Origin of the sequence: Saccharomonospora sp. NPDC046836 (assembly GCF_040645195.1) — a bacterium.
Classification (GTDB): Bacteria; Actinomycetota; Actinomycetes; order Mycobacteriales; family Pseudonocardiaceae; genus Prauserella_A.
Map to the genome: position 1 here is coordinate 340,317 of NZ_JBEYXW010000001.1, position 54,058 is coordinate 394,374.

The 54,058-nt window shown below is 67.5% G+C and carries 64 protein-coding genes, 4 tRNA genes and 1 pseudogene (2 of these 69 only partly in view); 21 read left to right on the forward strand and 48 right to left on the reverse strand.

Annotated elements, in window-relative coordinates; genetic code table 11:
• On the reverse strand, positions 1-41 hold the 5' portion of the coding sequence (locus ABZ863_RS01695) for a DMT family transporter (protein ID WP_358529712.1). Its footprint begins 847 nt before the window's first position; only the first 41 of its 888 coding nucleotides appear in the window; its start codon is at positions 39-41; its stop codon lies beyond the left edge, outside the window.
• A gap of 193 nt (positions 42-234) precedes the next feature.
• Between ABZ863_RS01695 and ABZ863_RS01700 the strand changes: the two genes are divergently transcribed.
• Positions 235-1,074: an alpha/beta hydrolase gene (locus ABZ863_RS01700; protein ID WP_358529715.1), complete on the forward strand. Its 840-nt coding sequence runs from the start codon at positions 235-237 to the stop codon at positions 1,072-1,074.
• A 78-nt stretch (positions 1,075-1,152) separates the two neighbouring features.
• On the opposite strand, the gene ABZ863_RS01705 is transcribed toward ABZ863_RS01700, so the two are convergent.
• From ABZ863_RS01705 to ABZ863_RS01815, 23 genes are all read right to left on the reverse strand, one after another.
• Positions 1,153-2,625, reverse strand: coding sequence for a M28 family metallopeptidase (locus tag ABZ863_RS01705; RefSeq protein ID WP_358529718.1), 1,473 nt, complete (start codon positions 2,623-2,625; stop codon positions 1,153-1,155).
• Positions 2,626-3,059: 434 nt separating this feature from the next.
• A complete protein-coding gene (locus ABZ863_RS01710) occupies positions 3,060-3,308 on the reverse strand; it encodes a hypothetical protein (RefSeq protein WP_358529720.1) in 249 nt (82 codons plus the stop codon).
• Between the two features lie 4 nt (positions 3,309-3,312).
• Positions 3,313-4,983 carry a hypothetical protein gene (locus ABZ863_RS01715; protein WP_358529722.1) on the reverse strand — a complete coding sequence of 557 codons (1,671 nt, stop codon included), beginning with the start codon at positions 4,981-4,983 and terminating at the stop codon, positions 3,313-3,315.
• Positions 4,984-4,986: 3 nt separating this feature from the next.
• Positions 4,987-5,442: a hypothetical protein gene (locus ABZ863_RS01720; protein WP_358529725.1), complete on the reverse strand. Its 456-nt coding sequence runs from the start codon at positions 5,440-5,442 to the stop codon at positions 4,987-4,989.
• A 158-nt stretch (positions 5,443-5,600) separates the two neighbouring features.
• Positions 5,601-5,930 (reverse strand): HNH endonuclease signature motif containing protein, encoded by a 330-nt coding sequence (locus ABZ863_RS01725; protein ID WP_358529728.1) that lies wholly within the window; start codon positions 5,928-5,930, stop codon positions 5,601-5,603.
• A 191-nt stretch (positions 5,931-6,121) separates the two neighbouring features.
• Positions 6,122-6,901, reverse strand: a complete 780-nt coding sequence (locus ABZ863_RS01730) for a hypothetical protein (protein ID WP_358529730.1) — start codon at positions 6,899-6,901, stop codon at positions 6,122-6,124.
• A 15-nt stretch (positions 6,902-6,916) separates the two neighbouring features.
• Complete coding sequence (locus ABZ863_RS01735; RefSeq protein WP_358529732.1) at positions 6,917-7,837, reverse strand: hypothetical protein; 921 nt, start codon at positions 7,835-7,837, stop codon at positions 6,917-6,919.
• The gene (locus tag ABZ863_RS01740; RefSeq protein ID WP_358529733.1) at positions 7,830-8,096 is read right to left on the reverse strand and encodes a hypothetical protein; all 267 of its coding nucleotides are present in this window, start codon (positions 8,094-8,096) and stop codon (positions 7,830-7,832) included. Before ABZ863_RS01740 ends, ABZ863_RS01735 begins: the two co-directional genes overlap by 8 nt.
• Entirely contained in the window at positions 8,093-8,395 is a 303-nt protein-coding gene (locus tag ABZ863_RS01745; RefSeq protein ID WP_358529736.1) for a hypothetical protein, read from the reverse strand. The genes ABZ863_RS01740 and ABZ863_RS01745 overlap by 4 nt, the downstream gene beginning before the upstream one ends.
• Positions 8,392-8,628, reverse strand: a complete 237-nt coding sequence (locus ABZ863_RS01750; protein WP_358529738.1) for a hypothetical protein — start codon at positions 8,626-8,628, stop codon at positions 8,392-8,394. The genes ABZ863_RS01745 and ABZ863_RS01750 overlap by 4 nt, the downstream gene beginning before the upstream one ends.
• Positions 8,625-9,110: a hypothetical protein gene (locus ABZ863_RS01755; protein WP_358529740.1), complete on the reverse strand. Its 486-nt coding sequence runs from the start codon at positions 9,108-9,110 to the stop codon at positions 8,625-8,627. The genes ABZ863_RS01750 and ABZ863_RS01755 overlap by 4 nt, the downstream gene beginning before the upstream one ends.
• 160 nt (positions 9,111-9,270) lie before the next feature.
• Complete coding sequence (locus tag ABZ863_RS01760) at positions 9,271-9,564, reverse strand: HigA family addiction module antitoxin (protein WP_358529742.1); 294 nt, start codon at positions 9,562-9,564, stop codon at positions 9,271-9,273.
• On the reverse strand, positions 9,552-10,598 hold the full coding sequence (locus ABZ863_RS01765) for a hypothetical protein (protein WP_358529745.1): 1,047 nt from the start codon (positions 10,596-10,598) through the stop codon (positions 9,552-9,554). The genes ABZ863_RS01760 and ABZ863_RS01765 overlap by 13 nt, the downstream gene beginning before the upstream one ends.
• On the reverse strand, positions 10,595-11,329 hold the full coding sequence (locus tag ABZ863_RS01770; RefSeq protein ID WP_358529746.1) for a hypothetical protein: 735 nt from the start codon (positions 11,327-11,329) through the stop codon (positions 10,595-10,597). Before ABZ863_RS01770 ends, ABZ863_RS01765 begins: the two co-directional genes overlap by 4 nt.
• On the reverse strand, positions 11,326-12,102 hold the full coding sequence (locus tag ABZ863_RS01775) for an ATP-binding protein (protein ID WP_358529748.1): 777 nt from the start codon (positions 12,100-12,102) through the stop codon (positions 11,326-11,328). The genes ABZ863_RS01770 and ABZ863_RS01775 overlap by 4 nt, the downstream gene beginning before the upstream one ends.
• Positions 12,103-12,114: 12 nt before the next feature.
• Positions 12,115-13,104 (reverse strand): hypothetical protein, encoded by a 990-nt coding sequence (locus ABZ863_RS01780; RefSeq protein ID WP_358529750.1) that lies wholly within the window; start codon positions 13,102-13,104, stop codon positions 12,115-12,117.
• A gap of 90 nt (positions 13,105-13,194) precedes the next feature.
• A complete protein-coding gene (locus ABZ863_RS01785) occupies positions 13,195-14,043 on the reverse strand; it encodes a hypothetical protein (protein WP_358529752.1) in 849 nt (282 codons plus the stop codon).
• Positions 14,040-14,894, reverse strand: a complete 855-nt coding sequence (locus ABZ863_RS01790) for a hypothetical protein (RefSeq protein WP_358529755.1) — start codon at positions 14,892-14,894, stop codon at positions 14,040-14,042. The genes ABZ863_RS01785 and ABZ863_RS01790 overlap by 4 nt, the downstream gene beginning before the upstream one ends.
• Positions 14,866-15,153: a hypothetical protein gene (locus ABZ863_RS01795; RefSeq protein ID WP_358529758.1), complete on the reverse strand. Its 288-nt coding sequence runs from the start codon at positions 15,151-15,153 to the stop codon at positions 14,866-14,868. The genes ABZ863_RS01790 and ABZ863_RS01795 overlap by 29 nt, the downstream gene beginning before the upstream one ends.
• Complete coding sequence (locus ABZ863_RS01800; protein ID WP_358529761.1) at positions 15,150-15,560, reverse strand: hypothetical protein; 411 nt, start codon at positions 15,558-15,560, stop codon at positions 15,150-15,152. The genes ABZ863_RS01795 and ABZ863_RS01800 overlap by 4 nt, the downstream gene beginning before the upstream one ends.
• Complete coding sequence (locus tag ABZ863_RS01805; protein WP_358529764.1) at positions 15,560-16,057, reverse strand: hypothetical protein; 498 nt, start codon at positions 16,055-16,057, stop codon at positions 15,560-15,562. Before ABZ863_RS01805 ends, ABZ863_RS01800 begins: the two co-directional genes overlap by 1 nt.
• The gene (locus ABZ863_RS01810) at positions 16,057-16,290 is read right to left on the reverse strand and encodes a DNA-binding protein (protein ID WP_358529767.1); all 234 of its coding nucleotides are present in this window, start codon (positions 16,288-16,290) and stop codon (positions 16,057-16,059) included. The genes ABZ863_RS01805 and ABZ863_RS01810 overlap by 1 nt, the downstream gene beginning before the upstream one ends.
• Positions 16,283-16,591 (reverse strand): helix-turn-helix transcriptional regulator, encoded by a 309-nt coding sequence (locus ABZ863_RS01815; protein ID WP_358529769.1) that lies wholly within the window; start codon positions 16,589-16,591, stop codon positions 16,283-16,285. The genes ABZ863_RS01810 and ABZ863_RS01815 overlap by 8 nt, the downstream gene beginning before the upstream one ends.
• Positions 16,592-16,687: 96 nt before the next feature.
• On the opposite strand from ABZ863_RS01815, the gene ABZ863_RS01820 reads away from it, so the two are divergent.
• Both ABZ863_RS01820 and ABZ863_RS01825 read left to right on the forward strand, forming a co-directional pair.
• Entirely contained in the window at positions 16,688-17,566 is an 879-nt protein-coding gene (locus tag ABZ863_RS01820) for a hypothetical protein (protein ID WP_358529772.1), read from the forward strand.
• 16 nt (positions 17,567-17,582) lie between these two features.
• On the forward strand, positions 17,583-18,857 hold the full coding sequence (locus tag ABZ863_RS01825) for a tyrosine-type recombinase/integrase (protein WP_358529774.1): 1,275 nt from the start codon (positions 17,583-17,585) through the stop codon (positions 18,855-18,857).
• 108 nt (positions 18,858-18,965) lie between these two features.
• On the opposite strand, the gene ABZ863_RS01830 is transcribed toward ABZ863_RS01825, so the two are convergent.
• From ABZ863_RS01830 to ABZ863_RS01860, 7 genes are all read right to left on the reverse strand, one after another.
• Positions 18,966-19,038 (reverse strand) — tRNA-Arg (locus ABZ863_RS01830).
• 57 nt (positions 19,039-19,095) lie between these two features.
• Positions 19,096-19,185 (reverse strand) — tRNA-Ser (locus ABZ863_RS01835).
• A gap of 81 nt (positions 19,186-19,266) precedes the next feature.
• On the reverse strand, positions 19,267-21,246 hold the full coding sequence (locus ABZ863_RS01840) for an acetoacetate--CoA ligase (protein WP_358529777.1): 1,980 nt from the start codon (positions 21,244-21,246) through the stop codon (positions 19,267-19,269).
• Positions 21,247-21,312: 66 nt separating this feature from the next.
• Entirely contained in the window at positions 21,313-22,071 is a 759-nt protein-coding gene (locus ABZ863_RS01845; RefSeq protein WP_358529779.1) for an ESX secretion-associated protein EspG, read from the reverse strand.
• Position 22,072: 1 nt separating this feature from the next.
• Positions 22,073-23,146 carry a PPE domain-containing protein gene (locus ABZ863_RS01850; protein WP_358529782.1) on the reverse strand — a complete coding sequence of 358 codons (1,074 nt, stop codon included), beginning with the start codon at positions 23,144-23,146 and terminating at the stop codon, positions 22,073-22,075.
• A complete protein-coding gene (locus ABZ863_RS01855) occupies positions 23,146-23,595 on the reverse strand; it encodes a hypothetical protein (RefSeq protein ID WP_358529785.1) in 450 nt (149 codons plus the stop codon). Before ABZ863_RS01855 ends, ABZ863_RS01850 begins: the two co-directional genes overlap by 1 nt.
• A gap of 89 nt (positions 23,596-23,684) precedes the next feature.
• Positions 23,685-24,335: a dienelactone hydrolase family protein gene (locus tag ABZ863_RS01860; protein WP_358530477.1), complete on the reverse strand. Its 651-nt coding sequence runs from the start codon at positions 24,333-24,335 to the stop codon at positions 23,685-23,687.
• Between the two features lie 104 nt (positions 24,336-24,439).
• Between ABZ863_RS01860 and hisC the strand changes: the two genes are divergently transcribed.
• The gene (hisC, locus tag ABZ863_RS01865; protein ID WP_358529788.1) at positions 24,440-25,498 is read left to right on the forward strand and encodes a histidinol-phosphate transaminase; all 1,059 of its coding nucleotides are present in this window, start codon (positions 24,440-24,442) and stop codon (positions 25,496-25,498) included.
• Positions 25,499-25,523: 25 nt separating this feature from the next.
• On the opposite strand, the gene glmS is transcribed toward hisC, so the two are convergent.
• The 3 genes from glmS to ABZ863_RS01880 all read right to left on the reverse strand — a co-directional run bounded on the left by glmS (position 25,524) and on the right by ABZ863_RS01880 (position 28,472).
• On the reverse strand, positions 25,524-27,350 hold the full coding sequence (gene glmS, locus ABZ863_RS01870) for a glutamine--fructose-6-phosphate transaminase (isomerizing) (RefSeq protein WP_358529791.1): 1,827 nt from the start codon (positions 27,348-27,350) through the stop codon (positions 25,524-25,526).
• A gap of 10 nt (positions 27,351-27,360) precedes the next feature.
• On the reverse strand, positions 27,361-27,630 hold the full coding sequence (locus ABZ863_RS01875; RefSeq protein WP_358529794.1) for a hypothetical protein: 270 nt from the start codon (positions 27,628-27,630) through the stop codon (positions 27,361-27,363).
• 62 nt (positions 27,631-27,692) lie between these two features.
• On the reverse strand, positions 27,693-28,472 hold the full coding sequence (locus tag ABZ863_RS01880) for a sulfite exporter TauE/SafE family protein (protein ID WP_358529797.1): 780 nt from the start codon (positions 28,470-28,472) through the stop codon (positions 27,693-27,695).
• 182 nt (positions 28,473-28,654) lie between these two features.
• Between ABZ863_RS01880 and ABZ863_RS01885 the strand changes: the two genes are divergently transcribed.
• Genes ABZ863_RS01885 through ABZ863_RS01900 form a run of 4 tightly spaced genes read left to right on the forward strand, consistent with a single transcriptional unit; the run spans position 28,655 to position 31,826 of the window.
• Entirely contained in the window at positions 28,655-29,116 is a 462-nt protein-coding gene (locus tag ABZ863_RS01885) for an ATP-binding protein (protein WP_358529799.1), read from the forward strand.
• Positions 29,113-29,922, forward strand: coding sequence for a SigB/SigF/SigG family RNA polymerase sigma factor (locus ABZ863_RS01890; RefSeq protein ID WP_358529802.1), 810 nt, complete (start codon positions 29,113-29,115; stop codon positions 29,920-29,922). Before ABZ863_RS01885 ends, ABZ863_RS01890 begins: the two co-directional genes overlap by 4 nt.
• A gap of 14 nt (positions 29,923-29,936) precedes the next feature.
• Positions 29,937-30,872: a non-homologous end-joining DNA ligase gene (gene ligD / locus ABZ863_RS01895; RefSeq protein WP_358530480.1), complete on the forward strand. Its 936-nt coding sequence runs from the start codon at positions 29,937-29,939 to the stop codon at positions 30,870-30,872.
• Between the two features lie 15 nt (positions 30,873-30,887).
• Positions 30,888-31,826 (forward strand): Ku protein, encoded by a 939-nt coding sequence (locus ABZ863_RS01900; RefSeq protein WP_358529805.1) that lies wholly within the window; start codon positions 30,888-30,890, stop codon positions 31,824-31,826.
• Positions 31,827-31,883: 57 nt separating this feature from the next.
• Here the strand turns inward: ABZ863_RS01900 and ABZ863_RS01905 are convergent, their stop codons facing one another.
• A complete protein-coding gene (locus ABZ863_RS01905; protein ID WP_358529808.1) occupies positions 31,884-32,891 on the reverse strand; it encodes a beta-ketoacyl-ACP synthase III in 1,008 nt (335 codons plus the stop codon).
• A 173-nt stretch (positions 32,892-33,064) separates the two neighbouring features.
• Here ABZ863_RS01905 and ABZ863_RS01910 point away from each other — a divergent pair, with 173 nt between their 5' ends.
• Positions 33,065-34,168 carry a winged helix DNA-binding domain-containing protein gene (locus ABZ863_RS01910; RefSeq protein ID WP_358529811.1) on the forward strand — a complete coding sequence of 368 codons (1,104 nt, stop codon included), beginning with the start codon at positions 33,065-33,067 and terminating at the stop codon, positions 34,166-34,168.
• A 7-nt stretch (positions 34,169-34,175) separates the two neighbouring features.
• Here the strand turns inward: ABZ863_RS01910 and ABZ863_RS01915 are convergent, their stop codons facing one another.
• Positions 34,176-34,898 (reverse strand): hypothetical protein, encoded by a 723-nt coding sequence (locus ABZ863_RS01915; protein ID WP_358529814.1) that lies wholly within the window; start codon positions 34,896-34,898, stop codon positions 34,176-34,178.
• A gap of 363 nt (positions 34,899-35,261) precedes the next feature.
• Here ABZ863_RS01915 and ABZ863_RS01920 point away from each other — a divergent pair, with 363 nt between their 5' ends.
• Entirely contained in the window at positions 35,262-35,672 is a 411-nt protein-coding gene (locus tag ABZ863_RS01920; protein WP_358529817.1) for an SsgA family sporulation/cell division regulator, read from the forward strand.
• A gap of 10 nt (positions 35,673-35,682) precedes the next feature.
• Here ABZ863_RS01920 and ABZ863_RS01925 read toward each other — a convergent pair whose 3' ends face one another.
• Positions 35,683-36,852, reverse strand: a complete 1,170-nt coding sequence (locus ABZ863_RS01925; RefSeq protein WP_358529820.1) for a glycoside hydrolase family 3 N-terminal domain-containing protein — start codon at positions 36,850-36,852, stop codon at positions 35,683-35,685.
• Positions 36,853-36,979: 127 nt separating this feature from the next.
• A complete protein-coding gene (locus ABZ863_RS01930; RefSeq protein ID WP_358529823.1) occupies positions 36,980-37,201 on the reverse strand; it encodes a DUF2188 domain-containing protein in 222 nt (73 codons plus the stop codon).
• 115 nt (positions 37,202-37,316) lie between these two features.
• Between ABZ863_RS01930 and ABZ863_RS01935 the strand changes: the two genes are divergently transcribed.
• Both ABZ863_RS01935 and ABZ863_RS01940 read left to right on the forward strand, forming a co-directional pair.
• Complete coding sequence (locus tag ABZ863_RS01935; RefSeq protein ID WP_358529824.1) at positions 37,317-37,688, forward strand: helix-turn-helix domain-containing protein; 372 nt, start codon at positions 37,317-37,319, stop codon at positions 37,686-37,688.
• 1 nt (position 37,689) lies between these two features.
• Entirely contained in the window at positions 37,690-38,283 is a 594-nt protein-coding gene (locus ABZ863_RS01940; protein WP_358529827.1) for an ImmA/IrrE family metallo-endopeptidase, read from the forward strand.
• Between the two features lies 1 nt (position 38,284).
• Here ABZ863_RS01940 and ABZ863_RS01945 read toward each other — a convergent pair whose 3' ends face one another.
• On the reverse strand, positions 38,285-38,743 hold the full coding sequence (locus ABZ863_RS01945) for a LuxR C-terminal-related transcriptional regulator (RefSeq protein WP_358529829.1): 459 nt from the start codon (positions 38,741-38,743) through the stop codon (positions 38,285-38,287).
• Positions 38,744-38,901: 158 nt separating this feature from the next.
• On the opposite strand from ABZ863_RS01945, the gene ABZ863_RS01950 reads away from it, so the two are divergent.
• Positions 38,902-39,801 (forward strand): LLM class flavin-dependent oxidoreductase, encoded by a 900-nt coding sequence (locus tag ABZ863_RS01950; RefSeq protein ID WP_358529832.1) that lies wholly within the window; start codon positions 38,902-38,904, stop codon positions 39,799-39,801.
• A gap of 215 nt (positions 39,802-40,016) precedes the next feature.
• On the opposite strand, the gene ABZ863_RS01955 is transcribed toward ABZ863_RS01950, so the two are convergent.
• Entirely contained in the window at positions 40,017-40,463 is a 447-nt protein-coding gene (locus tag ABZ863_RS01955; RefSeq protein WP_358529835.1) for a DUF1801 domain-containing protein, read from the reverse strand.
• A 167-nt stretch (positions 40,464-40,630) separates the two neighbouring features.
• Positions 40,631-40,723: transfer RNA gene (locus ABZ863_RS01960), tRNA-Ser, on the reverse strand.
• Between the two features lie 406 nt (positions 40,724-41,129).
• Between ABZ863_RS01960 and ABZ863_RS01965 the strand changes: the two genes are divergently transcribed.
• The 4 genes and pseudogenes from ABZ863_RS01965 to ABZ863_RS01980 all read left to right on the forward strand — a co-directional run.
• Positions 41,130-42,473 (forward strand): Fic family protein, encoded by a 1,344-nt coding sequence (locus tag ABZ863_RS01965; RefSeq protein ID WP_358529838.1) that lies wholly within the window; start codon positions 41,130-41,132, stop codon positions 42,471-42,473.
• A gap of 54 nt (positions 42,474-42,527) precedes the next feature.
• A protein-coding gene (locus ABZ863_RS01970) for an IS5 family transposase (protein WP_358529841.1) occupies positions 42,528-43,333 on the forward strand; the annotation gives its coding sequence in 2 pieces (ribosomal slippage) (positions 42,528-42,873 and positions 42,873-43,333; 807 coding nt in all).
• 116 nt (positions 43,334-43,449) lie between these two features.
• A complete protein-coding gene (locus ABZ863_RS01975; RefSeq protein WP_358530483.1) occupies positions 43,450-43,764 on the forward strand; it encodes a helix-turn-helix transcriptional regulator in 315 nt (104 codons plus the stop codon).
• A pseudogene (locus ABZ863_RS01980) lies at positions 43,679-43,987 on the forward strand (tyrosine-type recombinase/integrase); the annotation flags it as partial. The gene ABZ863_RS01975 and the pseudogene ABZ863_RS01980, both read left to right, overlap by 86 nt.
• 52 nt (positions 43,988-44,039) lie before the next feature.
• Here ABZ863_RS01980 and ABZ863_RS01985 read toward each other — a convergent pair.
• Both ABZ863_RS01985 and ABZ863_RS01990 read right to left on the reverse strand, forming a co-directional pair.
• Positions 44,040-44,124, reverse strand: a tRNA-Ser gene (locus tag ABZ863_RS01985).
• Between the two features lie 20 nt (positions 44,125-44,144).
• The gene (locus ABZ863_RS01990) at positions 44,145-44,621 is read right to left on the reverse strand and encodes a MarR family transcriptional regulator (protein ID WP_358529844.1); all 477 of its coding nucleotides are present in this window, start codon (positions 44,619-44,621) and stop codon (positions 44,145-44,147) included.
• A 375-nt stretch (positions 44,622-44,996) separates the two neighbouring features.
• On the opposite strand from ABZ863_RS01990, the gene ABZ863_RS01995 reads away from it, so the two are divergent.
• Positions 44,997-45,908, forward strand: a complete 912-nt coding sequence (locus ABZ863_RS01995) for a neutral zinc metallopeptidase (protein WP_358529847.1) — start codon at positions 44,997-44,999, stop codon at positions 45,906-45,908.
• Positions 45,909-45,980: 72 nt separating this feature from the next.
• Here ABZ863_RS01995 and ABZ863_RS02000 read toward each other — a convergent pair whose 3' ends face one another.
• Positions 45,981-47,504, reverse strand: a complete 1,524-nt coding sequence (locus ABZ863_RS02000) for a M28 family metallopeptidase (RefSeq protein WP_358529850.1) — start codon at positions 47,502-47,504, stop codon at positions 45,981-45,983.
• A 120-nt stretch (positions 47,505-47,624) separates the two neighbouring features.
• Between ABZ863_RS02000 and ABZ863_RS02005 the strand changes: the two genes are divergently transcribed.
• A complete protein-coding gene (locus ABZ863_RS02005) occupies positions 47,625-48,611 on the forward strand; it encodes an NAD(P)H-quinone oxidoreductase (RefSeq protein WP_358529853.1) in 987 nt (328 codons plus the stop codon).
• Here ABZ863_RS02005 and ABZ863_RS02010 read toward each other — a convergent pair.
• A complete protein-coding gene (locus ABZ863_RS02010) occupies positions 48,608-49,807 on the reverse strand; it encodes a cysteine desulfurase-like protein (protein WP_358529856.1) in 1,200 nt (399 codons plus the stop codon). The two genes, ABZ863_RS02005 and ABZ863_RS02010, sit on opposite strands and share 4 nt — an antisense overlap.
• Before the next feature lie 143 nt (positions 49,808-49,950).
• Between ABZ863_RS02010 and ABZ863_RS02015 the strand changes: the two genes are divergently transcribed.
• A complete protein-coding gene (locus tag ABZ863_RS02015; RefSeq protein ID WP_358529859.1) occupies positions 49,951-50,517 on the forward strand; it encodes a bacterial proteasome activator family protein in 567 nt (188 codons plus the stop codon).
• 7 nt (positions 50,518-50,524) lie between these two features.
• Here the strand turns inward: ABZ863_RS02015 and ABZ863_RS02020 are convergent, their stop codons facing one another.
• From ABZ863_RS02020 to ABZ863_RS02030, 3 genes are read right to left on the reverse strand one after another with little or no spacing between them, the layout of a single operon-like run.
• Entirely contained in the window at positions 50,525-52,024 is a 1,500-nt protein-coding gene (locus tag ABZ863_RS02020; protein ID WP_358529861.1) for a hypothetical protein, read from the reverse strand.
• Positions 52,021-52,989 carry a spore coat protein gene (locus ABZ863_RS02025; RefSeq protein ID WP_358529862.1) on the reverse strand — a complete coding sequence of 323 codons (969 nt, stop codon included), beginning with the start codon at positions 52,987-52,989 and terminating at the stop codon, positions 52,021-52,023. Before ABZ863_RS02025 ends, ABZ863_RS02020 begins: the two co-directional genes overlap by 4 nt.
• Positions 52,986-53,720, reverse strand: a complete 735-nt coding sequence (locus ABZ863_RS02030; protein WP_358529863.1) for a glycosyltransferase family protein — start codon at positions 53,718-53,720, stop codon at positions 52,986-52,988. The genes ABZ863_RS02025 and ABZ863_RS02030 overlap by 4 nt, the downstream gene beginning before the upstream one ends.
• Positions 53,721-53,769: 49 nt before the next feature.
• On the opposite strand from ABZ863_RS02030, the gene pseB reads away from it, so the two are divergent.
• Positions 53,770-54,058: the start of a UDP-N-acetylglucosamine 4,6-dehydratase (inverting) gene (gene pseB / locus ABZ863_RS02035; RefSeq protein ID WP_358529866.1), read on the forward strand. The gene runs 695 nt beyond the window's last position; the window shows 289 of its 984 coding nt (coding positions 1-289); it begins with the start codon at positions 53,770-53,772; the stop codon falls past the right edge of the window.

The window sequence follows — 54,058 nt, forward strand, 5'->3', positions numbered from 1 at the left end:
TTCGCGCACGCCCCCATGACGGCCAGGAGGTAGGTGAGCATTGGACGGACCTCCAACCCCGGCACCGTACGCAACCCCTTACCACGTACCACTCAGTGCGCCCGGGAAACCGCAGGCGTTGCGCCATCTACTGATCATGCACGCCGAGGGCCTACGGTGTTTTGAGGGTTTGCGCGACTGCTTGCCGTTCGTACGTTCTGTCCCGGTGGATCGACAAAGGCACAGGAGGCGAGCATGGCCATCAACACGCAGGAGGCGAAACAGGTAGAGCAGGCGAACGCGAGTGGGCGTGTTCCGGTCGTGTTCGTCCACGGGCTGTGGCTGCTGTCGAGCAGCTGGGACCGGTGGGCCACCGTGTTCGAGGAGGCGGGTTACGCGACGCTGACGCCGGACTGGCCTGGTGACCCGAAGACCATCCAGGAGGCCAACGCCAACCCGGACGCGTTCGTGGGCCAGACGGTCGGTCAGGTCGCCGACCACTTCGAGGAAGTCGTCAGTGGCCTGACTAGAAAGCCAGCGGTGATTGGGCATTCGTTCGGCGGGCTACTCACCCAGATCCTCGCCGGCCGGGGCCGGTCGGCCGCGTCCGTCGCGATCGACCCGGCCGCGTTCCGCGGCGTGCTGCCGCTGCCGGTCTCGGCCTTGCGGGCGTCGTTTCCGGTACTGAGCAACCCCGCCAACCGCAGTCGCGCCGTCCCGCTGACGTTCGAGCAGTTCCGGTACGCATTCGCCAACGCCGTCCCCGCAGCGGAGGCGAAGGAGCTGTTCGACACGTTCGCGGTGCCGGCGCCCGGCGCGCCGCTGTTCCAGGCCGCGACCGCGAATTTCAGCCCGCGGACGGAGGCCAGCGTCGACACCCGCAACCCCGGCCGGGGGCCATTGTTGATCATCAGCGGGGAGCAGGACCACACCGTGCCATGGGCGATCGCGTACGCCTCGTACCGGCGGCAGAGGGACAACCCCGGTGTCACGGAGATCGTGGAGATGCCCCAGCGTGGTCATTCGCTCACCATCGACCGCGGCTGGCGCGAAGTCGCGGATACCGCGCTGGCGTTCGTGAAACGGTTCGTCTGATCAGTCCAATGAGGACTCGATGCGGTAGCCGAAAGGAGGGCAACCACCTCTCGTGATGGCTGCCCTCCTCCGTCCTGACTAACTGGTCACATCGTGCCCGTGGTCAGCTGTCACCAGCTGGCGCTGGGCGTTGCGCTGTTCGGCCAGCTGCGCGTCGTCCTTCGCAGCCTGCGGGGCGACACCGTTGAGGTCCTCGGTGCTCAACGCGTACTTGCCCACCGTCCACGCCATCGCGTCAGCCATGCGGTCGAGTGCGACGAGGTCGACGTTGTCCAGATCGTCGCAGCTCTGGTGGTAGCACGAGTCGTAGGCGACACCCGCCTGACCGCCCCAGTTCGCGGCCTGTTCTGGCGTCTTGATCCCATCGGCCCCGGTCTGCACGCCACCCGCGGGAATGCCGACCGCGATGAACTCGGCGTAATCGGACCGGCCATCGAAGTCCCTGCCCTCGGTCTCCACACCCCGTCCAGCGAGGTAGTCGACGAAGGACTGCTCGATCTCTGCCGAGCCGTCGGGACCCGGTCCCGCCCCAACGCCGTCGGAGTCGTCACCGTCGTACACGAAGTACCCCGCGTTCGGCGAGCCGATCATGTCGAAGTTGAGGTACAGCGCGATGTCCAGTTGCTGTTCGGCCGAAAGGCTGTTCACGTAATACCTGGAGCCGACAAGGCCATACTCCTCCGCGCTCCACCACGCGAAGCGTACCGCGTTGTTGACCTTGGGTTTGGCCCCGAGCTGCAACGCGGTCTCCAGCAGCGCGGCCGAACCGGAACCGTTGTCGTTGATGCCTGCGCCCACCGTCACACCGTCGACGTGCGCACCTGCCACCACGACGTTGTCCTTGCGGCCGGTCTTGGTCTCCGCGATGACGTTGTAGCTGGTGCGATCCTCTTGCAGCGCGCGGAGTTCCAGTGCGACCTCGGCGCCGTCCTGCGCGGCGAGCGCCTCGCCGTCGACCCGGGTGATGCCACCAGTGGGAATCCGGCCGACGTCCGGGTCGCTCAAGGTCGCGTTCATCGGACCTTCGACGTTGTTGTAGATGATCGCGCCGACCGCGCCGGCTTCGGCGGCCACGGCCTGCTTCTGCGCGAACGGGCAGATGCCGCGCTCCACGAGCACGATCTTGCCGGTCACGTCGCCGTAGTCGGTGACCTCACAACCGGGTGTATCGTCCGACTCGATCACCGCCAGCGGCGCCGTGATGCCGCCTTCGGGGGTCGAGGGGCTGTAGGTCATGATGTTGATCGGCACATCCGCGCCGGCAACGGCCAGCTCCTGCGCCAGGGTTTCCGTGTAGACGAACGGGAACTCCTGACGGGTCACGGTGTATCCGACCGCCTTGAGCTTGCTCGCGATGTACTCGGCGGACCGTTCGTGGCCGACGGTGCTCGCGGCCCGGTTGCCGTCGCTACTGTCAGCGATGGTCTGCAGTTTGTTGAGATGCCGGCTGATCTGGCTGATGTCCACCTTGCTCGCCAGCTCGTCCGGCAGCGCCTTCCTCGCCGCGGTCGCGGTAGCCGCGCTGCTGAGCACGAGACCGGCGCATGCCACTACGACCGTGGCACGTCTGAAGCGGTGGTTGACCACTGTTATGCACACATCCCTTCATGACGAAGAGTGACTACACGAATCTTCTTAGTACAAGCCGTCAACCCCCGATCCAGGGAACGCGGCCCGCCACAGGGCTAGACCACTACGCGCAGCAGGCCATGCCACCGCTCAGCTGGGTGAAGCCTGACCTCAACGGGGGTTCAGCATCTAGGTGACCCGGAGGAGCCGGTCCGTGCCGTGGCCCTCGGAGCTGTGGATGATGTGGGCAGACTGCTTGAACTCCTGAATAATTAATGGTGCCGCCAGAAATGGGATGAAGATGACGCGCAGCCGTGCCCAGGACCAGGATGTGTGCGGCGTAACCGCCGCGATAGCCGTGATCGACGGCAAGTGAAAAGGTGGATTCTGTAGCTCAACTGGAGGCACTCGTCAGGTCAATGGCGGCCCGTCCGCCCGTATTTGGCCGCACAGGCCGAGTCTCCAATGCCGGGCGCGTCGGTGATCACCTCGGCGAGGTTGGTGCGCGCCTTGCGCTGGAACTGCTTGTATGCCTCCCGGCAACCCTCTGCGCCTTCCGGCAGCGGAGCGTCCCCGTCGAGGTAGCAGCGCAGCAAGCCCAGCCGCGCCCGCCGGTTGTCCATCCGCTGAGCGAGGTCGTCGAGCCACCACTGTGGCGTGGGCATGTGTTCACCTCGCTCGTCTCACGTAGCCGGTGGTGGTCTTGGTGCCAATGCCCTTGGCGACAGCGTCGAGCCGGGCCTGCCAGGCGAGCACCGCAGCGACAGCGGCATCGACCTTGTTCGGAGAGCTGTCGTGCTCCTTGCCGATGGCCAGCTTCTGGTGCTGGATGCGCTTGCGCGCGTTGAGCACGTGCTCGGTCAGCTTGAACGCGGCGTCGTGGGTCAGGTCGCGGTTGCGGACCGCGCCCGCGAAGGCCCTGATCGCCTCTTGGTTGATGTGGCTGCGACCACCGGTCATCCACCACTCGAACGGATGGTTCGCCTTCACCGTGACCTTCACCCGGCCGCCGTACTTGGCCTCCCAGGCGTTGACGAAAGAGCGCCAGTCCTTCGCTGGGTCGGCATAGAACGCGGCCACCTTGAAGCGGCGGAACGTCTGCGCGATCGCGGCCTCGATCTCCGGGATCGGCGGAGTCCACTCCTCCTGCCCCGGGCCGTCGGCCGCCTCCCACACCTTGATCTCGAACAGGTGCCCATCGGACACCCGGCAGCCGATCAGAGCGGTGGCATCCGGCTTGCCCTGCGCCCGGCCGCGGGAGCCGTCGAACCCGAGGGTGATCCACTCCCGGTCCGCGACCACCTTGTCCAGGTCCTCGCAAGCCTTCCATTCCGGCCGGGACAGCAGCGCATCGGACGCGTGGGTGACCTGGTTGAGGTAGTAGCCGCGGGCGTCCTGCGGGTCGGTGTCCGGATCCCAGTACTCCGCCACCAGCCGGTCGAGGTTGACCCAGCCGCCGTTCACGTCGGCCGAATCGCCGTAGGCGTAGGCCAGACCAGCGCGCAGCGATGCCTCGTCGGTCGGGTCGGTCTGCGCCGGCGCCTCCCGATGATCCACCAGCAGACCCGTGTCCTTGCGCAGCCGCCCGGACTGCTGCATCTTGTACGCCTCGAACGACCGCTCCGCGACCGACTTCCGGCCAGGCTTGAACGCGTTCGGCGTCTCCACCGAGCAACCGTTGACCTTGGCCAGGTTCCGCCGGATCGTCGACGCGAGGTGAGGCCCACCGTTCGACGGAATCCACGACTCGGTCTGATCCATCGCCGAGAACACCGGGCGGAAACCCTCCCGGCTGGTGCCCGACGAGGTGACCGCCTCGACCAGCCCCCGCGGGACAGCGATGAACGTCTCCATCGGGTCGATGTCGTAGTTACTGCTCACCGGGCCACGGCGGGCCATGTCCAGGCACGGCTCCCACGTGTTCGTGGTCTGATCCTCCGAGACGGCGACAATCTGGACCTTCGGTTTGAACCCCAGCGACTCCCACGGCCGGCCAACCGGGCGCCCCTCGGCGTCCCAGCCGTCCATGACCACATCGCCCAGCGCCTCCACCAGGCACAGCGCCGCCACTAACGGCGACTTACCCCAGCCCTTCGGCCTCGACAGCACCGCCCGACGGGTCAGGCGCCCGTTACGCAGCGTGCGACCACCGATCGCCGGGCCGTCGAAGGTCCGATCCACCTCGTACAGCTTGAGCACGAACTCTGCCTGTTCGCGGGTGAACGTCAGCGGCTCCCCGTCAGCAGCGCCGTCCGGCACGATCAGGTTCGCCGTGATCCAGTCCAGGACGATCCAGCCGAGCGTGGGCCGCTCACCCGGAAACTCCGGCTTGAACGGCATCGCTCAGTCCGCCAGGCGCAGGCCCGCGTACCGCGACGACGCACTCGACTCGCGCCGAGGTGCTTTGTCCTCCGCCTCGTCCGCCTGCGCGAACGTGATCCGCAACCGAGCCCGGTCCTCCGGCGTGGCACCGAACTTCGCCACCCTCAGCCGCAACTCAGCCGCGATCTTGTGGTCGCCCCGCCAGAACCGCGCGTGTAGCACCGCCGTATCCAACAACTCCGACCAGTCGGTAGAGGTGAACTCGGCCGACAGCGGCGACTCGGCCCACATCCGCCACCACTCGCGCGTGCGCTGTGGCCACACGAACTCGACCAGCTCGTCGTCGACCTCGATCTCGAAGTCGGGTAGCTCGGGCTGCGGTACCGGCTCCGCGGCGATCACCCGCAGCGGCACCGGATCTTTGTTCGTCCGCGCCCGACGGCTCGGGTCTTTCGGGGCAGGGCCACGACCAGCCATGACAACAACCTCCCGTGTCGGGAACATGCAGCGCGCCCGTGTCGGGAGCATCCAGAGCCGAGCTCGCGCCCGGAAATCGCCAGACCCGTAGCCAATGACAGCCGCAGCACCTTCCTATGCCGCCCAGGGGCCCCAGGGGGTGGCCCCCCACCCCTGACTCAGCCGATCACACCAGGATGCGGCTCAGGGTCTCGCCGTTGACGAGGTCGACGCTCGTTCCATCGCTGCAGCCCGCGCGCCCGCTCAGCGGCGGACTTGGGATCGTGACAGGGGGAGCACAAGCCTTGACCGTTGGTCTCATCGTCCGTCCCACCCTCGGCCACCGGCACGATGTGGTCAGCGATCGTCGACGGTCGAACTCCGCACGCCCGGCAGATCGGATCGCGCTTGAGGATGCGCGCACGGACGGCGGTCGGGAAGGCACGGCGGGGGGTATTCCACACCGGGAGCCTCCATTCGCCGCGGGGTGAGAGCAGCCCAGGGGGCATACGAAAGACCCCGGGCCAGTGATGGTCCGGGGTCCTCAGTGAGTCCTATGTGGTGCGCCCCTGCGGGGACACTGCACCAACATGGATCACTATACGTTCGCCCCAGCTCGGTGCGCTACAGGATCCATATTGCGGTATGTCACACCATCGACATGCCCCAGAGGTCTTGGCCTCGGCTCGGCTCGCCCCGGCTAAGTTCGCGAGCTCGCCCCGACGTGGTTGATCGACTGCCGCTGATACAGCGCGTACGCCTCATCGACGACGGCACCAGCGGTCAGAGCAGGCCAGAGCACGCGGTCCAGATCGTTGGTAAACCGGAAGACCATCGTCTTCTCTTGGGACGCAATGAGTTCTCGTTCCAGCACACCGAGCGTTGCCCAAGTGCGCCCATGGGCAAATCCTGAGCAGATACGCCACGCCGCGAGGGCATTGAGTTCCGGATCCAGTCTGTTACCGGCTTCCTCCACGATTTCCGTACTCGTGGGCACTTTTATCTTCGCTGTGATTCCAGCCTGGGATGCGACGTCCTTCACGCGCTTATCTCGCTCGGCCTTTGGTTTTGCTGGGGTAGCGCCTAGCTCCTTGGTGGCGGTGTGTTCGTCACTGATGTCCTTCAGGGCATAGCGGAGGCGACGTAGTACACGCTCGCGACGACTGCTGGGGGCGAGGAGCCAAACGGCCAACGAGGCGGTCTCAATTGATCCACGGATGAGGGTGAACGGCACGGTCGGGTGGAGCTTTCCGGCATCGGCGATAAGCGTGCGAAAGGCGTGGAGGTGTTCCACGCCAGCTTGTATCGCCGACACAACGAGATGTGACACGTGGAAGGGATCAGCTTGGTTGTCGTCGGCGCGCAGTGAACTGCCCTGGTCTGGCCGATGCAGGCCAAGACCCTCGGCTTCCGCCATCAGCTCGTCAACATGCCGAAAGAGCTCCTGGAGAACCTGCTCCTCTGCGGATTGTTCAGCCATCCCATTGCCTGCCCTTCAGCCTGCGGCGCGGTCCGTGTCCAGCCTGTATATCCGATCATGGCCATCGGGTCGGCCGGCGAGTCGGCGCCGGGCGTAGGACGCGAGCGCGTCCGCCCGGGCAACGAGGCGGCGGCCACGCGTGCCGGACGTTGCCCAGCCATCTTGGTGGCACCACCTCCGGAGCGTGCCGACCGGCACATCGAGCTGCTCGGCCAAGGCTGCGTAGTCGGCCCAGGGGTCACCGAGCTTGTGCCAGCGGGCGCGGGGCCAGTTGGTGCCGCAACCGCGGCAGCGGATCTCTGTGGCCCCGGCGTGGACGTGCAGGGGCGTATTGCATGTGATCGGGGTCGGATAATGCTCGTCGTCGACCTCGATCTCGTCGACGACCACGGGGCACGGGCCGATCCGCACGGACGGGGTCAGTTCCCGGCCGACGGCGCGGAGCTGCCGCAGCACATCCCGCAGCTCGGTGCCGAAGTCGGGCAGCCAGTCTTGCGCGAGCAGGTAGTGCCAGTGGAAGCGGATGGTGGCCAGCTCCCGGGCCATCGTCACCGGCCCGGCCGGCACCGTCTGCCGCACCCGCTCCCGCGGAACATTGAGGGTGGTGTCCTCGCGTATCGCGCGAGCCCACGACGAGACCACGGCCAGCGCGCCGAACCCGTGTTCCGGAGTCCACTTCGTACGGGGGTCGAAGTGCGCGGCCAGAGCGTCGAGCGCGGGCGAGCGGGGACCGTAACCGGGTGCGCCGCGCTGCCCATCGCTGCGGGGCAGGTGGGTCTCCAGGTCTGTGTGCGCGTCGTAGAGCTGCTCAACCGCGGCCAGGTCGGTTGCGAGCTGCCGGGCGCACCCATGGCAGGCGAGCAGGCCAGGCGCGGCCTCGTTGGGCATGCCGTCGGGGTTGCGGCAGCCGAGCACACAGGCGTACACCTCAGGCACGGTCGGTCTCCTCGGTGCTCCCGCGAAGCTCAGAAGCACGAGCCTTGATCAGCTCAAGCACGTGATTTACGGCGACGATGTAGTCCGGGTGGAACAGCGTAGAGCTGATCAGGTTGACCAGCTCGTCGTCTTCGGCGGCGCGGATGAACGGGGCGGCAGCCTCAACAGCGGCGCGTACACGGCCCGCCATGATCCGGTCCCGCGAATTGAGGAACGCGCTGATTGCTTCGTGGCCGACTTCCTGCGGTATCTCGGTCATCGGTCGGTCCCTTCGGCTTTGGTGAACACCAGGACCGTGCGGCCTGGCCTGTCAATGACGTACCCGCGAGCCTCGACCAGGTGGACGAGGCGGCGTAGCGATCGCGGCGTGGCCCGGTAGATCCGGCCGCGGTTTACCTTCCGCGCCAGCCACAGCGCGAGCACTACGAGCGGATACGCGGGCAGGAACAGCACGCAGCCGACGATCTCGCCGAGATCCCGCCGGGTGTCCCGGTCGAACATGCACACGACGAAGCTGAGGGCGAGCACAGCGCCGGCGCCCCACAAGAATCCGATCATCGGTCGATCTCCTCCTTCTGCCGACGGTTCGGGTTGGTGAGCCGCGCGAGAGCGAGCGAGAGAACGTGCACGGCCTCCGGCTCGGTGCAGTTCGCGGTCAGGATGCCGTGCCGCTCGGCGTTGTCGCGGTCGTCCATGGCGAGCACGAAGCGCATGCCGGGCCGTTGGCCGGTGATCGCTCGCATGGCGCGCACGAGTTCGCTCGTGGGGTCCGGTTGCGGGGTGGCGGTCACGGCTGTATCTCCACTTCGATCCACAGTCGACGGTCACCCTTGCCCGGGTGGATCACGGGCATGCGTTCGGTGACGTGCGGGTCGGTGTCGTCGGGCACGATGCCGGCGTCGACGAGCCCGTCTATGGCGGGTTTGCTGGTGGCGGTGAGGTTCGGTGCGTCGGTGACCGAGCGGCCACTCGGCTGGTAATGCAGGGTCACGGTGATGTGCTGTGCCGCGGGGATGCGGGCGTTCCGGGCGTGCAGGGCCACCTGCTGCCGGATGGTCCTGATCTTCTTCGCCTTCGCCCGCCAGTGGAACCGGTCGTTGTGGGAGAGCGGGCGTAGCCCGGTCTTGAGTTGCACGACCATCGGCACGTCGAGCTCGAACACCGGCCGGGATGTGCAGTCGTCGCAGGGATCGGGACAGACGGCGCCGAGGTAGCGATTCCAGTCGCGGTGCCGCTCGCAGCGGGTGATGTTCCAGGACGTCGCGGTGGTCACCGGCCGGTCTCCTCGGTGTTGGGTTGGGCGTGTAGTGGGCAGTCCATCCGGATCACCCACCATTGCCAGTCCGCCGGGTGACGGCCCAGGCGTTGTCCATACCGGGGCAGCGGCAACCCAGGTCCCACGCTTCCCGACTGCCGGGGTCGGCTGCTCGACATCACTGCTCGCCTCCGCTCGGTTCGGGGTAGTCGACGGTGATCCGCGCCAGATCGGCCCGGTAGGCGGCCTCGTACCGGAGCCAGGAGTCCGCCGGGATGCCGACGACGCGCTCGAGGCGCACCGCGGTGTCGTTGGTGATCGGTGCGCGCCCGTTGACGATCTCGTTGACCTGCTTGCGGCTGCACCCAAGCTGTTCGGCGACTCGCTGCTGGGACAAGCCCTGCTCGTCGATCCATTCCTCCAGGTACTCGCCTGGAGCTACGGCATAGTTGGTCGCGATCACTGCGCGCATCCACTCGGCTCGCTCGCAGCCTGGCGACGGTACTCAACCAGCGGTGCCTGGTAGGCGAGAAGGGTATTCCAGCCCATCTTCAAGCTCCACGGGCCGCACCACATTCCGTCGCTGCGGAACCAGTACTCGTCGCCCTCCCATTCGTCTTCGCGGTAGTAGCGAGAATCGCGGCCCATCAGACGCAGACCCTCTTCGAGCGGCTCCGGATCGCCCGCGTTCCACACCCTCGACGTCCATCCGGTGGGCTCATCCTGGGTGTCTTCTCCAAGCCTTGGAGCAACTTGGAGACCACTTGGGGTTGGCTGCGGCGGGGCTGTCTTGGCATAGCCGGCCAAGACATCGGGGCCCTCGTCCAGTGCGGCGACGCAGTTGTGAGGGGCGGGAAAAGCGTGGGCCCTGGTCCACTCGAGCAGCTCGCCGAGCTTCGTCCCGTCGTTCCACGCGCCGCGGGGCGGGGTCAGATCCGGCCGCAGGATCGACAGGGTGTTCAAGGCGGCCTGCCCCGGTCGTTGCACGTCCATCGCCGTGCACGCCCTGTCCGCCTCCCGCCAGCGCTCAGCGGGAGTGAGGGCCTGGGCAGTGCGGGCTTGGATGTCGTGAATGACGCCCGTCTCGCAGTCGGCCCATTCGCGGGCCTCCGCCAGCTCCGTCCGCAGCTTTTCCAACTCGGCGTAATCGCGCCATAGGAGCCGGTTCACGATCTCGTCGGCAACGATGCGCTGCGACGCGACATCCGCGAACTCGATCAGCAAGTTCTCGATGTCCTCGCGCAGCTCCCCGCACCGGCTGGCCATGCCGCCGAGCGGTTTCTCCAGCTCGAAGACGAGGGCAGCCCGAGCCGCCTCGTCGCCGTGCTCCGCAGGTACAACGGGCAGCAGAGACATCGCGAACGACGCCACGACCGACAGGCCCTCGCCATCGACCGCGACGAGATAGGCGCTGCGGTACTCGACCAGCGGTCCCTCGATCACCGTCCCCGCCCGATCGCCCAAGATGCCGACGCGCTGCCCTCGCGCGAATGCTTTCTCGCTCACGAGGAAGCCTCCTGTAGTGAGGTATTGAGGCCCTGTAGGGAATCCAGCGCTTGAGCTAGGCGGCGGCCCCATACCGCCGCCTCTTCGCTTCGGTTGGACAAGTGGGTCTTGCGGATCTGCGCGGCACGCTCCGCCGCGTCCTCGGCGTGGACGAGAACCTGGTTCATCACCTTGACCACGTCGACGCGCTCGCGACGCTGCCTGGGTTCGGATGCAGGCTCTGGCTCCTCGACAACGTCCGCGTCCACCGGCGTCTCGGCCTTCGGCGTGCCGTTCAGCTCAGCGAGATCGTCAGCTGAGATCAGATCAGTGACGCGCGGCTTCGAGCTGTACGTCTTCCCGTCCAGACCAGTCACCGGCGCGGGCTCGGCCTCGGCTTCAGCGGCAGGTGGCAATTTCTTGTCAGCTGCGATCGCCTGCCGCACCGTCTCCCGGTTGCTGCCGACCGCCGACGCGATGGCCCGCGTCGACAGACCTTCGGCCCGCAGGCTCACTACCAGCTCGCGGCGCTCGTCCCGCGCCAGCTTCGGCAGGGAGTTGCCGAACTCGCCAGCGACGTAGGACTCCCACGTGTCGTAACCCAACGCCTGCCAGTCCCGCGCGTGGTAGGCGTCGGTGATGTCCTGCTGCAACTCGACCAACGAGCGAATCCCGGACCGGATCCTCTCGGCGCGAGCAACAGCATCGTCGCGTGTGGACAGTTCAATCATGTCGACCTCAGCGACGGTCATGCTGCCGCCCTGCGGCGGTCCAGGCCCTTGAGGACCACCCGGTCACACATCTGCGTCAGCCGTGACGCGGTGCGTTCTCCGAGCCGTTCGCCGAGTTCGCGGGGAGCCACGTTTGTGGTGAAGATCGTCGTGAGCTCATGGTTGTAGCGGTAATCCACCAGCCGGTAGTTGGTTTCCTCGACGAACTCGGAGTTCTTGCCGGTTCCGAGGTCGTCGACCATGAGGAGGTCAGCGCGGGCGTAGGCCTCGAACGTTTCCTCGGTGTCGACGCCCGGCCGGGGCCGGAGGGCGGCGTAGAGTTCGACAGCTGAGGTGATCCTGATGTTGCGGAACAGGTCTTGGTCGAACAGCCACGAGACGAGCCCAAATGCCTCATGGGTCTTGCCGGTGCCCACGGGGCCGAGGAGTAGCAAGCTAGGCCCGGCAGTGCCGTACCGTCCGTGGGCGTCGGTGCTCTGCTCGTCGAGCGGCTGGAGGTCCCAGGGTTCGCGGGTGAGGTTGTTGGCCCACTCGCACACCTGGTCGTCGGTCGGTTCCCGCACACTGGCGTACCGTCCGGGAATCTGCTGCGCCAGGCGCTTGGCGGCAGGTCCCCGCAGGCGGCTGAGTCGCTCAGCCTTGATGCGGGCTTCGGCCTCGCCGAGGGAGCGGATGCCCTCCACCTCAAGCCAGTCGGTGAACGAAACCCGTTCGCCTGGAGCGACCTTGGATTGCGCTTCATCCCACTGGTTGCGGAGTCGATGCTCCACCTCATGGGGCAGGTAGCCGATCATGCTGTGATCTCCTCAGAAAGCTTCGTCGTAAACGGACTGGTCGACGGGGTCCTGGTATGGCTGCCAGCCGCCTGAGCCTGCGCCGGCCCGTGAAGCGGGTGGTTCGTCTGTCCACCGCTTCTGGTTGAGCCACGTCGTCGGGTCGGGGATGAACTGCCGTTCCTTGCCGACGTAGCCGGCGGCGGCCCAGAGGTCCCGCCAGCGTTCGGCTTCAGCGATCAGGAACGCGGGATCGTGCCCGGCCTTGACCGTCTTCACGAAGACGCGCCGGGCGTCCTGCAGCTTCCGCTTCTTCGGGTAGGCGCTCCACCACCGCTGGAACGGCTCGTCGAGCGGATCGACTCGCGTCGTCGGCGCGGCCGGTTCGATGCCGAGATCCAGCTCTCCGTCAGCCGGGTCCGAGGCGGCCCGTGCCGCAGGCGCGGGGTATGGATCTTTGTAAAGGACCTTTGGACTTTTATAAGGACTTTTACGGGGGGACTCTGAGTCGTCTACAAGACGATCCTCGATCGTCTTCAAGACGACGCTCAATCGTCTACGTGACGATCGTGAGTCGTCTACATCGGGCCGTTGAGACGATCGAGAATCGTCTACAGTAGATGATTCTGAGTCGTCTACCGTAGACGACCGAGAATCGTCTACATCAGACTTATCGCGCCACCGCGCCTGACGCTCCGAACGCTTCCCTCGGTGTCGCTCGCAGAACTCGTCGAACGACTCCTCGCCACGCCGCTTGTGGACGTGCAGCACCCAACGCGGCTGCCCCTGCGGCCCCACACCGTCCTTGCTGATGAGCCCATAGCCGCATAGCCGCTTCAGGACACGCGGCACGACTTCCGGGTTCAGGTCGAGCGCGTGCGCGATCGACACGGCCAACGGGAAGGCATTCCGGCCTTCCTTGTCGGCCTTCGCGCCCAGATAGGCCAGGACGAGCCGGCCCGTGGGATCAGACTTCGGCATCACAGCCTCCGTCAGCGCCCACTGCGCGGCCTGCCACGACATCCGACCCCCTCAATTCGATGATCAACGCTTGCTCCAAGGGGTGGCCGGCCCCAGATCGAGACACGGGGCCGGCCACACAGTCGGCGGGAACTACGGCTCCTCCGAGGATGGGGTGACGGGGCCACGGAAAGCGCGCCGTCGGGCCTCTTCCTCGCTGATGCCCTCACGGTCCCGGGCGAACATGTCAGCCAGCGAACCGGCGACCTCGGTCTCGACCTCTCCCAGGCTGTTGACGTGCGTCCGGTACGTGGGCACGTCCTTCGCCCGCTCTTCCAGTCCCGAGGCTCGCATCGCGTGGGACATCAGCGGGATGACCGAGTCCATGAACTCTTTGCCCCATGGGGAGTTCAGCATCATGGACATGATCCGGTCGGTGTGGATCAGGTAGAGGTCGCACCAGTAGCGCGTGATCGGGCCGGACATCCTGCCATCGACGTAGTGATCATCGGAGCGGCCTTCGCCCTGCCATACGTCCACGCGCATCGGGTGGTGCCTGATGCATTCCCACCCGACTGTCCCGGTTTGCACGTCTTCCTCGCGCTGTGTGACGAGGTCCCACTTCCACTGGTCTCTCGCCCATTCCGCGAAGTTGGCGGCGTCCCACCCGAGGGCTTCAGCGACCTCGTGGCCCCACACATAGCCGTGGACGCCGAAGGTGACGGTGTCCACGTTGACCTCCGTCAGGACTTCCTGGACACGGCCGAACCCGAACAGGTCCAGCATTCGGCGTTCATCCGGTGGCATGACGATCACGTCCTCGCGCGTGATGAGCGCGAAGAGTTCATCGGTGACCTGCTCGACGAACGCCTCGTCGTCGAGGTCGGATATGCCCTTCGGCGACCAGTGCCGCAGCTGCTCCTCGGCAAGGTGACGGGCATAGCCGCGGAACCTCGCGTTCAGTTCAGCAAGCCGGGCCTCCGGGTCGATCTGCGCGGTCACGCCGCACCCACATTCGACTCGATGTACCTGGTCGGGTCGACCAGTGGGAAGGCCGCGGCCCACACCCACTCGGGGTAGGTCTTGACGGTGCCGTGCACCTTGTGCGGCGCCTCGCCCGGACCGAAACCCGGCTCACCGTGCCGACCGGCCGCCGCGATGGTGCGAGCCCGGCGGGATACCTGCGCGATGTACTTGTCATTCGTCACCAGGCCGTGCCTGATGGCGTACGACCGGCCGGTGATCCACCCGTCGTCGGTCTCCACCGCCTCGATCCGGTGGTTGGCCTGCTCCAACGCCTCGCGGGCCTCATGCAACTCTGAGGTCAACCGCTGGATATCCGCGCCGTGTGCGACCAGCTGGGCCCCTTGCCGACGTTGCTCGTTCTCCAGCCGCCCCTGCCGGAGCAGGATCGCGATCTGCTGCTGGATGTCGGCCGGCATCGACGCGAGGTCGGCCTTCATCACCTCGGCATCGTTGGTCTGCCGGGCGAAGTATGCCTGCGCGGCCGCGACGGCGGGCTTGTTCTCGTCAGCGTTCATCGCCGCGAGGTAGGCGCCGTGCCGGGACAACTCGTAGTCCTGCACAAGCCGACTGCCACCCCGCTTACCCTCCACTGTGTACTCGACCAAAACAAAGTGCTGGTCAATTGCTTCGCCATTCGCCGAAGCAGAGTTCCGGGCCTTCACGATGACGCTCTTGAAGTCCTCCCACCGCACGTAGGTAACCAGCACCTGAAGCTCGCGACCGAGCCAGAACTCGCTGCCATCCAGGCGCGTGTGCTTGATGCGGTCAAACGGCGACCAGCCGTCCATCGTCGCCAGCTCACCCACGACGACCACCGCCGATCGCACGCCCGGCAGAACGGCCAGACTCCACGACCACTATTGCCTCGTCTGCCGCGTCGTCCAACTCCGCAACGGACACTGAAGCGTCCGGGATCTGCACCAACACGCCCTTGGCCTCAGCAAACAGGCGCTCCCACCGGGCGCTCAACTCCGCAGCCCGGCGCCGCCGGACACGCGCGGAGAGCCACCGCTCGAGGAGCACTCCGGCTGCAACACCAGCCGTGAACAGCGCGGCCAACTGCACAACGATCGTCGCGGTCGTCACCGGGCACCCCCGGCAAGCACCACGGGCCGCTGTGGGGCAGGGATATGTTGCCCCGTCGCGACCGTCGCAGCCTCGATCAACGCCGCCCCAAGCTGCTGCGCCTCAGCAACGGTCAGCTGCAACGGCGGAAGATCGGGGCGGATCACCTCCGGCTCGACGATCACCCGCGGCTCGCTCTCCCGGTAACGACGACGCAGGAACACCGCAACCTCGGGTTCATGGCGAAGCGGCTCCGGGCAGCCCTCGTGCCGGACCTCGTGCACCGGGTACATGCTCAACATCAAATGGGCCGCCCACCCGGACCAGCAGGAACGGTCGTCCGGGTGGTCTTGAACGCGGTGTAGCGCCACGCACCACGGCGGGCACGGCCCGCTCTGCCAGTACGGCGTCTGGTCGGCGTCGGTCATCACGCCACCCCCTGCAGAGGCCTCGCCAGCGCGGCGCCGAGCTGCTGCGCATGGTCGATGATCGCGACCGCCTCATCAGCAGCGGCGCGAAGACGCAGCGCGCCCTCCCGGTCCAGCGTGACGACCTCCGGGTGACCCTCGATCGACAAGGCCAGCACCGGCGGCTTGTCGCCGAACCGAAACACCTCGGCTACAAGGGGCGCATCCCCCCGCTCATCGTTCCAGGCCAGATCGTTGGCCACCACAGGCACGATGTCGATGGGCCGGTGGAAAACAAGCGAGCCGTCGGTATCAAGGATCAGCTCACCACTCCCATCCGGCAGCACACCCCCGGGGAGCTCAGCGAGCCGCTGCAACAGCTCGGGGTGGGTGTTACTGTGCGTTAAGGGCATGCAGGTCTCTTCCTGCGTGTTTGTCTCGACGGACCGCCTGGCCTCCGCCGGCAAGCTGTGTGCCGGGCGGTTCGTCAGTTCTGGCGTGTTGTTCCGGGTTGTCATCACGCGACCTCCTCTGCTACTGCAGAGCCTCCAAGTACTTCGATCAACGATGCGGTGATCGCCCGATACGAATTGCCTACCTTGATGACGCGGCAAGGGAACTCCCCACGCTTGAGCAGCTCGTATCCATGCGAGCGGGAGATGTCGAGCGCGGCGCACGCCTGCGGGATGCGCGACACCGCCGGCCAGTTCGCCTTGATCTCTTCCAGGGTGGGAGCTGGCTGCCTAGTCATTCGACTGGCCTCCACCGAGAGCGACCTCGCGTAGCCCGGTCAGAAGTTGTCCGTAGCGCTCTGCCAGTTCCCCGCGTGGCGTGCGAGATCCGTCCTCCCATCGACTGATGGTCATGGCAGATACACCGAGCTCCTGGGCCACAGCTCGCTGGGAGACGCCTGCAGCCTCACGGATTGATCTCCGCACCGTGGCCTGCGGGAGCGCCCGCTCCGCGCGTACCCTGGCCAGCAGATTCATGGTTGCCCTCCTGGTTTCAAACGGAACATGTTTGGTTGCATTGAAGGTCCGCAACCGCTGCATGCAGTAACGCTAGCACAGCTGATCGGACGCTTGCATCGACTCCACGGGCGTGTTGCACGGTTGCACAGGTGGTTACGCAACGGTTAGGGTTGCTGCATGCCACCACGTCGACGAGCCCGGGTCAGGATCCCGGACATCGCTGGCCTTGACCGCGATTCGCAGATCGTCGAGTACGACTCCGTCGATCCCTGGGCACCCGAGGACCAGCCCTTCAACAAGATGGCCGTCCGCAAGACATGGACGAACTCGTTCGAAGATCCCGAGGGCATGCAGGTCGATCCCAGCGCGCCGAACGGCCCGGATTACTGGTTCCGCGCCGAGATGGAGGACGTTGACTTCGACGTTCATTTCAGACTCGGCGTCACCGCAGAGGGCGGACTCGTCGTCACAGGGCTACTACTGGGCGACCCCGGCGGCACACAGGCGATCACCACGTCGAACCTTCATCGGCTACCGATGGGCGCCCTCTATGAGGCGATCAGCCGTCTCGATGATGTAACTACGGCGGTTGCCGAGAAGGCTCGGAAGTTCGAGGGCGAGGTCCCGACGCGTGGCGGACAGCGAACCCCTGACAAGCAATTCGAAGAGGCAGCTGACCTATACAGGCAATGCCTTATCGAGAGACCGAACGATCCGATTAAGTGCGTCGCGGAAAAGCTCGGCGTGTCCAGTGCCACAGCCTCCAGGCGCGTATCACGAGCCCGCGATCTAGGACTCTTAGCGTCGGACAGCGATACGCGCACCAGCAACGAGAAGAAGCTCGCAGACCTGGTGGCGCGCAACAAGCACCTGCTGAGCGAGGTGCACGAACTCGATGATCGCATGAAGAATATCGGAAACAAATCAACACTCAATGAACTTAGACGAGAGCGCGACGATTTATTCCGGGAATACTCGGAAAATAGCCGCACCCTGAGCATCGTCGAGGAACGGCTAGGCATTCCGATGAACGAACGAGACGGACTCCCATTCTAAGAGAGGAGTGGATGCAGTGGCAGAGATCAAGAAGGTTTACCTGAAGAATGGCAGGACCCGATATAGATTCGTGGTCGACACTGGCCGTGCCCCAGAGTCAGGCAAGCGACTGCAGAAGACGTTCACCTTCGACACGCTGAAGGAGGCGCGGGCCGAGCGCGCTCGGATCACGGCCGAGACGGCGCAGGGCACCTACGTTCGGCCGTCGAAGCTGACGCTGGACGAGTACCTCAATCAGTGGCTACCGCCTGTGGTGAGGGACCTCACGGAGAACACGAAACGGAACTACGAGGACGCCCTTCGCCCGGCGCGTCAGCGGCTCGGCCATAAGGCCCTGCAGGACATCTCCAAGGACGATGTGGAGAAGCTCATTGAGTGGATGCTTACCTCCGGCCGGCGGCGTGGTGGGAAGCCCGGCACTGGGCTGAGTGGCAGGTCGGTCAACCTGACTCTTGACCGCCTCACCGCGGCGTTGGAGACAGCGCACGCCGAGGGCAAGATCGTGCGGAACCCCGCCACACTGGTGAAACACGTGAAGCACGAGCCGACGAAACGCGGCGTGTGGTCGAAGGAGGAAGTGCAGAAGTTCCTGGCGATCGCCACGAAGGAGCGCCTGCACGCGGCCTGGCGACTCTCGCTGTACGGGCTGCGGCGTGGTGAGGTTCTCGGCCTGGAGTGGCCGCTGGTCGACTGGGGCTCGTTCGCTGAGCAGTGCAGGACACATCGGGAGAAATGGTGTGTGCAGTGCTACAGCAAGGGCAAGAATTACCGGCCCACAACGATCTCCATCGAGAAGACCCGGGTGCTGGTCGAGTACAGGCTGGTGGTGAAGCCGCCGAAGTCGAAGAACGGGCTGCGAACGTTGCCTCTCGACGCGGAGACGGCGGCGGCGCTGCGGGCGCTATGGGTCCGGCAGGCTGCGGAGAAGCTCGAGGCCGGGCCCGCGTACGCCACCGCAGACACTTCGTATCTCTGGGAAGGCGAGCGCGTTGCGGACGCCGAGACCGGCTGGGTTGTGGTCGACGAACTCGGTGAGCCGGTGCACCCGGAGTGGTACTCCGACGAGTGGGAGCGGGTGCGCAAGCGCGCCGGGGTATCGAAGATCGTGCTGCACGGCGCACGGCACACCGCCCTGTCGCTGATGGAGAAGGCCAAGGTGCCGATCTCGATCATCAGCAAGTGGGCGGGGCACTACGACGTGAAGTTCACGTACACCCAGTACGTGCACGCGCAGGACGAGGATCTGCACGAGGGCTCAACCGCCCTCGGCGAGCTCTTCAAGGCCAACTGAATAGCAGTACAACCGTACGGGAGAAAATGTGAGACACCGGGTCTTTGCAAAGAAGAAGAGCCCTGTCTCACCGAAGTGAAATAGGGCTCTGACCAGCGTGTTCGAGTGCGCGCCCGGAGGGATTCGAACCCCCAACCTTCTGATCCGTAGTCAGATGCTCTATCCGTTGAGCTACGGGCGCAGTGTTCAGTTGTCCCCGACCGGGGTCGGGATGGTGCTCGGCTGGGCCGAGCCCCGGCGGAGGCTCCGGGATTTGAACCCGGGAGGGGGGGTTACCCCCAACCGCATTAGCAGTGCGGCGCCATAGACCAGACTAGGCGAAGCCTCCCAGGTCGCGACCACTGCTGACATAGAGTACACATGCCCCCGGCCCCCCAGCAAAGCACCCCCTCCCAACCGTTGTACCAGGTCAATCGCGCCCGGCGAAGGCGACGAACGGGGCGAGCGAGTCCGGGTTGGCGAGCGCGTCGCGGCTCACGGCACGCTCGGGGGCTACGCCGCGAAGGATCTTCTTCACCGGGACCTCGCACTTCTTGCCGTTCAGGGTGCGCGGGACCTCCTCGACCACCACGAACCGGTCCGGAACGTGTCGCGGGGACAGCGCGCCGCGCAGCTCCTTACGCAGAGTCGGCTCGATGTCCTCCAGTTTCGCCCCCGGCGCCAGGACAAGGAAGCACAGCAGCTCACCCTCCTCGTTGGCCGAGGTGTCGATCACGAGCGAATCCAGTACCTCGTCGAACCCCTCGACGACGCGGTAGAACTCCGACGTCCCCATGCGAACACCGCCCCGGTTGAGGGTCGAGTCGCTGCGCCCGTAGATGATCGCCGACCCGCGCTCGGTGATCTTGATCCAGTCGCCGTGTCGCCACAGGCCGGGGAAGTCCTCGAAGTAGGCCTCCCGCAGGCGGTTGCCGTCCGGGTCGTTCCAGAAGGAGACCGGCATCGACGGCATCGGCTTGGTGACGATCAGCTCGCCGACCTGCCCGACGACGCCGTGGCCCGTCTCGTCGTAGGCCTCCACCGCCGCGCCGAGTGCCCGGCACGACAGCTCGCCCAGCCACACCGGCAGGTCCGGCGACGCGCCGACGAACGCCGTGCACAGGTCGGTGCCACCGGAAACGGAGCAGATCTGCACGTGGTGGCCGATCGCGTCGGCGATCCAGCGGAAGCCCTCCTCGCTCAGCGGCGCCCCCGTCGAGCCGAGCGCCCGCATAGCCGAGAGATCGAACCGCTCAGCCGGCCGCAAGCGCTCCTTGAGGCAGCTCTGCACGAACGGAGCCGACGTGCCGAAGTAGGTGACCCGGTGCCGCTCCGCGAGCTGCCACAGCGCATTGAGGTCCGGATGACCCGGACTGCCGTCGAACAGCACGATGGTGGAACCGACCAGCAGGCCGGAGACGAGGAAGTTCCACATCATCCAGCCGGTCGTGGTGAACCAGAAAAACCGTTCCCCCGGCCCGAGGTCGTTCTGCAGCGCCAGCGCCTTGAGGTGCTCGACGGTGATCCCGCCGTGGCCCTGCACGATGCCCTTCGGCAGCCCGGTCGTACCCGACGAGTACAGCACCCACAGCGGGTGGTCGAACTCCACCGGGTCGAACTCCAGCGGCGCTCCCGCGTGTTCGGCGAGCAGACCGCCCCAGTCCAGCGCACCCGGCAGCGTGCCGCCGCCCTCGTAGTCGATCAGCACAGTGCCCGCGAGGCCACTCAGCTTCGCACGCAGCTCATCCACCGTCGACCGGACATCGAACACCCTGCCGTTGTAGACGTAGCCGTTGACGGCGACGAGCACCTTCGGCTCGATCTGGGCGAACCGGTCGGCCACCGCGCGCACACCGAAGTCCGGCGAGCACGACGACCAGATCGCGCCGAGGCTCGCCGCGGCCAGGAACGCCACCAGCGTCTGCGGGCAGTTGGGCGCGAACGCCACCACCCGGTCACCCTTGCCGACACCGAGCGCCTGCAGCGCGGCACGCGCGGCAGCCACCTCGGCCCGCAGGTCGCCGTAGCTGAGCTGCTGCTCCCGGCCGTCCTCACGGTTGAAGATCACCGCCAGGTCGTCGTCGGCCTTCGCCGCACCGGCGACCCCGCCGATCAGGGCATGCTCGGCGTAGTTCAGCGTGGCGCCGGAGAACCACCGCGTACCCGGCATCTCCAGGCTCGACAACACCTCGGTGGGCCGCGAGTGCCACCGCACACCCAGGTACTCGGTCAGCGCCGACCAGAAGTCCTCGAGCGACGTCGTCGAGAACTCCCAGAGTTCCTGGTAGTTCCCGGTCGTGACGCCGCGCTCGGTGCGCAGCCACCGGCGAAAGTCGTCGATCTTCGTCTCGGCCACACGCGCGGGCGTGGGCTGCCACAGCACCTCGGGGACCTCGTCGTCAGCGCTCATGGCGGTGAGCCTAAGTCCGCCCGTACCTGCTGGGCTACGTTCTCTCTGTCACCCGAGGTAGCCGCTTTATGTGAGATCGCCCAACATTTCCTCGGCCATCGAGCGCAACCGGCCCGGATCGACGGGGGTGACCGTCACCCAGTCGCCATGCTGGCGAAGTGTGTACCGTCCGTCCTCGGTGTCCACCCAGTTGACCGTGCTGGACGCCCGCCCGCGCTCGCGCGAACCGGCTCCCAACTGGCCACCGCCCACTCTGCCCGAGACCGCCCGCGCGAACGTGTTCGCCTCGGCAGGGCGGACCCCCGCACCGCGCAGTGTCTCCACGAACCCGGCCGCACCCTCGTACTCGCCGGCACGGCACGCCCTGCGGTAGTCGGCGAGCCGGACATTGCCGGGACTGCCGACACCGGCAGGCAACGGCGATGTCGCATCGAGCATGGTCGCGACCAGCGCCTGCGTGTGTACGGGCCCGATCCGCACGTCGCCATCAGCCACACCCGCGGTCACCGCGCCGTGCGGCCCGGCCGCACCGACGGCGCGGAAGGACACACCAGGGCCGGTTACCTGCAGGTCGAGCAGCAGCTGTGGCGAAGCCAGTGCGTGCAGCATGGCCGCCAGGTCGGCCGCGGGCCGGGCGACCGTACCGAGGTCGCGGTCGCCGAGTGCCCGGTCGGCGAGCTCGACGAGCTCCGCGCGGGCAGCCGCGGTGCGCCCGACGTGCGGGATGTCCAGAACCGTTGGCAACGCGCCAAGCCCCAGCTCGGTCCAGATCAGGTACAACTCTCCCGGATGCAGGGAGATCCAGCCCGACGCGTCGTCCCGCACGTCAGCGGCCTCCCCTGCCGGGCGGCTCCTGGCCGAGTACCGGCGGCGTGACCGGGACGTCCATCCCCCACAGGTCCTCTTCCTCCTGCAGGTAGGACGGCCGCTCGTGTTCGGCGTCCTCCTCGGCGGGACGGGCCCCGGCCGCCCCCATCGGCATGGCCGCCGGGGCCATTCCCGTACGCGCCGCGCCCGATCCGGGCGATGCCGCGGCCGCGCCAGCCGATGACGTTCCGCCCACCGGGGTCGCCGCTCCCGCGCGCGAGCCCGCGCCGAGCTGCTCTCCCGCGGTCCCGCTGAGCGGGCTCGCCGGGAGTGCCGTGGCCGCGCCGCCGGACCCCACACCGCCCGTTCCCATCGCGCCTGGTGCGCCCGTCGACGGGCCGGGCGCCGAACTGGCCACCGTGCTGTCGTCCGGCGGCGTGGGATCGGTCGGGATCGGCTCCGGCCGCTCGGGGTTTTCAAACGTTGTCGGCGGGGTGGGGCTGGTGAACGCCGGCACCCGGCTGTAGAGGTCGTGGGAGTCCCGCTGGTATTGCTCCATGACCTCCGCCGCCTGCTGATGCAGTTCCCGGTTCCGATCCCGCTCGGGAGCCGGGTCGGCGACGATCTCGGCGCCAGTGCGCCAGCAGTCCCTTGGTATTTCCGGCGTCGGCAGCTGCGGGTACACGACCACCGGCGGATCAGGCATGTTCCGCTGCGCCACGCTGGCGAGCGCCGCCTGCTCGCTCACACAGCCGGACACGACAGCGCTGCCATCGGCCGTCTCCTCCGTCCAACCGGCCAGCCTGCCGACCGAGGCGCGCGCCTTCTCGGCAGCCACGCCCTGCCAGCCTTCCTCGGCGGCGGCGAACGCCTGCCGCAGCTCGTAGCCGAGGTCGCCGAGCTCCCCGCCGAGCCGTGACCACTGCGCGGCGATCTCGGTCGTACTGTCCAGGTCGAGCCCTGAGTTGACCATGCTGTGCAGCTCGCCGTGCGAGTAGGTCAGCCAGTTCACGGACTGGCCGAGATCGCCGGTTTCCAGCTCCGGCTCCCGCGGTGGCCAGGGGTAGGGCAGGCAGTTGATCGGAAGTTGCATCAGTCGACCTCTCCCAGCCGGCTCAGCCGCTCGCCGGCCGCATCGTCGGTCTCGGTCAGCAGCCCCGCGGCACGGCGGACGATGTCCGCGAGCCTGTCGAGTTGCCCACTGAACTCCTCGAGCACCGGGATCGCGGCGTCCGCTCCGCCGGAGGCGGCGCCGCGCAGCCGCTCACTCATGGTCTCCGCGACGAAGTTGTCGCCAAGCAGCAGTGGCCGGTCGATGCGGTCGGCGCTGTCGGCGATGAGCGCGTGGACGCGGGACTGCACCGCGGTCAGCGAGGCCAGCAGGCGGTGCGCGGCCTCCTCGTCCAGCCTCAGGTCGCCCGCGCGAACCTGCTCACCGACGACTTCCAGGTCCTTGGCGACCGGGGCCAGCGCCGCGGCGGCACCGGATGCGAACGCCGCACCCGGCGATACCTGTAACGGACTCTTCTCGATGTCGACCACGGCAACCACCCCCAACAACGGCTTCGTGCAGCGAGCACTCTACTGCGTGGGACGGCTCCGTCGCCCGTTTCGTTCCGTTTCTCGCCAGGTCAGCGCAGGTAGCCGTCGAACCAGTCGAGGGTCCGCTGCCAGGCCTCCGCCGAGGCGGCCGGGTCGGCGTCGAACCGATGGTTGGCGCCCGGGTACCGGACCACGTTGGTCGCCACCTTGGCCGCCGAAGCCGCCTCCCGGAGCCGTTCGACCTCGGCTTCGGCCGCCTCGTCGCCTTCATCGCCATACAGGCCGAGCCACGGGCTCACGAGATTGCCCGCGATGTCGACCAGTGCCGGCAGCTCGTCGGAGAGCGGCTTGCTGATGCCCTGCCCGCCGACGCTCACCGCGGCGCCGAGCTTGCGGCTGGCCGCGACGACCAGCGCGGCGGTGCCACCGACGTCGAAACCCATCACGCCGATCAGGTCCGCGCGCACAGCACGATCGACCAGCCACGCGAGCGTCGTGTCGGTCGCCGCGAGGATGTCCTGGCCGGTCAGCCCGCGGTCGCTCGGCTGGATGTGCGGCGCCACGGCCAGCCATCCCTCGCCGGCCAGACCGGAGACGAGCAGCCGCACCTTGTCGTCGACGCCGTCGGCTTCGTGCAGCACGACGAGGCCACCGCGGACCACACGTTCCGGCTCCGCGAACGTGAGTCGGATGGCACGCCCGTCGGCGCGCACGTGGTCCTCGGTGTACGTCTGCATCATGGGCCTACTCAACCACCGATAGTGGTGCCCGAGTCAACGTGAGCTGGCAGATATCCGGCGAGATAGGTTGAAGGGCGGAACCCTTCCCACCGCAAGGAGCCGCGATGTCCTCCGCGATCCCAACGCGAGCCGATCTGGCGGCACTGCCTGCCTACGTGCCCGGCCGCACGATCCCCGGCGCCATCAAGCTGGCCAGCAACGAGGTGCCCGGCGGCCCGTTGCCCAGCGTCGCCGCGGCGATCGCGCAGGCCACGAGCCAGGTGAACCGCTACCCGGACATGGGTTCGCAGGCACTCGCCGAGCGGCTGGCTGGTGAGCTGGACGTGCCCACCGAACGGATCGCCATCGGCTGCGGCTCGGTGTCGCTGTGCCAGCAGGTGGTGCAGGCCATGTGCGCGCCGGGCGAGGAGGTGCTCTTCGCGTGGCGCTCGTTCGAGGCCTACCCGATCGTCACGCAGGTGGCCAACGCGGCGGCGGTGACGGTGCCGCTGGATGCCGGGCACCGGCACGATCTCGGCGCCATGCTGGACGCGATCACTCCGGCGACACGCGTGGTGTTCGTGTGCAACCCGAACAACCCGACCGGCACGGTGGTGCACCGCGAGGCGCTGACGGAGTTCCTGGACCGGGTGCCACCGCACGTCCTCGTCGTGCTCGACGAGGCATACCGCGAGTTCGTCACCGACCGCGAGGTCCCCGACGGTCTCGAGTTCGCCCGCACCCGGCAGAACGTCGCCGTGCTGCGCACGTTCTCCAAGGCCTACGGGCTCGCGGGCCTGCGGGTCGGCTACGCGGTCGGCCCTGAGGAGGTCGTCACCGCACTGCGCAAGGTCTACGTCGCGTTCAGCGTGAACGCGCTGGCGCAGACGGCGGCGCTGGCCTCGCTCGACGCGAAGGACGAGCTGCTCGCGCGGTGCGCCGACATCGTGCTGGAGCGCACCCGGGTGCGGGAGACGCTGCTGGCGGCCGGTTACGAGGTGCCAGAGACGGAGGCGAACTTCGTGTGGCTGCCACTCGGTGAGCGGACCGTCGAGTTCGCCCAGCACCAGCTCGAACACAAGGTCGTCGTGCGGCCGTTCGCCGGTGACGGCGTGCGGGTGACGATCAGCACGCCGGAGGAGAACGACGTGTTCCTCGACGCGGCACGGTCGTTCCCGCGCTGACGTGTGACCGTCACCGGCAGGCCGGTCACTCCACGGTCACGCTCTTGGCCAGGTTGCGCGGCTTGTCGATGTCGCGTTCCAGCGCCGTGGCCAGGTGGTAGGCCAGCAGCTGCAGCGGAATGCCGAACAGGATCGGGTCGAGTTCCGGCTCCGTGGTCGGCACGTGCAGCTCGGCGTCGGCGAGGCCGGCGGGCAGCGTCGCGTTCGTCACCGCGATCACCGGGCCGCCGCGTGCCTTGATCTGCTCCATCGTGCCGATGTTCTTGGCCAGCAGCTCGTCATCCGGAACGATCACCACCGACGGCATCGACGCGTCGATCAGCGCGATCGGCCCGTGCTTGAGCTCGCCGGCCTGGTAGGCCTCGGCGTGCACGTAGGAGATCTCCTTGAGCTTCTGCGCACCCTCCCGCGCCACCGGCCAGCCACGCACCCTGCCGACGAAGAACATGTGCCGGGCATCGGCGAACTGCCGCGCGGTCTCGGCGATCTGCTTCTCCTCGCGCAGCACCTCCTCGATACGCCCAGGCAGCGCGTCGAGGGCGGTGACCATGCGGCGCCCGTCGGCCACCGACAGGTCCCGCACCCGGCCCAGCAGCAGGCCGAGCATCGCGAAGCACGTGCTCATGTTCGTGACCGCCTTGGTCGAGGCCACCGAGACCTCAGGCCCGGCGTGCAGGAACACGCCGCTGCCGCATTCGCGTGCAATCGCACTGCCCACGGCGTTCACGGCGCCGATCACCCGCCCGCCCTTGCGGGTGAGCTCCTGCACGGCAGCGAGGGTGTCAGCCGTCTCGCCGGACTGGCTCACCGCTACGTACAGCGCGTCGGGGTCGACGACCGGGTTGCGGTACCGGAACTCCGACGCCGGCTCCGCATCCGCGGGGATCCGCGCGAGCTCCTCGACGAGGCTGGCACCGATCTGCCCTGCGTAGTACGCCGAGCCGCAGCCGAGGAACTTCACGCGCCGGATCGAGCGCAGCTCGCGTGCGTCGAGGCGCAGCCCGCCGAGGTGGGCCGTGGAGAACCGCTCGTCGAGCCTGCCGCGCAGCGCCCGCCGCAGGGCCTCCGGCTGCTCGCCGATCTCCTTGCGCATGTAGTTGTCGAACCCGTCGAGCTGGTAGTCCTCGTCGGTCAGCTCCACCTCGGTCGGCGTCTTGTCGGTGCGCCGGGCCTGCAACGTGCTGGTGCGGTAGTCGCCGGCCTGCAGCGTGGCCAGCTCGCCGTCGTCGAGGTACACGACGCGCTGGGTGTACCGGACGAGCGCCGCGACGTCCGAGGCGACGAACATCGAGTTGTCGCCGATGCCGAGCACGATGGGACTCCCGTTGCGGGCGACCACGAGCTCGCCGGGGTTACGCACGTCGAGCACGACGATGCCGTAGGCACCCTCGACCTGCAGCAGCGCGCCACGCACGGCGTCCTCCAGTGAGCTGGCCCCGTCCCGCAGCCGCGCGGCGATCAGGTGCGCGAGCGCCTCGGTGTCGGTGTCGGAGGCGAACTCGACACCGGCTGCCGTGAGCTTCGCGCGCAGCTGCTCGGCGTTCTCGATGATCCCGTTGTGCACGACGGCGATGCGGCCCTCCGCGTCGAGATGCGGGTGCGCGTTGACGTCAGTCGGCTCACCGTGGGTGGCCCAGCGTGTGTGCGCGATACCGACCTGTGCCGGACTGTCCTCACCGACGAGCGCACGCAGCTCGGCAACCCGGACGGCGGCCTTCGTGACCCGTAGCCGCCCGCGGTGCACGAGTGCGACACCCGCGGAGTCGTAGCCGCGGTACTCGAGGCGCTGCAGGCCTTCGAGCAGGATCGGGGCCGCCTCGCGGTGGCCGATGTACCCAACGATTCCGCACATGCAGTTGCTCCTAGCCGTAGACGATTCGGCGAAGCTGCCGCTCCGAGAGCCGACCCGCCGCGACTGGGCGGCTCGCGAGCTCGGCGGCAACCCTCCCCCAGATCTGGTCGTTTTTGAGCCCGCGGTGTTTCAGTTCGCGGTGCCGTCGCCGCACGTACTCCTCCGCGGTTTCGCCGAAGAACGCCAGTACATCGGCGACTACGCGGGTGGCGGTGGCCAGGGGAAGACCGGTCGAGGTAGCCACATGCCGCACCAGTTCGACGGGCGGCGGCTGATCCATGCAGGCGAGCTTGACAGGGCGCCGACGGCTAGTTCAAGTTTCCTGCCCGATTCCGGGCAGGATCACAGCTGACGGAGGATGAGCTGGACGATCGCTGCCACACCGACCACGACGATGACCGCACGCAGCACACCAGGTGCCAGCTTTCGCCCGATACGCGCGCCCAGCCAACCGCCTACCAGCGAGCCGGCGGCGAGCAGCCCGACGACCGGCCAGCTGACGGGCGCGACGAAGGCGTAAATCGCACCAGCCACCGTGTTCACCACGGCGGCGAGCACGTTCTTGATGCCGTTGAGCCGTTGGATGGACTCGTTCAGCAGCATGCCCATGAACGCCATGAGCAGGACCCCCTGCGCGGCTGTGAAGTACCCACCGTAGATACCCACCAGGAAGATCAGCGGCAGCAGCAGGACGGGGTTGGCGTTGACGGGCTTACCCTGCTCCCGCCGGATCTCCCTGCGGGACAGCACCCAGCTCGACACCCGTGGCTGCACGATCACCAGCACGACGGCCAGCCCCACGAGCACGGGCACGATCTTCTCGAACGCGGTGGGCGGCAGTGACAGCAACAGCACCGTGCCGCACACCGCGCCGGCCGCGGACGCCGGAACGTAGCGCAGTAGCCGCTTGCCCTGACCTTGGAGCTCGTGCCGGTAGCCGATGGCACCGCTGATCGTGCCCGACACGAGTCCGATGGCATTCGAGGTGGTCGCTGTGACGGGCGGGTACCCGAGCGCGACGAGTACCGGGAACGTCACCAGGGTGCCGGAGCCGACCACCGTGTTGATCGTTCCCGCCCAGACACCTGCCAGGGCAATGAGGACAGCGTGCCACCAAATCACGCTCGGACCATAAGCGCCGGTTATCCAGGGTGCGTATCAGGATGCGTATACAGTGTTCAGTATCACGATCCAGCCCCTGCGCTGTTGCTGTTTCGCCAGCGCGCAATCGGGTAGTCACGGCTGGAGACGACACCTGGAATTCGGCGCGACACTGCGACACAACTGAATCGGCAGAAAGGTGCATGTTGAACAGCCGGCATGACGCTGAGGTGACAACCACCGAATCCGAGCCGCCGCACGACGTCGGCGCTCAGGACGACATCGAGCTGCGGCTGGGCGCGAGCTTGGTGCACCTCCCCATCATTCGCTCCGTGGCGGCGAACATCGCCATCAGAGCCGACTTCGACCTCGACGCGATCGCCGACCTCCGGCTCGCGGTGGACGAAGCGTGCTCCACCCTGATCACCCGCGCCGTGCCCGGCAGCACCATGGTGTGCCGGTTCACGATCGACGACAGCGAGCTGCGCTTCCGCGGTGCGGTCACCTCGACCGACAGCGCGGCGCCAAGCACCGCCTCGTTCGGCTGGCGCATTCTCACCACGCTCGCCGACTCCGCCTCGTCCTGGGTGGAGACGGGGGCGCTCGACGGGCAACGGAACTGGATCCATGTCGAACTCGCCAAGCGGAAGCCGACGCATACGTGACTGGATCGACGACTCGGGGGTCGCGTAACCCGTCGGACGACTACGAACACCTCACCCCGCTCTTCGAGGAGTTCGTGGCGCTCGCCGATGACGATCCGCGCCGGGCCGAGGTACGGGAGGAGCTCGTCACCGGGCACCTCCCACTGGCCGAGCACATCGCGCAGCGCTTCTCGGGGCGCGGTGTGGCCAAGGAGGACCTGGTGCAGGTCGCCAGGGTCGGTCTGATCAACGCCGTCGACCGGTTCGACCCACGGCGCGGGTCGGACTTCCTCTCCTTCGCGGTGCCGACGGTGATGGGCGAGGTGCGGCGGCACTTCCGGGACACCGGGTGGGTCATCCGGGTGCCCCGCAGGCTCAAGGAGCTGCACCTGTCCATCAACAACGCCAGCACCCAGCTGTCGCAACGGCTGGGCAGGGCGCCGACACCCAGCGAGATCGCCGACCACCTCGGGCTCAGCCCCGACGAGGTGTACGAGGGGCTGGAAGCAGGCAACGCCTACCACTCGATGTCGCTCGACGAAGTGCTCTCCGGCGACACCGAGAACCTCGCGCTCGGCGACACCCTCGGTGAGGAGGACTCGGCGCTGGAAGGTGTGGAGAACCACGAGACGCTGCAGCCGCTGGTCAAGGAACTGCCGGAGCGCGAACGCAAGATCCTCGCGCTGCGGTTCGTGCACAACATGACGCAGACGCAGATCGCCGAGCGCATCGGCATCTCGCAGATGCACGTCTCCCGGCTGCTCGCCCGCACACTGGACAAGCTGCGCCAGGGGCTCGTCGACAAGGCGCCCGAGGACGAGACGTGAGGTGGCGGGAGCCGATGCTGGCCACGCTCACCGACCGGTACTTCTCCGACCCGAACTGGATCTTCGAGCGCAAGCTCGACGGCGTGCGCGCTGTCTGCGTACGGGCGGGCGGCGCTGAGCCCGTGCTGTGGTCGCGCAACCGGCGGCCGATGAACGCCGCCTACCCGGAGCTGGTCGAGGCGCTCGCCGCGCAGAGCGGCGACGAGTTCACCGTCGACGGCGAGATCGTGGCCTTCGACGGCAGGCAGACGAGCTTCGCCAAGCTGCAGCCCCGCATCCACCTGGGCGATCCGGCACGCGCGCGAGCCACCGGCATCGAGGTGTTCTACTACCTGTTCGATCTGCTCGACTTCGGCGGCACCGATGCCACGGCCTTGCCGCTGCGGCAGCGCAAACAGTTGTTGCGGCAGGCGTTCGACTTCCACGACCCGATCCGGCTGTCGCGGTACCGCAACACCGACGGCGAACGGTTCCTGCGCGAGGCCTGCGCCGAGGGCTGGGAGGGGCTGATCGCCAAGCGCGCCAACGCGCCCTACCGCGGTGGGCGATCACGCGACTGGCTGAAGTTCAAATGCGTCAAGGACCAGGAGTTCGTGGTCGGCGGCTTCACCGATCCCGCCGGTTCGCGCACGGGGTTCGGGGCACTGCTGGTGGGTTACTACTCCGGACGGACGCTGCGTTACGCGGGCAAGGTCGGCACGGGCTACAACGACGCGATGCTGCGCGACCTGCGGCGCAGGTTCGACGCGCTGGCCCGCCCATCAGCTCCGTTCGCCGATCCCGTGCGGGAAGTGGGGAGCCACTGGGTGGAGCCGGAGCTGGTCGTGGAGGTGGGATTCACCGAGTGGACCGAGGACGGACGGCTGCGGCACCCTCGATTCAGGGGACTGCGCGAGGACAAGCCCGCTACCGAGGTGGTCAGGGAGATACCTGAGCGAGGTGTCCACTAGCGACAGGAGGCGGCGGTGGCACGAGCGATCTGGAGCGGCGCGCTGAACTTCGGCCTGGTGACCGTGCCCGTCGAGCTGTACAGCGCCACCGAGGACCACACAATCCACTTCAGACAGTTCCAGCGTGGCACGGCGGACCGGATCCGGTACCGGCGAGTCAACGAGCACACCGGCAAAGAGGTGCCCTACGACGAGATCGTCAAGGGTTACGACCTCGGCGGTGACGAGTACGTGCTGATCGAGCCGGACGAGCTGGACCAGGTCGCGCCGGGACGTTCACGCACCATCGACATCGGCGCCTTCGTGGACCTCGACGAGATCGATCCGATCTTCTTCCAGAAGACCTACTGGCTGGCGCCGGCGAAGGAGGAGTACGGGCGCGCGTACAGCCTGCTGATCGAGGCGATGAGCAGAACCAACCGGGCTGGGCTCGCGAGGTTCGTCATGCGCGGCAAGGAGTACATCGCCGCCGTACGGGCCGGTGACGGCGTGCTGGTGCTGAACACCCTGCTGTTCCCCGAGGACATCCGGGAGCCCGCCAAGGAGATCGCCAAGCTGCCGGCGCCGGGGCAGACGCGCGGCAAAGAGGTCGACATGGCGGTGAGCCTCATCGAGTCGATGGCGCAGGAGTGGAAACCCGACGACTACCACGACACCTACACCCCGCGCGTCAAGCAGCTCATCGACGACAAGCGGGCAGGGCGCACGGTGAACCCTGCGGAGGCGCCGCGGCAGGCCACGGAGGTCGTGGACCTGTTCGAGGCGCTGTCCCGCAGTGTGGAGAACCGCAAGCGCGGGACCCGAACACCGGAGCTGTCGGAGCTGACCAAGGCCGAGCTCGACCGGATGGCAAGGGACCTCGACATCAGGGGCCGTTCGAAGATGTCGAGGGACGAGCTGGAGCAGGCCGTCCGTGACGCAACGGCCTCGCCGACCGGCAAACGCGCCTCCTGAGGCCCCCAAGGCCACCTTGGTTGCGTTCAACGCAACCAAGGTGGCCTTGGGGGCACATCAGCCAGGTGTGACGGCCGGCCAGCGCAGGGCGGTGGCGCCCCAGGTCAGGCCCGCGCCGAAGGCACTCACCAGCACACGGTCCCCGGCCTGCAGCGTGCCGTCCTTGACGCCGTCGACCATCGCCAGCGGGATCGATGCCGCGCTGGTGTTACCGGTGCGCTCGATGTTGACGACGAGACTGTCGGCCGGCAGGCCGAGCTGTTTGGCAGTCGCCTGCAGGATCCGGATGTTGGCCTGGTGGCCGACGAACCGGTCGACGTCACCCACGGTCCATCCCGCACGCTCCATGACCGTGCGCGAGGACTCGGCCATTCGTGCCGTCGCGTGCCGGAACACGGCCGGACCCTGCATCGTGAAGTAGTGGTCGTCCGGATTCGCGGACTTCTTCTGTTTCGCCCCGCCCGCGGGAACGATGAGCAGGTCGGCGAGGTCGCCGTCGCTGTGCAGGTCGAACGGCCCGATGGCGCCGAGTTCGTCCTGCTCACCGGCACGCAGCACCACCGCACCGGCACCGTCGCCGAAGATCGGCACGGTGCTGCGGTCGTCCGGGTTCAGCAGCGTCGTGAAAGCGTCGGCGCCGACGAGCAGCACCCGCTGCGCCGCACCGGCGGCGATCAGTCCGGCGGCGGTGGCGAGCGCGTAGACGAACCCACTGCACACGGCGTTGACGTCGAAGGCCGCGATCCCGCCGAGCCCGAGCCTGCTGGCCACCTGCGGGGCGCTGGCCGGGCACACCTGATCGGGAGTCGCGGTGGCCAGCACGAGCGCGTCCACGTCCTGCGAACCCGCTGAGCGCAACGCCCGCCCGCCCGCCTCGACCGCCATGTCCACTGTGGACACGTCAGCGGTCACGACGTGGCGCCGGCGGATGCCCGTCCTCGTGCGGATCCACTCGTCGGACGTGTCCAGCCGCTGACTCAGTTCGTCGTTGTCCACTACGCGCGGCGGCAGCCAACCGCCGAGACCGGCGAGCACTGCCACACCACGCGACCCGTGCGTGGGCACTTGGCATCCTCCATGGACCAGCGTCGGCAACGGGAGACGCCGAACCGGCTCCCCAACTACTTCTATGGGCTACCAATCGGTAGAGGATTCTGTTGTGACTTATGTCTCAATCGGAGTATCCAACTGCACCAATCCGGCCGCAAAGTGACCGCATTGACCGTTACAACGGGTGCATGACGGTCCTCAGCAAGCGTGCACTCAACCGGGCTGTGCTCGCCCGGCAATCACTGCTGGAGCGCGCCGACCGGCCCGCCATCGACCTGATCGAACACCTCGTGGGCCTACAGGCGCAGGCGCCCTTCCCGCCCTACTACGGCCTGTGGACCCGGCTGCGGAACTTTCGGCCCGACGAGCTCTCCCAGCTGCTGCTCGACCGGCATGTCGTCCGGATCGCCCTGCTGCGCGGTACCGTCCACCTGGTCAGCGCCGCCGACGCCGCCGCGCTGCGTCCACTTCTGCAGCGCCTCTTCGACCAGCACCTGCGCACCAACACCAGCTGGACGCCACTTCTCGCCGGGCTCGACCTCGACCAGGTCGCCGCGGATGCCCGCACGCTGCTCGCCGAGCGACCGCATTCGTCGGCGGAGCTCGGCCGCTCGCTCGCCGAGCGGTGGCCGGGCCGCGAACCCACCGCCCTCACGTTCGCCGCGCGCAACCTGCTTCCCCTGGTGCAGGTGCCGCCGCGTGCGGTGTGGGGCCGCAGCGGGCAGCCGACCTATGCCACGTTCGACGACTGGGCGGGCCGTCCGCTCGATACCGAACCGGCCCTGGATCGGCTGGTGCTGCGTTACCTCGCGGCGTTCGGCCCCGCGACGGTGCGCGATGTCCAGGCCTGGTGCGGGCTCACCCGGCTCGGCGAGGTCGTCGAGGGCCTGCGCTCACGGCTGCGCACGTTCCGAACCGAGGAGGGGCGGGAGCTGTTCGACCTGCCGGACGCCCCGCGCCCCGATCCGGACACCAGCGCACCGGTGCGCTTCCTGCCCGAGTTCGACAACCTGCTGCTCTCCTACGCCGACCGGACGCGGGTGCTGAGCGAAGAGGACCGCAAGCGGCTCAGCACACCCAACGGCATCGTCCCTGGGGTCTTCCTCGTCGACGGTTTCGTCCACGGGACCTGGCGGATCACCCAAACGGCGGCCCGGCAAATCCTGGAGCTCCAACCTTTTCGCACTGTGTCCACACGGGACACTGCCGCCCTGCGAGCCGAAGGTAAGCGGCTGCTGCGTTTTGCCGAGGCGCCGGATGGTGAGGTCCAGGTCTGCCCACCCGTCAGCTGACGGGCCGTTATCGATCCCCGAAATGGGAGCGATCGCCATACCGCCATGAGAAATGCCCGTGGTCACCGCTGCGGCCCCGCCACTGGTGCGCCTGCAGATTCGGCAGGTTCTGCTCGTAGTACTGCAGCATCGGATCGAGTAGCTCACGCACGGACGGCGGGACAGTGAAACGAGTCGTCGGCGCAGGCGGGCCGTCGGCCCGCGCCTCGGGCGTGGCCTTGGCCACCTGCTGCTCCGACGAACGCACCGGGGCAGGCTGCGGATCGACCTCCGGTACGGAGGCCTTTGCCTGCGCGACGGTCCGCGGCGGCTCCGCAGGCTCGACGACCGGGGTGGACTCGGCCGCGACGGCGGCAGGGGCCGGCGCCTGCCGCTCCTCGCGCTGCTCTGGAAGGTCCTCACGCTTCGGTGGGGGCTCCTCGCCCGGCATTTCGGCGGAGACCGGTGACTCGGCGGCGACTACGGGCTCCTCGCCAGCGGCACCGCCGGCCAGCGGCATGCTCGGACCGCCCGGCCGCTGAACGTCGACGACGGCGCCGAAGGCCACCACGAGCATCAGGACCGCGGCCACCAGGCTCGCCATGCCGGACCGGTTGACGCCAGTCCCAGGCGTCGGCTCCGTCCCCTGTCCCGTGCCACCGTGCTGCGGAGCCACACTGGCTCCGATGATGCCGGTTCGGTCGAGCAGTTCGGCGTCTTGCGGCGTGCAACGCAGAACTGTGGGCGCCATCAGGTCCTCCATCACAGAAAAGCGGTGTCCCCCAGAATCACTGGCCCAACCAGGCCCCGATCGCTGGTTTACCCCCGGCTCCGCATGGCTGTCACGAGGCCACCCCGACTATTTGGCCAACACGACTCTATCGAGTGAACGAAATTCGCTCTGGTTACTGCGAAAGCCGGGAACGTCAGCAATATGCTGATCTCAACCACTCGGCCGGACGAGAACTGGCCTGTGACGGAGAGTTCCGTGCTACTGGTAGTTGACCGCCCCAGATTCGCCCGATTGGCGCATCACATCGCCGCCGGGCAGCCGTCTTTCCAAGGGAAGGACCGCACGCAGCATGCGGGCGGCACGGGCAGACGGGAGTGTGCCGTGCACAAGAACGCCGTACAGCAGAGTCAGTTCGTGTATCTCAACGGCTGCAGCACGCCTGTGCTGTCCCGCTTCTCCTACTCGGCGGAGGCACCGTTCACCGTAGGACTTGCCTTCCGGATCGAGCCCGGGGAATGGGTGGAATGGGAGTTCGCCCGCGAACTCCTGCTCACCGGGCTGACCGAACCTGCCGGAATCGGGGACATCCGAATCCGCCCCGACCTGGCGACCGACGAGAACTTCCTCGTTCTCGAACTGGAGTCGCCCGACGGCTACGCCGTGGTGGAGATTCACCGCGACGAGGTCCGCCGGTTTGCCGAGACGACCGTCGAGATCGTCGCCGCGGGCACCGAAAGCGAACACCTCGATCTCGACGCCCTCATCGACGCTCTCACGACCGCCAGGCCCTGACGGCCACGACTCAGGCGCAGGCTCGCTTGGCCAGCAGTACTCGCTGCAATGCCTCGTGCACGCGCGCGGCCGGTAGCTCACCCGTGGCCACGGCCTGCTCGAGACGATCGAGTACGGGGCCGACCGCGCCACCGGCCGACCACAGTGCCTGGTCGGCGCCGGACTTCAGCGCACGCACTACGGCCTCGGGCAGCGGGTAGCGATCCGTAACGGCCCGCATGGCGCCCAGGTCGTCGGTGACGACAGGCCCCGTGAAGCCGTAGTCGTTACGGAGCAGCTGGTACGCGGCCGGGGACAGGGAAGCCGGCTCGCCACCGGTCAGCTCCGGCACCTCCAGATGCCCCACCATGACACCGACATTCCCGTACTCGGCGATCTTGTCGTAGGGCAACAGATCGTGAGTACGCAGCTGCGCCAGCGGTGGCGTGACCACGCTCCCGGTGTGGGAGTCACCGCTCGCGCGGCCGTGCCCCGGGAAGTGCTTCAGCACCGGCTGTACGCCGGCCGCGGCGAGACCTTCGGCGAACGCGAGCGCGTACTGCCGGGCCACAGCCGGGTCGGCGCTGAACGAGCGGTCACCGATCGCCGCACCGGCGGCCTGGTCGGTGAGGTCGACATCCGGCGCGTAGTCGACGGTGACACCGCGGGCCAGCAGCGCGCGACCCCGCTGTTCAGCGAGGTCACGAACCTGGGCGGGCGTCATGGTGAGCGCCATCTCCCGCGCGCTCAGCATGTGGCCGTCGAGCTCGTCGATGCGCTGCACACGACCACCCTCGTCGTCCACCGCGACCGAGATGCGGACCTTCGCGCCCCCCTGCACGGCGGCCAGCGCGTTGTTCGTCAGCAGGTCGGTGGGGTTTCCACCGATGAAGATCCCACCGACCTGCTGGGTGCGCACCAGATCCGCCGCGGCGGCCGGGTTGCTCGGGTCGACGCCGACCACCAGCAGTTGCGCAACGCGCTCACGCGGTGTCATGGCAGCGATGACGGGCTCGCAGTTCGGCCCGGACGGCGACGTCGTGGTGGTGGGGGCATCGGCATACGCGGTCGGCGTTACCGAGGACAGCGGCGGCGCGGAGGACGCGGAGCCGGGAATTGGCGCACTGGCCGGGGTGCCGGCTGTGGAGCCGCACGCGGCGAGCACGGACGCGGACAGAATCGTCAGCAAGAATCGCTTCATCGCCCACCCACGGTACGGTGTGCTGCCCGCCACGTCGCACCGGTGCGGGTCAGCGGCATCTCGCCTTTCCAGCCGCGCAGGTCAGGGCCTCGCCCCGTGCGGGCGGTAGCCGGCGTGCCCCGCTGCGCTACCGCACGGACGAGCCGTATCTTCGCTCGCCCTCGAAGGTTCCATCCATCCGGTGAATCGTCAGGATGCTAGGCGCGTTCGCACGCGCGACACGCGCTGCCGTGCGTACCGCGTCGCGCTTGCGGCAGTGCCGTGACAGCACCTCGGCGCCGTCCTTGACCAACCAGGTCAGCGAGTCCGGTGAGACCACGAACTCCACCACGTATCGCCTCAGAGGCATGCCGCTCCTTCCATCGATTGCATTACTGCAATACAGTATCGCTACCGCAACATTACGGCGAAGTTGACACACCCCTGTGATAGTGAAAAGGGGCGATTCACGACAGGGGTAGGACATGACAGGCCGGATGGACGCGCAGCGGCTCTATGACGCACTCGATGCCCAGCGCAAGGCGCGGGGTATGTCGTGGCGGCAACTCGCGGACGAATCCGGCGTGAGCCCGTCGCTGCTCAGCCGCATGGGCAACCGGCAGCGGCCCGATCTCGACGGGTTCATCGCGCTGGTGCAGTGGTTGGGCACGCCCGCGGAGGACTTCATGATCTGGCCGGACGAGCAGCCGCGTACACGGCGGGTGCCCGCGCTGGAGACCCAGGTCGCCCTGCTGCTCAGGGCCAGGGAGGACCTGTCGGAAGCCGACAAGGAATACCTGCTGGACATCATCGGAGCCACGATGAGACGCATCAAAGTGGACCATCGGGAGGACTGACGTGCCCCTACGGCGTGGATTCAAGGCGGAGGCAAAGCGGCTCGCGCTGGACGTGCGCCAGGAAATGGGCGTCGCCGTCTTCGCTCCACTCGATCCGTACGCCCTCGCCGAGCTGTACGGCATCGAGATCCATGACCTCAGCGATCCAACCCTGCCTGTCGAGGCCGTCCGCCATTTCACCGGGCCGGCCGCCGGGGCCTTCTCCGGGGCACTGCTCGCGGTCGGCACGGGCCGGGTCATCCTCGAAAACCACGTGCACGACCGCAACCGCCGCCGCTCCACCATCGCGCACGAGATGGCGCACGTGCTCCTGGAACACGAGTTCGAGGTGCTGCTCACCGGACGGGACGTCTGCCGCTCGTCGTCGTCGGAGATCGAGCTGGAAGCTGCGGAGCTGTCCGGCGAGCTGCTGCTGCCCAGTGACGCCGCGCGCATGGCGGCATTCCGTGGCTGGACCGATCGCTCCGTCGCCGGGTACTTCCGGATCAGCGAAAGCATGGCGCGCTGGCGGCTCAACGCCACCGGAGCGCGCCGGATCGCGCAGCGCGCCAAGGCGAAGTGGCCTCGGCGGCTGGTGGCCGGAGCCGGCGCCTGAGCTAGGCAGGCGGGCGGACCAGACCGGACTCGTAGGCGAAGATCACCGCCTGCGTGCGGTCGCGAAGGCCCGGTTTCGCGAGGATGCGGCTGATGTGCGTCTTCGCCGTCTGCTCGGCGATCACCAGTTCCGCAGCGATCTCGGCGTTGGACCTCCCCCGCGTGCGCGGCACGGTGAAGCTCGCTTCGTCGCGCAGGTCCGTCGTGAGCAGGTGGCCGGTGCCGTTGTCACGCAGCGCACGCAGGATCCATGCGCTCGACCAGCCGTGCAGCGAGCCGATCTCGACCACCTGCTCGGGCCGGGTCTCCCGCAGCCGCAGGTAGGTGAGCTCCGCTTCGATGTCGTCCAGTTGCGCCCGCAGGCCGCTCGCGTACAGCTCGCGCTGCTCCGCGCGAACCACCCGCAACGCGTCGACATGTTTGGCGTAGGACTGCAGGACCGTGTCTATGGTCGGGGCCACCGAGGTGGCGGGAACACGTCGCTCGTCATACCGGCGACGCTATGGACGAGATCGGGTAGCCGGCATCGGTCCCGGGAGCACATTCGCGTTGTAGTACGTAGGTACTACGGGTCCTACGGTGGGGGTGAGGACTTCGACGACATTGAACGGGGAACCCCATGACTGACTACGGGCACGACCTGCTGTTCGGAGCATTCATCACCCCTGCGGTGCAACCGGTCACGCGCGCCGTCGACCTCGCCGTGACGGCTGACCACGCCGGTCTGGACCTAGTGACGTTCCAGGATCATCCATACCAGCCGACTTTTCATGACACCTGGACCCTGCTGTCCTATGTGGCCGCACGCACCGAGCGAGTTCGCCTCGGTAGCAACGTGCTCAATCTGCCGCTGCGCCAACCCGCGGTGCTCGCCCGCAGCGCCGCCAGCCTCGATCTGCTGAGTGGCGGCCGGTTCGAACTGGGCATCGGCGCCGGCGGTTTCTGGGACGCCATCGCGGCGATGGGTGGCCGCAGGCTGACCCGGTCACAGGCGGTCATCGCACTCGACGAGGCGATCCGGATCATCCGAGCGATCTGGGCGACCGACGAGCGGGGCGGCGTACGCATCGACGGCACCTACTACCAGGTCGACGGCGCCAAACGCGGCCCGAAACCCGCGCACGACATCGGCATCTGGATCGGCGCCTACAAACCGAGGATGCTCGGGCTCACCGGCCGCGCGGCCGACGGCTGGTTGCCTTCCCTGCCGTACCTGCCCGGCGGACCGGCCGACCTCGCCGGGATGAACGCGCGCATCGACGAGGCGGCCAACGCGGCCGGCCGCCAACCCGCGGCGGTACGCAGGATGCTGAACATCTCGGGCGAGTTCACCTCATCGGGCAAGGGCCTGCTCGCCGGGCCGCCGAGCGAGTGGGCGGAGCAGCTCGCCAACATCACCGTCCAGTACGGAATCAGCTCCTACATCCTCATGGCCGACGACCCGACGACCATCGAGCGCTTCGCGGCGGAAGTCGCGCCCGCGACAAGGGAACTCGTCACCGCCGAACGCGAGAGTTGAGAGAGGTCTCTTCCTGGAAGCAGTCGTGCTGTTACGACGCGTCGTAACAGCACGGTACCCGTCGCGGCGTGTGTCCGGCGCTGTCGAACGTCGTACACAATGATCGGCGTGTACCACCCAAGCCTTCGGGGCTGGGTTTTCTTCTGCCTTCCCGGCGCCCCGGTACCACCGGATGACGACCACAACAGCGTCGCCCGGCGTCACCGTTGTTGCTGTCAGCTCACGGCTTTCTTGACGAGCACAGCGATATTTTCCTCGGCCTCGTCGGTCAGCTCGGTCACGGCGTACGAGGTCGGCCACAGACCGCTGTCGTCGTCGAGGTTGGCTTCGGGAGTGAACCCGAAGGTCGAGTAGCGCTCCTTGTCATCGTGACCGCTGCGGAAGAAACACACGACCTTTCCTTTCCTCGCGTATGCGGGCTGCCCGTACCACAACTTCGGCGACAGCTCCGGGGCGTTGCTGGTGACGATCGCGTGGATGCGTTCGGCTACAGCGCGGTCGGGTTCGGCCATCTGTTCAATCTTCGACAGCACCTCGGCTTCGGCGACGGCGGCCTTGTTGCCTCGACCACGGCTTGCCTCCTTCTTCAGCTCGGCGGCGCGTTCCTTCATGGCCGCGCGTTCTTGCTCGGAGAAGCCGCTCTCGTTGGACCTGGTGCTCATCGCTGTGTCCCCTGTTGTTGATCAGTGTGCGGTGGTTGCGACGTTACGCATTTCGGGCACCGTGGGCTTCTTGAATCCTGATCGACTCGGGAGCCATTTGTGGGGGCAGCCAATGGCGAGCTAATGAGACCAGGGCAGACGCCCGCGGCGTCCGCCCTGGTAAACGGTGCGGAAGCGGAGGGATTTGAACCCCCGGTGGGTTGCCCCACGCTCGCTTTCAAGGCGTGCGATGTGACCACCGCCAGGGTTCTTCTACCCGCTGACCTGCATGTTTCGGTCGTGGCGTACCTCGCCGGATGGCCGCGTACGGCGGCGAATGAGACCAAGAATGAGACCAGGGTCGTCGTGCCCGAACGATGATGCCATCTGCGCGGTTCACCTTGCCCGCGACTATCAAGCGCATCTAGAGCCGCCAACTCCAAGAGTTGGAGCAACTTGGAACAACTTGGAGTTGACACCCACCGCTGGCCTACCCACCACATCTAGTGTCGACCCCCGCTCTCGCGCCCCAGAAGTAGGGACGCGAAGCAGCGGGGGCCGACCGAGCCAACCCCAAGGGGCGCCAACTCCAAGAGTTGGAGCAACTTGGAACAACTTGGAGTTGATGCTGCCATAGCCGAACTCCAACTACTAGGATGACTTGAAGTTGGAGAAAGGAGGTGGAGCTTGAGGATCCCGATGCCGCCACCAAATCTAGACGAAATTGGCAAGAAGCTCTTAGACGACGACCCGAAACGTTTCATGGACATAATGACCCATGAGGCCGCCGCGAATATCAGCGGAGAAGCTTACCTTCCATGGGACAAGTTCCGATACCACACACATCCGGAGAATCTAAGCATAGAAGAATGGTGGTTCGTGGTCCGGAACCGAAGAAACGGGATACTTCGAAGCACTTCACTTCTAGACGCAGCCGGCAACCCGTTCACTTACGCACTACCAGATGAGGTATTGCGACTCTCAGAGCAAATCACAAAGAATGCCAGTGGCCAAATCAGCATGAGTGAACAGGTCACCAATTCCGAGACACGTGACCGATACCTGGTCAGCTCATTGATGGAGGAGGCAATCACTTCCAGTCAGCTAGAGGGTGCATCGACCGAGCGGGGCGTCGCAAGGGAGATGTTGCGCTCCGGAAGAGAACCCCAGACCGTCAGCGAAAAGATGATTCTCAACAACTTTCGGGCGATGCGGATGATCGGCTCTCTCCGCAAAGAGAAGCTCACGCCCGGCATGATATGCGAGATTCACCGAATCGTCACAGAAGGAACCCTAGAAAACCCTGATGCTTCAGGTCGGTTTCAACGACCAGGCGAAGAGCGAATAACCGTTCGCGACGAACAAGACAAACTTCTCTACAAGCCACCGCCGGCCCGCGACCTGCCAGAGCGCATAGAGCGCTTATGCACCTTCGCGAACGGCGACACGGGACCAGGCTACTTACCACCCGTACTGCGAGCGATAACCGTCCATTTTATGCTGGGCTATGAACACCCGTTTGAAGACGGAAATGGGCGGACAGCTCGAACACTGTTTTATTGGTCCATGTTGAATCAAGGTTACTGGTTGACCGAATTCCTGACAGTCTCCAAGATTCTCAAGGAATCTCCCACCAAGTATGCACGAAGTTACTTGTACGCCGAACAAGACACAAACGATCTGACGTATTTCCACATCTACCACCTCAAAGTAGTCCAGAGAGCGGTAGATCAGCTCCAATCGTATCTAACAAAGAAGATGGAGGAGGTCCGCACGCTACAAATTACACTGGCACGCCAGCCAGGTGAGTTTAATCATCGCCAAATGGCGGTATTAAACAATGCTGCCAATCACCCGAATCAGCGCTATACCGCCGTGTCGCATGCTACTAGCCATGGGGTCTCGGGCGAGACCGCGCGAAAGGACCTGCTCTACCTAGAGCAACGCGGGCTCCTATCACGCGCCAAAGCAGGAAAACAACATGCCTGGGTCCCCGCGCCTAACCTACTTGAACAACTCGATCAGCACTAAGGGCGTGTCTCAGTTGGATGTTGGTTGAGGTGCGGGGCAAGATCATGACTTGTGATGGACGAGTTGTCGCGGCGGCTGGTGCCCGACGAGTTGTGGGCGTTGGTGGAACCGCTCATCCCGCCGGGAAAGACGCGCCCACAGGGTGGTGGCATGTCCCGGGTGGACGATCGGGCGGTGTTCACCGCGATTGTGTTCGTGCTGACCAGCGGGTGTGCCTGGCGGCATCTCCCGCCCAGCTTCGGGGTCACGGTACCCACTGCACATCGCCGGTTCGCCGAGTGGACGGCCGCCGGGCTGTGGCGCGACGTGCACCGGGCGGTGCTGGACGAACTGGGCAGCCAAGGCATGATCGACTGGTCTCGGGCGGTCCTCGACGGAGCATCCGTCAGGGCCAAAAAAGGGGCGGACTAACCGGCCCGAACCCCGTCGACCGCGGCAAACCCGGCTCGAAGATCCACGCGCTGTCCGACCGGGCCGGCCTGCCCCTTGCCGTCGGCATCTCCGCGGCCAACACCCACGACAGCCACGCCCTCAAACCCCTGGTCAACGCGATCCCCGCCATCCGCTCCCGCCGCGGACCACGGCGCCGCAAGCCCGCCAAGCTACACGCCGACAAGGCCTATGACATCCCCGGCCTGCGCGACTGGCTCCGCCAGCGCCGGATCATCCCGCGCATCGCCCGCAAGGGCATCGAATCCGGCGACAAACTCGGCAAACACCGGTGGGTGATCGAAAGAACGATCGCCTGGCTGACCGGCTACCGGCGACTGACCATCCGCTACGAACGCAAACCCAGCCACTACCTCGCCTTCCTAACCCTCGGCGCCGCCATCACCTGCTACAAGAAACTCACCAAGTGAGACAAGCTCTAAGTACACCAAAAGCCTGCGCTTTAGGCACGTGAGCAGTTGTACCGAACGACACCCCAGACGGGTTCCGACACCGGTAAGGTGATCCGCTGGTACCGCACCACAGCCTGACCCAGCAAGAGGTTGCTGACCTGCTGAACACCACCCAGTCGTGGGTGTCGAAGGCCGAAAAGGGCAAGCTCGTGCCCGGCCTGGCTGAGCTGCGGTCGATCGCGTCGAAGCTGCATATCCCCCGGAGCGGCTGGGCATTCTGCCCGACCCCTCCCCCGACGCCATCCCCAAGCCTGAGCAGGTCAGCGCGACTCGTGGCGCCCCGCATGTCACGCAAGAGCTGTCTTCGCCGACGAGTTGGGCCGGAAGCTCAACGCGCGCAGAGACCAGTTCCACTGGAAGCGGCTGCTTGCCGACGCAAACGTGCGTGACGCACGGTTGCACGGCGCCCGGCACACGGTGGCCACCGTCCTGCTCGAGCTGGGGATCAACCACCGCGCCAGGATGGGCGTGATGGGCTGGTCAAGCACCAACATGGCCAAGCGATACCAGCACATCACGGACCGCGTCCGCCGCGCGATCGCGGACCAGGTTGGTGGCCACCTTTGGGAGCAAGGCGAGGCTCACGACAAGCGCGACGACGGCGCGGCCTGACAGCAAATGAGACCAGGGCAGACGCCCGCGGCGTCCGCCCTGGTAAACGGTGCGGAAGCGGAGGGATTTGAACCCCCGGTGGGTTGCCCCACGCTCGCTTTCAAGGCGAGTGCATTCGGCCGCTCTGCCACGCTTCCCCGCCGGACAGACTAACGCCTCAGTCCTCGATGTCTTCCAGGTGTGCGAGTACCCGGGAGAAGACCGTGCCCATCGTGACCTGCTCAGCGGTGCTCATGAGGTCGATCAGGTGCGCCCGCACGCCCGCCACATGGGTCGGCGCGGCCGTTTCCAGCAGAGCGAGACCGTTCCTGGTGAGCTCGGCGGCCACCCCGCGCCGATCCTCGGGGTCCCTGCCTCGGCGGACGTAACCCGCCTCCTCCATGCGCCCGACCTGGTGGGACAGCCGGCTCTTCGTCGACCCGAGCATCGCCGCCAGCTCGGTCATCCGCAGGCGATGCTCCGGCGACATCGACAAGCACACCAGCACCTCGTAGTCCACCAGTGAGACGTCGTGCTCCTCCACGAGCTCACGGTGCAGTCGCTGGCGCAACCGCATCGTCGACACGATGTAGGACCGCCATGCGGTCATCTCCGTTTCGGAGAGCCACCGGACGTCGCCAGGAACCTCGGTCATGTTCACGCACAGTAGGACCTACCGAGCGTGTTCCCGTCACGGACACCTGGTTGTGAGGCTGCTCCGAAAGGGGGATGCTTGAACTACGGAGGAGTCGCACCGAATCACGGGCTCCACCCGGAGTGCCGATTCGGCGGTCCACCGGGAAAGGGTCAGGTGGTGCTGTGACGAAGATTTCCGCCTGGTCGTTCGCCTGCTGTGTCCCCGCGGGTGGGGTGGCTTGACCCGACTCACTCGCGAACTGTGAGCAGTGAGGGTCCGCGTCCCGCGGCCCGCTAGGCGGTCGACCGCAAGGCAACTGGACAACCTCGGTAGGCCTGGGTGCGGCGGTGATCGGCCGAACCGCACCCAGGCGTTCGGTTATTGTCGGCGCTCGTGAGATTCAACGACAACGCCGGACTGGACGCCTCCGAGGTCCGTGATCTGCGCGGGAGCGGCGGTGGTGGCGTCGGCGGCCGGGTAGTTCTCGGCGGTGGTGGGCTCGGCCTGGTCGGTGTGTTGGTCTACGTGTTGCTGGCGCAGTTCGGCGGGATCTCGACCGGGCCGCTCGGGCTGGGGGACGCTGGCTCGGATCAACAGGTGAACAGCGGCGCGCTGGCCGACTCGTGCCGCACCGGTGCCGACGCCAACAACGACCACGACTGCGCGGTCGTGGCCATCGTCAATTCCATTCAGGACTACTGGACCGGCCAGTTCACCCGCACCGGACGGACCTACCACGAGTCGACGACGACGTTCTTCAACGGCGGTGTCGGCACCGGTTGCGGAAGCGCGACCTCGGATGTCGGTCCGTTCTACTGCCCCGCCGACAGCGGCGTGTACATCGATCTGACGTTCTTCGACGAGCTGCGCCAGCGGTTCGGCGCGACGGGCGGCCTGTTCTCAGAGGCCTACGTGCTCGCCCACGAGTACGGCCACCACGTGCAGAACCTGCTCGGTACCTCGGCGCGGGTCCGCGGCGGCGCAGGCCCCGAGTCCGACGGCGTGCGGCTGGAGCTGCAGGCCGACTGCTACGCAGGCGTGTGGGCCAACCACGCCACGACGACGCCCACCGAGAACGGCATGCCCCTCATCACCGACGTGACCGAGGAGGACATCGCCGGCGCGCTGGACACCGCGGGCCGCATCGGCGACGACTTCATCCAGCGGGAGCTCGGCGGCGGCACCGTCGACGAGTCGACCTTCACCCACGGCACCTCGGCGCAGCGGGAACGCTGGTTCCGCACCGGATACACCACGGGTGACCCGGCGCGCTGCAACACCTTCCGCACGGCCGAGCTCGGCTAGCCCGCGCATGCCAAAGCCCCGTTACCGGCGACCCTTGTCGCCGGTAACGGGGCTTTCGCCGTGTCAGTTCACTCAGGCGGCTGCGGTCGCCGAATCAGCGGTGGCGACCAGCGTGCGCTGTGCGCCACGCTGCTTGGCCACCTCGGCGCGGCTCTTGCCGTTGGTCGGTGCCACGCCGTTCACCTCCTCGGTGCTGATCGCGTACTTGCCGGTGACCCACGCCATCGCGTCGGCGTTGCGGTCGAGGGCGACGCGGTCCACGTTGCCGAGGTTGTCGCATGCCCGGTGGTAGCAGTCGTCGAAGGCGGCACCCGCCTCGCCGCCCCACTTCGCGGCCTGCTCCTCGGTCTTGATGCCTTCCGCGCCGGTGAACAGGCCACCGGCCGGGATGCCGACCGCGATGAACTCGCCGTAGTCGGATCGACCGTCGAAGTCGGTGCCCTCCGTCTCGATGCCCCGGCTGGCCAGCGCGCCGATGAAGGCCTGCTCGATCTGTGCCGAGCCGTACGGCCCCGGCCCCGCGCCCTCGCCGTCGGAGTTGTCACCGTCGTAGACGAAGTACCCCGCGTTCGGCGAGCCGATCATGTCGAAGTTCAGGTACAGCGCGATGTCGAGCTGCTGCTCGAACGACAGGGAGTTGACGTAGTGGGTCGAGCCGACCAGGCCGTTCTCCTCCGCGCTCCACCAGGCGAACCGCACCGCGTTGTTGACCTTGGGGCTGCCGCCCAGCTGCAGCGCGGTCTCCAGCAACGCGGCCGAACCCGAGCCGTTGTCGTTGATGCCAGCGCCCGCGGTCGCGCCGTCGAGGTGCGCGCCTGCCACCACGACGTTGTCCTTGCGGCCGGTCTTGGTCTCTGCGATGACGTTGTAGCTGGTGCGATCCTCGCGGAACGCCCGCAGCTCCAGCGTGGTCTCGGCACCGCCCTGCGCGGCCAGCGCCTCGCCGTCGGCCTTGGTGATGCCGCCGGTCGGGATGCGGCCTGCCGAGGGGTCACCGAGCGTCCCGTTCACCGGGCCCTCGGCGTTGTTGTAAATGATCGCGCCGACCGCGCCCGCGTCCGCCGCGGCCGCCTGCTTCTGCGCGAACGGGCAGCCACCGCGCTCGATCAGCGCGATCTTGCCGGTGACGTCGGCGTAGTCATCGACCTCGCAACCGGGCATGTCGTCCGACTCGACCACCGCGAGCGGTGCCGTGATGCCCCCATCGGGCGTGGACGGGCTGTACTCCATGATGATGATCGGCACCTCGGTACCGGCCACCGCGAGGCCTTCCGCCAGCGTCTCCGTGTAGACGAACGGGAACTCCTGGCGCGTCACGGTGTACCCGGCCGCCTCGAGCTTGCCGGCGACGTACTCGGCCGACCGCTCGTGGCCGACAGTGCTCGCGGCGCGATTGCCGCCGCTGCTGTCGGCGATCCGCTGCAACGCGATCAGATGCCGGTTGATGTTGCCGATATCGACCTTCTTGGCCAGCTGGTCGGCGAGCTGGGTACTCTTCGCGGGCGCGGCGGCCGCGGTGGCGGCGCCGCTGAGAACCAGGCCCGCGCACGCCGCGATGACGACGGCAGGTCTGAGCTTCCCTCTGCTTGATGCCATGGACACGTCCCCTTCGTGACTGAAGATCGTCACTTTGGTGTGTCCAGCTCACGAGGTCAAGAGCCAATCGTAGGAACATTCACCGCCCGCGAATCCGGTTCCGTGGCATAGGGTCAGGCCATGCGCGCGATCACGATCCGCGAGCCGGGTGGCCCGGAGAATCTGGAATGGACCAACGTCGCCGACCCTGCTCCTGGCCCCGGCGAGGTGCTCATCGACGTTGCCGCAACCGCGGTGAACCGGGCGGACCTGTTGCAGCGGCAGGGCAACTACGCGCCGCCGCGCGGAGCAAGCGACATCCTCGGCCTCGAGTGCTCGGGCACGATCGTCGAGCTCGGCGCCGGCGTCGAGGGTTGGCAGGCCGGCGACGAGGTGTGCGCGCTGCTCTCCGGCGGCGGGTACGCGGAGAAGGTCGCCGTGCCTGCCGTGCAGTTGCTGCCGGTGCCGGGCGAGGTGGGGTTGTTCTCGGCGGCCGGGCTGCCCGAGGTCGCCTGCACCGTGTGGTCGAACGTGGTCATGCTCGCCGGACTGGCCGAGGACGACGTCCTGCTCGTGCACGGCGGTGCCGGCGGTATCGGCACGCATGCCATCCAGGTCGGCAAGGCGCTCGGTGCGACCGTCGCCGTCACAGCCGGGTCGGCGGAGCGGCTGGAACGTTGCCGCCAGCTGGGTGCCGACATCGCGATCAACTACCGCGAGCAGGACTTCGTCGAGGAGCTGAAGAAGGAGACCGGCGGCGCCGACGTCATCCTCGACAACATGGGCGCCAAGTACCTCGACCGCAACGTCAACGCGCTCGCCATCGGCGGGCGGCTGGTCGTGATCGGCCTGCAGGGCGGTGTGAAGGGCGAGCTGAACCTCGGCAAGCTCATCGCCAAGCGCGGCAGCGTGGCGGCCACGACCCTGCGGGCCCGCCCTGTGGCGGAGAAGGGCGAGATCGTCGCCGATGTCCGCGAGCGCCTGTGGCCGCTGGTGGCCGACGGTTCGGTGCGGCCGGTGATCGGTCAGGTGCTGCCGCTCGCGGAGGCGGCGGCCGCGCACCGCATGCTGGCTGAGGGCGGCGTCTTCGGCAAGATCGTGCTGACGGCGAAGTCCCAGACGGCCTAGCGCAGCTGTTCGAGCACCCGCACCAGCTGGTTGATCTCGAAAACGTTGGAGTAGTGCGCGAGGCCGATGCGCACCGCACCGCCCACCTCACCGACGCCGAGTGCCGCGAACACGCCACTCGTACCCTGGTCGGCGAACGCGCAGAGCCCCTGCGACGCCAGGTACTCCGCGACCTCGCCGGCCTTGCGGTCGGCCACCGCGAACGCCAGCGCCGGAATGCGCCGCATGGCGTCACCGATGACCATCACGTGCCGCAATGAGCGCAGCTCGGTGGACAGCTGAGCGAGCAGGCCCGCGTGATACGACTTCGCCGAGCCGAGCGAGGTGAGCAGGCGTTCCCTACGGGAGCCGGTGGCGGCGTCGTCGAGGCCGGCGAGGTAGTCGATGGAGGCGATCAGCCCGGCGAGCAACGGGTACGCGTGTGGCCCGAGCTCCAGCCGTGCCGCGCCGCGGGCGTTGGGTTCCAGCGACGCCGACGGCAGCCGTTCCAGCAGTTCGGGGTCGCGGAACACGAGCGCGCCGACCGCGGGGCCACCCCACGCCTGCGCGGACACCACGACCACGTCCGCGCCGAGGGCGTTGAGGTCCAGCGGCACGAACGGCGCCGCGTAGGTGGCGTCGACGACGACGAGCGCGCCGACCCGCTTCGCGATCTCGACGACGGTCGGCACATCGGGCCGGGTGCCCACCGAGCCGGACGCGCAGGTGAGCGACACCGCCTTGGTGCGCGCGTTGACGAGGTTCTCGTACTGCCAGGCGGGCAGCTCGCAGTTCTCGATGTCGATCTCGCCCCAGCGGACGGCGGCGCCGATGCGCTTGGCGGCGCGCTGCCATGGCCCGATGTTGGCCTGCTCGTCCAACCGGGACACCACGACCTCGTCCCCGAGGGTCCATCGCTCGGACAGTGCGTCCACGAGACGGGCGAGCAGCACCGATGCGCTCGGGCCGAGCACGACCCCGTCGGGCTCCGCGCCGAGCAGATCCGCCACCGCGCGACGGGCCGCAGCCACGATGCTCTCCGCGCGCTGGGAGGCCGGAAATGCCCCGCCCGGTCCGGAAACCGGAGCCCGCATCGCGGTCGAGACGGCCGAGGCGACCTGCTCGGGTACCAGCATTCCGGTTCCACCGTCGAAGTGAATCCAGCCGTCACCCAGTGCGGGAAACAACCCACGTATCCGAGCGACGTCAAACGCCATGCAGACACCGTACGGAGCCGTAGTTTCGCCCTGCGTCCGGGGTTGCCCTGGTGAACACGGGCAGCGACGGTTCCGGCTACGCTCGGATGTCAGGTGTGCCGAAGCGCTGTGCACGGTTTCAGAAGTGAGCCAGGATGGAGCATATGACCGAGCCGAATTATCCGAATTCGCACACAATGGGTAACCAGGAGGGTGAGCAATCACACCACGTGGTGGTCGTTGGACCTGACGGCGCTCCGCTGGGTACAGCGCGAATCGGCCCTGGTGCGGAGAACGACAAGAACGAGTCGGTGGGCGACATGGTCGAAGAGCCGGCGAAGGTCATGCGCATTGGCACGATGATCAAGCAGCTCCTCGAGGAGGTGCGGGTCGCTCCGCTGGACGACGCGAGCCGTAACCGGCTGCGCGAGATCCACGCGACCTCCATCAAGGAGCTGGAGCAGGCGCTGGCCCCTGAGCTGCAGAGTGAACTGGAACGCCTGGTCTCACCGTTCACGGACGACTCCACGCCGTCGGACGCGGAGCTGCGGATCGCACAGGCGCAGCTCGTGGGCTGGCTGGAAGGTCTGTTCCACGGTATTCAGACCGCGCTGTTCGCGCAGCAGATGGCCGCGCGCGTGCAACTGGAGCACATGCGCCGGGGACTGCCGCCGGGCAGCGGCGGTACCGAGTCCGGTCCCGGTATCGGCAACCCCGGGCAGTACCTCTGAGAGCGCTCTAACGCCCAGTGCGGAGCCCGTCCAGCCAGCGGTCGATGGTCAGCTCGTAGCGGCCGGGGTCGTGGGTGCGTTGCGCCTGGTCGACGGCGGGGGTCAGCGCGCTGCGGATCTGCGGTGCCCAGCCCGGCACCGCGAACACGTGCTGCCAGTAGCCGGCACGCATCTGCACCGCGGCAATGTGCGTGTACCCCGCCGTCGCCTCGGCGGCCCGCAGGCCGTACAGCTCCTCCGGCGCCTCGGCGCTGTTCGACGTCAGGATGACCACCGTGGGGCGTGCCTGCCGGACCACGTCGGTCGGATCGTCGCCGTGTGCGATGGCCTCGTCGTTCAGTCCGATGTAGTCGATCGTCCGCCAGCCGCTGTAGTACGGGATGGCACCGGCGTCGCCGACGGCGAGGGTCTCGAACTCGGGGTCCACTCCGGTCTCGGCGAGCCCCTGCCCGATGGCGACGTGGGCCCGCCGCAGATCGGCGCCGTAGTTGGCGATCACCGGCAGATCGGGTGCGATGGCGCCGGTCACGGCCGTTCCGCCCACGGCGGCGACCCCGACGGCAGCAGTGAGCCACCGGTGGGTGAGTGCGCCCACCGCGAGCCCCGCACCCAGACACAGCACCGGATAGACGTGGTAGGCGAACCGGTGCAGGTAGTCCATGCTCGGCCCGGACAGGGCATAGGTGGCACAGGTGGTGACCACCGTCGAGCACAGCAGCAGCCCGGTGGCCCGCAGATCCTTCCAGACCAGCAGCAGCACGGTGAGCACGAGCAGCGGCGCGAACAGCAGCAGCGTCCGCTCGGTCCAGTCCCATCCCGCCGTGAGGTTGCCGAACTTGACGTAGAACGTGTTCGGCAGCGGGTGGCCGTAGTAGATCCAGCGCCAGCCGAAGTAGCCGACGCCGAGCACCGCCGCGATACCTGTGTACAGGCGGACGAGCCTGTCGTCCCGCGCGTACCAGAACCACACCACAAAGCCGGGCAGTGCGGCGAGCAGGCCTTCCGGCCGCAGCATCCCTGCCAGCAACAGCAGCAGCGGCGGTTCCCAGTCGAAGACTCGCCTGCCCTCGATCACCCGGACCCCGATGGCGGCCATGCGCAGCACCGCCGCCGCGAACGCCACCGTCTCCAGCCCGCCGGCGAGGTGGAAGTAGGTCGGCAGGAACACCACGTACGCGGCACCGGCGACGATCCGCCCTGCACCTTCGGTGGCGCGCAACAGCATCGCCAGTGTGCCAACGGCGATCACCAGTGACGTCACCTTCGCCACCAACGCCGGATCGAAGCCGAACGAGACGAAGAGGGCATGCCAGATCATCCAGGCGAAGTTGGTGAAGCCCTCGACCGGATCGTCGCCGACATTCCACACCGGACCGTTTCCCTCGGCCAGGTTCGCGCTGTAGCGGAAGGTGATGAACGCGTCGTCGACCGTGAACGACCACGCGGCCCAGGTACCGAAGGCCAGCAGCGTCAACAGGCCGAGCACCAGCCAGGTGGTGCGGCTCACCGCAGCACGCCGTCGATCTCGTCCAGCACGCGAGCCGCGCCCTGACCGTCCACAGCAGCCGATGCCGCCACTGCCATGCCCTCCAGTGCCTCTCGCTCGGCGAGCAGGCCACGCAACGTTTCCGCGGCGTTCTCCAGCGCCCCTGGCGAACCGAGCCCGACCGCGAATCCCTGTGCCAGCGCGGCGCGGTAGCCGGCATCCTGGTTGTCGACCAGCCGCACCAGCGCGCTGGGCACACCGACACAGCACAGCTCGAACAGTGTGACTCCCGCGGCGCTCACGACCAGATCGGTCTCGACCAGTCGGTCGTGCAGGCCTGGACCGGGCGGCGACACGAGGAACCGCTGCCCCGCCGCGGCCGCGGGCAGCGCAGGCGTACCACGCACCAGAGCCTCGACGGTGCAGGGCGACCCGGTGTCCCGCAAGGCGGTCAGCAGGTCCGACACGGTGTCCTGCCAGACCCCACCGCCGCCCAGCACGACCAGCACCCTCGGCGGCTCCGGCACACCGTCCCGGGCTTGCCGCTTGCGCCGGGCCTCCATGACGACCTGGCGCAGCGGGGTGTAGCAGGCTCCGGTGAGCACGAGCGGGGAGCCGTCGGCGGGGCGTGCTGCCGCGGCGAACCCGCAGTCCACAACGACGTCGGCGGCCCGCCTGCCGAACGGACCGTCCTCAAAGGAGACCAGCGCGGCTCCGGCGGCATTCACCGCCGCACGCAGCTCACCGATGCCGTAGTGGTCGACGACCATGGCGTCGAAGCCGTCGGCAGTGGTCTCCGGTGGCAGGCGCGGCACGCCCAGCTCATCGAAACGCGTGGCGAGGAACTCGGCGTTGGCGATCTCCCCGGCGAAGGCCACCCGCCAGCCGCGGGCCGCGGCCTCCTCTGCGAGTGCGACCATCCGGGCGACGTGCCCGGCCCCGATCTGTGCCGACGAGTCCGCCCGCAGCAGCAGTCTCCGTCTCACCGCACCGCCTTCTGCTCGACATCCGCGTTCAGCACCACCAGGTCGGGGCGCCGCCGCAGCAGGGTCACGACCTCCCGCCAGTCCGGGATGCGGTCACCCAGCTCGGCGACCACGGCAGCCAGCAGTGCCCAGTCCTGCTCGGTGTCGAGCGTGACGCGCAGGTCGCCTGCCGCGGGCGCGACCACGATACCTGCGCAGGCGTAACGCTCCGGGTCGGCGTAGACGCCGGACGTGACATGTTCGCGATGCGGCCCGGGTGGCTCGTGCCCCTGCTCGACCAGCACCGGCACGCGGACCAGCTCCGCGTCGAAGCCGCGGGGCAGCGTCCGGACGAGAGTGTTGCTCACGTAGTCCAGCTCCGGCTGTGCACGCCACAATGCGATCAGCTGGGCGATCAGCCGCGGATCGTGCAGGGGGCAGTCGGCGGTGAGCCGCACCACGGCGTCCGCGGGATGGCGTTCACACGCCAGCAGGAACCGGGCGAGCACATCATCCAGCGGGCCGCGCACGACCTCGGCGCCATGGCGCCGAGCCTCGGCGGCGACGGGATCGTCGTCACCGGCATCCGAGGTCGCCACCACGACGGCGTCGACCCCGGGTGTTGCCGCGGCGGCCCGCACCACCCAGCCGAGCACGCTTCGGCCGCCGAGCGGGCGGAGTACCTTCCCGGGCAGCCGCGTCGAGGACATCCTCGCCTGGATGATGACATTCACAGCCGCCTGCTCGCGCATGGATGCCATGATGGCCGGAGTGGTTCTGGCGGCAACGCGGAGGTAACAAATGGGAGAGCTCGATGGGTCGAGCATTCTGCTCACCGGGGGAACGGGCTCTTTCGGCAAGGCGTTTCTCACCTACGCGCTCGCGGAGCTGAACCCCCGCAGGCTGGTCGTGCTCTCCCGGGACGAGCTCAAGCAGTACGAAGTGCGCCAACAGTTCGGCAATGACCCGCGGCTGCGGTTCTTCGTCGGTGACGTGCGCGACCGGCGCCGGCTGGAGCGCGCGATGCACGGCGTGGACTACGTCGTGCACGCCGCCGCGCTCAAGCAGGTCGACACCGGCGAGTACAACC

Bases quoted from the DNA above. Each gene is read 5' to 3' on its own strand.
- ABZ863_RS01700 (WP_358529715.1), top strand. From the start codon at position 235: ATGGCCATCAACACGCAGGAGGCGAAACAGGTAGAGCAGGCGAACGCG.
- ABZ863_RS01710 (WP_358529720.1), bottom strand. From the start codon at position 3,308: ATGCCCACGCCACAGTGGTGGCTCGACGACCTCGCTCAGCGGATGGAC.
- ABZ863_RS01715 (WP_358529722.1), bottom strand. From the start codon at position 4,983: ATGCCGTTCAAGCCGGAGTTTCCGGGTGAGCGGCCCACGCTCGGCTGG.
- ABZ863_RS01720 (WP_358529725.1), bottom strand. From the start codon at position 5,442: ATGGCTGGTCGTGGCCCTGCCCCGAAAGACCCGAGCCGTCGGGCGCGG.
- ABZ863_RS01725 (WP_358529728.1), bottom strand. From the start codon at position 5,930: ATGCCCCCTGGGCTGCTCTCACCCCGCGGCGAATGGAGGCTCCCGGTG.
- ABZ863_RS01730 (WP_358529730.1), bottom strand. From the start codon at position 6,901: ATGGCTGAACAATCCGCAGAGGAGCAGGTTCTCCAGGAGCTCTTTCGG.
- ABZ863_RS01740 (WP_358529733.1), bottom strand. From the start codon at position 8,096: ATGACCGAGATACCGCAGGAAGTCGGCCACGAAGCAATCAGCGCGTTC.
- ABZ863_RS01745 (WP_358529736.1), bottom strand. From the start codon at position 8,395: ATGATCGGATTCTTGTGGGGCGCCGGCGCTGTGCTCGCCCTCAGCTTC.
- ABZ863_RS01760 (WP_358529742.1), bottom strand. From the start codon at position 9,564: ATGCGCGCAGTGATCGCGACCAACTATGCCGTAGCTCCAGGCGAGTAC.
- ABZ863_RS01770 (WP_358529746.1), bottom strand. From the start codon at position 11,329: ATGACCGTCGCTGAGGTCGACATGATTGAACTGTCCACACGCGACGAT.
- ABZ863_RS01775 (WP_358529748.1), bottom strand. From the start codon at position 12,102: ATGATCGGCTACCTGCCCCATGAGGTGGAGCATCGACTCCGCAACCAG.
- ABZ863_RS01780 (WP_358529750.1), bottom strand. From the start codon at position 13,104: ATGTCGTGGCAGGCCGCGCAGTGGGCGCTGACGGAGGCTGTGATGCCG.
- ABZ863_RS01800 (WP_358529761.1), bottom strand. From the start codon at position 15,560: ATGACCGACGCCGACCAGACGCCGTACTGGCAGAGCGGGCCGTGCCCG.
- ABZ863_RS01805 (WP_358529764.1), bottom strand. From the start codon at position 16,057: ATGACAACCCGGAACAACACGCCAGAACTGACGAACCGCCCGGCACAC.
- ABZ863_RS01810 (WP_358529767.1), bottom strand. From the start codon at position 16,290: ATGACTAGGCAGCCAGCTCCCACCCTGGAAGAGATCAAGGCGAACTGG.
- ABZ863_RS01815 (WP_358529769.1), bottom strand. From the start codon at position 16,591: ATGCAGCGGTTGCGGACCTTCAATGCAACCAAACATGTTCCGTTTGAA.
- ABZ863_RS01820 (WP_358529772.1), top strand. From the start codon at position 16,688: ATGCCACCACGTCGACGAGCCCGGGTCAGGATCCCGGACATCGCTGGC.
- ABZ863_RS01840 (WP_358529777.1), bottom strand. From the start codon at position 21,246: ATGAGCGCTGACGACGAGGTCCCCGAGGTGCTGTGGCAGCCCACGCCC.
- ABZ863_RS01850 (WP_358529782.1), bottom strand. From the start codon at position 23,146: ATGCAACTTCCGATCAACTGCCTGCCCTACCCCTGGCCACCGCGGGAG.
- ABZ863_RS01860 (WP_358530477.1), bottom strand. From the start codon at position 24,335: ATGATGCAGACGTACACCGAGGACCACGTGCGCGCCGACGGGCGTGCC.
- hisC (WP_358529788.1), top strand. From the start codon at position 24,440: ATGTCCTCCGCGATCCCAACGCGAGCCGATCTGGCGGCACTGCCTGCC.
- glmS (WP_358529791.1), bottom strand. From the start codon at position 27,350: ATGTGCGGAATCGTTGGGTACATCGGCCACCGCGAGGCGGCCCCGATC.
- ABZ863_RS01875 (WP_358529794.1), bottom strand. From the start codon at position 27,630: ATGGATCAGCCGCCGCCCGTCGAACTGGTGCGGCATGTGGCTACCTCG.
- ABZ863_RS01885 (WP_358529799.1), top strand. From the start codon at position 28,655: ATGTTGAACAGCCGGCATGACGCTGAGGTGACAACCACCGAATCCGAG.
- ligD (WP_358530480.1), top strand. From the start codon at position 29,937: ATGCTGGCCACGCTCACCGACCGGTACTTCTCCGACCCGAACTGGATC.
- ABZ863_RS01910 (WP_358529811.1), top strand. From the start codon at position 33,065: ATGACGGTCCTCAGCAAGCGTGCACTCAACCGGGCTGTGCTCGCCCGG.
- ABZ863_RS01915 (WP_358529814.1), bottom strand. From the start codon at position 34,898: ATGGCGCCCACAGTTCTGCGTTGCACGCCGCAAGACGCCGAACTGCTC.
- ABZ863_RS01925 (WP_358529820.1), bottom strand. From the start codon at position 36,852: ATGAAGCGATTCTTGCTGACGATTCTGTCCGCGTCCGTGCTCGCCGCG.
- ABZ863_RS01930 (WP_358529823.1), bottom strand. From the start codon at position 37,201: ATGCCTCTGAGGCGATACGTGGTGGAGTTCGTGGTCTCACCGGACTCG.
- ABZ863_RS01935 (WP_358529824.1), top strand. From the start codon at position 37,317: ATGACAGGCCGGATGGACGCGCAGCGGCTCTATGACGCACTCGATGCC.
- ABZ863_RS01950 (WP_358529832.1), top strand. From the start codon at position 38,902: ATGACTGACTACGGGCACGACCTGCTGTTCGGAGCATTCATCACCCCT.
- ABZ863_RS01955 (WP_358529835.1), bottom strand. From the start codon at position 40,463: ATGAGCACCAGGTCCAACGAGAGCGGCTTCTCCGAGCAAGAACGCGCG.
- ABZ863_RS01990 (WP_358529844.1), bottom strand. From the start codon at position 44,621: ATGACCGAGGTTCCTGGCGACGTCCGGTGGCTCTCCGAAACGGAGATG.
- ABZ863_RS02000 (WP_358529850.1), bottom strand. From the start codon at position 47,504: ATGGCATCAAGCAGAGGGAAGCTCAGACCTGCCGTCGTCATCGCGGCG.
- ABZ863_RS02005 (WP_358529853.1), top strand. From the start codon at position 47,625: ATGCGCGCGATCACGATCCGCGAGCCGGGTGGCCCGGAGAATCTGGAA.
- ABZ863_RS02010 (WP_358529856.1), bottom strand. From the start codon at position 49,807: ATGGCGTTTGACGTCGCTCGGATACGTGGGTTGTTTCCCGCACTGGGT.
- ABZ863_RS02015 (WP_358529859.1), top strand. From the start codon at position 49,951: ATGACCGAGCCGAATTATCCGAATTCGCACACAATGGGTAACCAGGAG.
- ABZ863_RS02030 (WP_358529863.1), bottom strand. From the start codon at position 53,720: ATGCGCGAGCAGGCGGCTGTGAATGTCATCATCCAGGCGAGGATGTCC.